Source organism: Tabrizicola oligotrophica, from assembly GCF_011008935.1.
GTDB classification, from domain to species: domain Bacteria; phylum Pseudomonadota; class Alphaproteobacteria; order Rhodobacterales; family Rhodobacteraceae; genus Tabrizicola_A; species Tabrizicola_A oligotrophica.
This window is the reverse complement of sequence record NZ_JAAIVJ010000019.1, coordinates 1-41815: the sequence shown is the minus strand read 5'-3', so window position 1 is coordinate 41815 and position 41815 is coordinate 1. Positions and strand designations below refer to the sequence as shown.

Below are 41815 nucleotides of genomic sequence, written 5' to 3'. Positions count from 1 at the left end.
AACCCCGATCCTCGATCTGGGCCACGGCATCGCGCTTGAACTCGTCTGTGAATTTAGCTCCGGACATCTTGTCCTCCTTGCTTCCAAAATTACCAAGCAAGGCGTCTACAAATCTAGGGGCGATTCACAAAGAGCCATGGCAAGCCGCGCGTGGATGACCGGCGGGTTCTGAGCGGTATAATCTTCATCAATCGCAATGGCTTGCGATGGTTTGATGCGCCAAAGGAGTATGGTCCGCCCAAGACCCTCTACAACCGTTGGAAACGATGGAGCGACAAGGGAATTTTCGCTCGGATGATGGACGGTCTGGCTGCCGAAGCCGCTGTGCCGAAGACGGTGATGATCGATGCGACCTATCTCAAGGCGCACCGCACGGCGACCAGCCTGCGGTCGAAAAAGGGGGAGCCGGCGACCAGAGGGGCCGTCTGATCGGCCGCACAAAGGGCGGCATGAACACCAAGCTGCATGCCGTCACCGATGCCGATGGTCGCCCGATCCGGTTCTTCATGACGGCAGGCCAGGTCAGCGATTACACCGGAGCCGCGGCCCTGTTGGGCAGCTTGCCAAAGGCGGACTGGCTGCTGGCTGACCGCGGCTATGATGCTGACTGGTTCAGAGAAGCATTGAAAGACAAAGGGATAAAGCCCTGTATCCCAGGCCGGAAGTCTCGCGCCAAGCCCATCAAGCACGACAAGCGCCGCTACAAACGCCGCAACAGGATCGAGATCATGTTCGGGCGCCTGAAGGATTGGCGCAGGGTCGCCACCCGCTACGACAGGTGCCCGAAGGTCTTCCTCTCCGCAGTCGCCCTCGCCGCAACCGTCATGTTCTGGCTATGACCCAAGATCAATGGGTCCTGACCCTAAGGTCCGGATTCCGGACACGGCTTTCGGCATTTTCCGGACACGGGTCAGGGCAAAAACTGGACACGGGTTCTTGCGGATTGCCGTGTGCGATTTCCGGACACGGCTCGGCCAGATCAGCAGGGATGGTGGGGATTTCACATGCGGTTTCAGCATGATGGCCGAAGGGCAAAAACCCGTGTCCGATTTCCGGACATGGCTCCGGATCATGTGGTGCGAAGCCCTCCTCGAACCCCAGGATGTAGCGTGTCGGCAACTGGCGCTTGGTGACGGGATCGATACGCGGCACCCGCCGCAGCAGATGATCCGCCTCCAGCCGGTCGAGATGCTCGTTCAGGGTGGACCTGCTGATTTCGCAATCATGCGCCAGCCGGTCCTGCGACGGGAAGCAACCGAAGTCGGGGTTGAAGCGGTCGCACAGGTGCCAGAGCACGATCTTGGTCGTCGGCTTCAGCCCGCGCCGCTGGATCGCCCAGTTGCTGGCGTCATGGCTCATGGCGCGGCCCGCCGCATGGGGCGCTGCGCGCGGCTGGTGAAGCCGTTGTCGGCTAGCGCGCCCAGCGCATCGTCAACCGAACGCATCAGCGCCCAGCCAAAACCCTGCGCACAGACGGTGTCGCGGAAGACCTCCTGCGATTTGCAATCGGCCGGTTTCGCTTTTGACCTCGAGGAACAGCACGCGGCCGCCGGAGATCACGATCAGATCGGCAAACCCGGCATGAACGCCCATGCCGACCAGGATCGACTGACGCTTTGCGCCGCGGGGCCCGGCCTCGGTCACCTCGTTGGCGCAATGATGGACGATGGCGTCGCGGGGCAGGGCGAAGCGCAGTGCCTGCACGATGGCAACCGATTTGTGCAACAGAGCCCATCGAGGCAACGTTTCGTTTCGGTACCGCAGGCCTTATCGATCACCACCACCTGGCACACAATCTGGACCTTCTGGCTGTGCCAAACCCGTCGGTCCGGCGTAGCAAACTGCTTGGTCAGCGCCAAATGGCCCGGGACTTCGACCGTCAGGTCGCCGAGTTCCAGGTGCGTGTCGCCGTGCTGAACGGCTTCACTGCGCTCGGCATACCCGTCACAGAAGCCGTGGGAGGAGCCCATCCGGAGAAAGGGGAACCACGTCCGTCACAGGATTTGTGCAACAGAGCCCCATACTGACCTAACGAAACTCAATCGGCGAGATCGCGCGACGTGGATTCCGTCTGGATTCCCCGGTGAACGCGCCTGTCGCTAGCGAAACACCGCGCTGCGCCCCCCGCATAGGTTCGGGGCCAGGGAGGAACCGGAGGAGGGGGGCTTCATCCACCGCAAAGAGCGATATGGGCTGACCTGCCATCGCAAGAAAATATTAAATATATCAGTATCTTGCAATGCGCCTTCCTGGGCGGCAGCGTGGACATGGTCTTCCGTTCGGGGGAAGGGAAAGCCCTTGGGGCAACGTCACCAAGCTTCACTCCCCAAAGCCCCATTGTGCATCAACGCCGATCCGGCCTTGCCTCACTCCTTGTCGGACTGGCTCAGCCGGGTCTTCCAGCGGCCGATGTTGCCCAGCCGGCTCGCGGCCATGTCGAAGGCGTCGAAATGCTCGCCCAGCGCCACCATCTCGTCAAAGCGGGCATTTGCGGCTTCGCCCAGACGCCCGGCGGTGAAATGGATCAGCAGGTTGGTGGCAACCGCGAGTGAGGCGGTCGAATCCCAGAACGTGCCGACCAGCGTGTTCATTTCCAGAACCTCGTCGCTGAATTCGCGGGCCCAGTGGCTGAAGCGGTCGGTCATGATCACCATCGGAATGCCGATCTGCTTGGCCTTGCGTGCCAGCAGGACGCCCTCGCGGGCATAGGCCTCGGTGTCGACCAGGAAGATCAGCGAGGTTGCCGGGTCACTTTCCAGCACTTCGGAATAAACCCCGGCCGATCCGCGCGCAAAGCGGATACCGGGGCGCACATATTTCAGCCGGCTGGCGAAATCCATCGCGACGCCCTGAACGGCCTGAAACCCGAGAACGTGAACCAGGGGCGTTTCGGCCAGCCGCGTCACGATCCGCTCCCAGACCGGGCTTGAGGTGATCTCATAGGCGCGGCGCATGGCGTCCAGCTCAAGCTCAAGGCTTTTGGTCAAGGTGCCGAAATCGACCGAACGGCTGGTAAAGCGCTGGGTGACATCATCCAGCGCGGTGGTGTCGGCACCCGGCGGTGGTTGCAGATGTTTCTTCAGGTCGCGCAGATTGCCGTAGCCAAGGCTCCGCAGGAACCGGATCAGGGTCATTTCGCTGACCCCGATGGCCGTGGCGATCTGCACGCCGGTGTTGAAGGGCAGCACGCCGATGTTGTCGCGCAGCCAGGCCGCGATGGCGCGTTCCGACGGCGTCATTGCGGCGTGGCGGTCCTCCAGCGCGCGGAACAGGCCGTCCTGGCCTTGGGGAGGGGCCGGCGGCTGGGTCACGTCACGCCCGCCAGGGCCTGATCAAGATCCGGCGCGGCGGCGATCAGGTCACGGGTGTAAGCGGCCTTGGGATCGGCATAGACCTCGGCGGTGGTGCCGCTTTCGACAAGCTGGCCCGTGCGGAACACCGCCACGCGGTCGCAGAACTTGCGCACCACGGTCAGGTCATGGCTGATGTAGATCACCGTCAGATCCTGTTCTTTCCGAAGCCGGGTCAGAAGCTTCAGTATTTGCGCCTGAATGGTCACGTCAAGGGCAGAGGTCACCTCATCGGCGATCAGCACCCGCGGCGACAGCGCCAGGGCGCGGGCAATGCCGACCCGCTGGCACTGGCCGCCCGAGAGCATGCCGGGCCGGCGACCCGCAAGGCTGCGCGGCAGTTCCACCATGTCCATTAGCTCCAGCGCGCGGTCCATGGCCTCTGCCTTGGTCGCCAGACCATGCCGCCACAAGGGCTCGGCGATGGTGCGCTGGATGCTCATGCGCGGGTTCAGGCTGTCGAATGGACTTTGGAACACCATCTGGACCTTGCGGCGAAAGGCGGTCAGCGCCTCGCCTTTCAAACCGACCACCGACCGTCCCTCATAAAGGATGTCGCCGCCGGTCGGGGCGTTCAGGCCGATCACCGCGCGCGCGACGGTGGATTTTCCCGATCCGCTTTCGCCGACGATGGCCAGGCACTCACCCTGCCGCACCGACAGCGACACCCCGTCCACAGCCCGCACCACCTTGTCGCCCTTGCCCGGGAAATGCAGCGACAGGTCGCGCAGTTCGATCAGCGGGGCGCTATCCGGTCTTTGATCGGTCATCTGCGGCAATCGGCCCGGCTGCGAGGTGATCAAGAGGCGCGTGTAGTCATGCTTGGGCGCGTGGACCAGATCGCGCAGCCTGCCGGATTCGACGATTTCGCCCTGACGCATGACGATCACGCGGTGGCAGATTTCGGCGATCACCCCCAGATCGTGCGAGACCAGCGCCATGGTCAGGTTCCGCTCGCGGTTGAGCGTTTTCAGCAGGGCAAGGATTTCGGCCTGCACCGTGACATCGAGGGCGGTCGTCGGCTCGTCGGCCAGCAAGAGCTTCGGGCGGCAGGCCAGCGCGGTGGCGATCAGCACGCGCTGTTTCATCCCCCCCGAAAGCTGGTGGGGATAGGCGCTCATCCGCCCCGCCGCGTCGCGGATCTGCACCGCGTCCAAGAGCTTCAGGGCTTCGGCGCGCGCTTCGGCGCGGCTCATGCCGAAATGGAAGATCAGCGGCTCTGCCACCTGATCGCCGATGGTCATCAGCGGATCGAGATGCGAGGCCGGGTTCTGGAAGATCATCGCGATATCGCGTCCGCGCGCGGCCTGCATCGCCGCAGGCTGGGTCAGGTCCTGGCCGTGGTGCAGGATCCGCCCGCCCAGCGTAGCGCGGCGTGGCAAGAGCCCCAGCATGGCGCGGCAGGTCACCGACTTGCCCGACCCGCTTTCGCCGACGATGCCAAGGATCTCGCCTTCCTCCAGGTCGAAGGACACGTCCTTCACCGCCTGAACCGGGCCGGCGTCGCCGGGGAAGGTGACGGAAAGGTTTCGAATGGAAATCACGCTCATTGCGAAACCCTCAACCGGCGCGACAGCCCGTCGCTGATCAGGATGAAGCCAAGGCTCAGCGTCACCATTGCAAGGCCGGGAAAGAAGCAGATCCACCAGGCCTGAACGATGTAGGGCTGGCCATCGGAGATCATCACCCCCCATTCCGCCGTTGGCGGCTGCGCGCCAAGACCCAGAAAGCCCAAGGAGGCCCCGGCGAGGATCACCATCACCGCGTCGGTCCAGGCATAGATCGTGATCGAACCCAGCACATTGGGCAGCACATGGCGGAACAGGATGGCCCGGTCAGGAAAGCCAAGGGCCTTTGCGGCCTGCACGAATTCCAGCCGCTTGACCACCAGCACCTCGGCGCGGACCAGCCTTGCATAGGCCACCCAGGCCACCAGCCCCAGCGCCACGAAATAGTTCGCCAGACCCGGCCCCAGCAGGCCGACAATGGCGATCACCAGAATGAAGAACGGAAAGGCTACGGTGATGTCGACAAGGCGCATCAGGATCGTGTCGGTCATCCCGCCATAGTAGCCCGAGACAAGACCCACCAGCACCCCGATGCAAAGCGGCGCCAGCACGCCGATGAAGCCCATCCAGATGTCGATCCGGGCGCCGTGGATCACGCGCGACAGGATGTCCCGGCCCAGATTGTCGGTGCCCATCAGATGCGCCGGTCCGGGTGGCGCCAGCACGGCCGCAAGATCCAGTGCATTGGGGTCAGCGGGGGCGACGATCCCGGCGCCAGCGGCGGCAAGGATCCATGCGCCTACGATCAGGACGCCGATTGCCAGTTCGATCGTGCCCTTCTTCAGGCGCGGCCGGTCGCGGGCGGGCAGGTTGATTGCAGATGTCTCGGTCATCCGACAGTCCTCGGGTCAATGGCGGCGGTCAGAAGGTCGATGACCAGCGTGACCAGCACGGTCACCAGCGCATAGACCAGCGTCAGCCCCTGGATCACGAAATAGTCGCGGCCCAGCACTGCGCCGATCATCAGCGCGCCCAGTCCCGGCACGGCGTAGACGATTTCCACCACGACCGAGCCGCCGATCAGGAAGGCGATCATTACGCCCAAGAGGTTCAGTGTCGGCAGCACAGAGTTCGGCAGGATGTGCCGGCGGAAGATCAGGCGCTCGGGCAGGCCCTTGGCCCGGCAGGCGGCGACATAGTCCGCGTCCATCTGCTGAACCAGCGCGCCGCGCAGGTTCCGCGTCAGCACCGGCGCCAGCCAGAGCGAGGTGGAAACCGCCGGCAGGAAAAGGTGGTGCAGATGGCCAAGGAACCCCTCGCCATAGCCGCTGACCGGGAACCAGCCGAGCTGGATGCCGAAGAGCCGGGCGAAAATGACGGCCAGCCAGAATACCGGGATCGTCATGCCCAGAACCGACAGGAGGCGGATCACCTGATCGGGCCAGTCACCCTCGCGGCGGGCGGCGGTGACGGCCAGCAGCACCGTGACCGGCACTGTCATCGCCAGCACATAGCCGATCAGAAAGGCGGTGCGCGGCAGGTATTGTGCGATCAGATCCCAGACCGGCAGCCGGTACTTGAGAGAGTCGCCCAGATTGCCCTGCACCACATTGCCGACATAGGTCAGGTATTGCGACAGGAGCGACCGGTCCAGGCCCCAGGCCTCGCGCATGGCGGCAACGGCGTCGTCCGTCGCCCGCGGACCCAGAACCAGCCGCACCGGATCACCGGGAACCAGCATGACAAGCAGGAAGGACACCAGGCTGATGCCGATCAGCACCGGCACGATGTGCAAGAGCCGGCGGCCGATGAAAGTCAGATAGTGCATGCGTTGCTCGTCCAAATCCGCTGTGGAACCAGAAACCCCGGCGGGCCAGACTTGTGGCCCGCCGGAGAAAGTCGTCACTTGTCCAGCGTGGCGCCTTCCAGCGTCCATTGCAGGGCCGGCGTCATGCCAAGGCCGTGCAGCGCGGTGCTGTAGGCATTGGCGAAGGGCGGGTAGTAGATCGGGATCTGCGAAACTTCGGTGGTGGTGATGCGCTGCATCTCGGCATAGATCGCGGCCCGCTTGGTCTCGTCCAGCTCGGCGGCGCCCTGTTCGACCAGCTTGTCGACTTCGGGGTTGGCATAGAAGGTGTAATAGGCGTTGTTGCCGCAGGCTCCGCACAGCGCCCACCGCACCGCAAGGTCGGGGTCGGTGGTTTCATTGTAATACCAGGTCGGCGTGGCGTCGTAATCGCCCGACGTCAGCCGCGACCAGAAGGTGCCGGCATCGGCCTTCTCGATTTTGGCCTTCAGGCCGATCTGCGCCCAGAGTGCCTGCATCAGCACCGCCTGCTGTTCGCTTTCTGCGGATTCCGACACGAGGATGGTCAGCTCAGAGCCGTCATAACCCGATGAGTCGATCATTGCCTTGGCGGCGGCCGGGTCGAAGCCATTCACCTTGAGATCGGGATCGTAGTATTTCAGCGTGTTGGGAATGGTGCTGTTGGCCGGTTTGGCCGCGCCGAAGGTGACGGCCTGGGCAATGGCCGCGGTGTCCAGCGCCATCGCGGCGGCCTGACGCACGGCGATGTTGTCGAAGGGCGGGCGCGCATGGTTCAGAAGCCCGACATAGACGACGGTCGACGGCTCCATCGGCATTGCGTAGCCTGGATTGGCCGTCACTTCGGCGACCTGCGACCAGGGCACGTCCCGTACGACATCCAGTTCGCCCGACAGCAGCATCGAGACGCGCGTTGTGGCCGCAGGAATTTCGATCAGCTCGGCGCCTTCGTTCTTGGGAAAGCCTGTCCGCCAGTAATTCGGGTTCGGAGCGATGATGAGCCGGTCGTTGGGAATCCAAGCCTCCACCATGTAGGGGCCCGAGGTCACGACATTCTCGACAAAGGCAGCTTCGCCGCGCGCCTCGACATCCGCCTTCGACACGATGCCGGCGTTGAACACTTCAAGATTGCCAAGGAACGGCGCAAAGGCGTGCTTGAGCGTCAGCTTGACGGTGCTGGCATCGACCGCTTCGGCGGTATCAAGGGTCTGGATCGGGGCCGGATAGGCAGAATCCGGCGTGTCGCGCACCCGCAGCAGCGAGAACACCACGTCCTCGGCGGTGATCGGTTCGCCATTCGAGAACTTGGCGTCCCGCAGCGTCAGGGTGATGATCTTGCCGTCCTCGCTGACCTCCCAGGTCTCGGCCAGGCCCGGCGCCAGCTGTCCGGCCTCGTCGATCCGCAGCAGGCGCGAGTAAAGCTGGCCAAAGGTCTCGATCGAGCCGGCGGCGGCCGAGCGCATCGGGTCCAGCGTGCTGGTCTGATAGGGCGATCCGATCCTGATCTTGTCGGCCAGTGCTGGTGCGGCAATGAACAAGAGGCTGGCCGCCGAGGCGAGCAGCATTCTGGTGAGGGCTGGCTTCATTTGGGACTCCCTGATTCGATGATGATGATTGTTATTAAAATATCCTACTTGTGTTAATGTTAGTTTTCCATAACAATCTGCGCAACCCTGCAACCTTTCGTCGACAGGAGATTCAGTTGACCAAGCCCCGCGCCCGTGACCTCGGCATTCCCTTCGATGGAACCCCCGGCCCGAACAATGCCCTGACAGATATTCCCGGCGTCGAGGTCGGCCTGACCACGATCATTCAGGGCGATGGTCCGGTCGAGCCGGGCAAGGGCCCGGTCCGGACCGGCGTGACCGCCATCCTGCCCCGCGGCAAGACCAAATCCCCCAGCCCGGTCTGGGCCGGCCATTTCAACCTGAATGGCAATGGCGAGATGACCGGAACCCATTGGATCAACGAGGCCGGCTATTTCATCGGCCCGATCTGCATCACCAATACCCATTCGGTCGGAATGGTCCATCACGCTGCAACCCGGTGGATGATCGACACCTACGACAGCCATTTCGTCGGCGATCACGGCTGGGCGCTTCCGGTCGTGGCCGAAACCTATGACGGGCTGGCCAATGACATCTGCGGCCAGCACATCACGGCTGACCATGCGCTTGCGGCGATGAACGGCGCCAGCGGCGGCCGGGTGGCCGAAGGCAATGTCGGGGGCGGCACCGGCATGATGACCTATGAATTCAAGGGCGGCACCGGCACCGCCTCGCGGCGAGTAGGCTTCGGCGACAAGACCTATACCGTCGGGGCGCTGGTCCAGTCCAACTTCGGCAGCCGGCCGAACCTGATGGTGCGCGGCGTGCCGGTGGGCCGCGAATGGCCCGAGGATGCGCCCTTGTCGCGCGGCCACATGCACGAGACCGGCTCGATCATCGTCATCATCGGCACCGACATTCCGCTTTTGCCCAACCAGCTCAAGCGGATCGCCAAGCGCGGGGCCATCGGCATCGGCCGCACTGGCAGTCCGGGCGGACACTATTCGGGCGACATCATCCTGGCCTTCTCGACCGCCAACGACATTGGCTGGCCCCGCATGATTCAGGATGAGCATCCGCTGTTCAACACCATGAGCGCGCTGGGCGACCATTACATCGAGCAGGTCTACAACGCCGCCGTGGACGCGGTCGAAGAGGCGATCCTGAACGCGCTGGTCGCGGCAGAAACCATGTCCATGGTCAAGTTCCCCGGCGTCGCGGACGGCACGGCCAAATGGACAGCAATCGACCATGAGCGCCTGAAAAGGATCATGGCGAAGTATGGTCGTCCGAACGGCGCTCCCTGACTTGAGCTCCCTTGCCGGCGCGACAGGGTGCCGTTCGGCCTTGGTGTCGGCGCATCCGTGAGGTCGCCTGCGACGTGAACCCGGTTCACCGCGGCATCGGGCCCGAACCGATGGCGCGGCATCGGCTTGATCGCCGACAGCCCTCCCGGACCGGCCCTCGACCTCTCCTTCCGGCAGGCAAGCGCGCCGGGGCAGGGTCGCTGTTGCGTCAGGTTGCGTCAGGATTTCGTCGGGCGCGAAGTTCCCTGCCCTTGGGCGATTGAGTACGTCTGCCATGGACAGCGGGAGAATTCGGATGGCGGATGTTGACTACATCATTGTCGGCGGCGGCTCGACCGGCTGCGTCTTGGCCGGCAGGTTGTCCGAGGATCCGGCCTGCTCTGTGGCGCTTCTGGAAGAAGGACCGCGTGACCGCAGCCCGTGGATTCACATTCCCGGGGCCTATTACAAGACGGCGCAGGGCGGCCTCCTGAAACGCTTCCCGTGGGAGCCGGGCGCAGGTCAAGGCCGCACCGATGACCCCGACATGGTGCAGGCCTCGGTTCTGGGCGGCGGCAGTTCGGTCAACGCGATGATCTACATTCGCGGCAACCCGGCAGATTACGCCGCATGGGAGGCACAGGGCGCAGCCGGCTGGGGATATGCCGATGTGCTGCCCTATTTCCGCAAGGCCGAGGACAACAACCGTTTCGCCGGCCCTGCGCATGGCACGGACGGTCCGCTCAAGGTTTCGGACATCGACCGCATCCATCCGCTGAGCCGGGCCTGGCTTCTGGCCTGTCAGGAACAGGGTCTGCCGCTGAACCCCGATTTCAATTCGGGCGATCAGGCAGGGGCGGGGCTGTACCAGATCACCGCGCGCGGGCGGCGGCGGTCATCGGCGGCGGTGGCCTATGTTCATCCCGCGCTGGGGCGGCCCAATCTGGCCCTGCACAGCGGGGCGCGGGTGACGCGGGTGCTGATCGAGAACGGCCGGGCAGTGGGGGTGGAATACATCCGGCGCGGGCGGCTGAAAACCCTGCGCGCCCGGCGCGAGGTCATCCTGTCCGCCGGGGCGATTGCGACGCCGCAGCTTCTGATGCTGTCGGGCATCGGGCCGGCGGCACATCTGGCGCAGCACGGCATTTCTTGCGTTCTTGACCTGCCCGGCGTCGGCCAGAACCTGCAGGACCATATCGAGATTTCGCTGGTCTATCAGCTGAACGGCCCGCACAGCTATGACCGCTACAAGAAGCTGCACTGGCGGGCGATGGCGGGGCTCGAATATCTGCTGTTCGGCAGCGGACCCGCCACCTCGAACCTGATCGAGGCGGGGGCCTTCTGGTGGGGCGACCGGGGCGAGACCCTGCCGGATTGCCAGTTCTTTCTGGTCTGCGGCGCGGGGATCGAGGAAGGCGTCGATGGCGTGCCGGGCGGCAATGGCTGCACCGTCAATCTCGGGCAGATCCGGCCAAGGTCGCGCGGCGAGGTTCTGCTCTCCAGCGCCGATCCGGCCGCCTTCCCGCGCGTGCGGCCGAATTACTTCGGCGACCCGCGCGATCTCGACGCGGTGACAGACGCCACCCTCTTTGCCATGGAGGTGATGGAGCGTCCGGCAATCCGCCGCTTTGTCGCGCGGCGGCACCTGCCCGAGGACCGGGTGATGTCGCGGGCCGAGGTGCGCCGGTTCTGCCAGACCGAGGCCCATGCCGCGCTGCACCCGTCGGGCACCTGCCGGATGGGCAGCGACGAGATGGCCGTCGTCGATCCGCAGTTGCGGCTGCATGGGATTGACGGGCTGCGGGTGGCCGATGCCTCGGTCATGCCGCAACTGATTTCCGGCAATCCGAACGCGGTCTGCATCATGATTGGCGAAAAGGCCGCCGACTTGATCAAGGCCGGCAGTTGAACACCTTTGTAAAAGGACGGACCATGGCGCAGAAACTGATCTATCACGGGCTGGTCTCGCGCCACGCTCCCTTGGCGATTGATCTGGAGATCATGCGCCAGACCGGGTTTCAGGGGCTGGAGGTGTCGGGCGCCAAGATGCGCGCGGCGCTGGAGGGCGGCATCACCGAGGCGGAGCTGGCGGCATGGCTCGCCCCGGTCGATGTGCCGGGGCTGGGGTTCCTGTTGGACATCGAACGGCAGGGGGAAGATCACGCCGCCCTGTTGCAGGACGCCCGCGCGCTGTTCCGGCTGGCGGGAATCGCCGGGGCCAGGGGGGTGCAGGTGCTGACCGGGCCGGTGCAGGTGCAGGCGGTGCAGGCCTTTGCGTCGGGCGGCAGCTCGGGGCTTTACGAGGGCGTGTTGCGCCTGCCGCGCGACGAGCAGGTGCAGATCACCGCCCGCAATCTGGCCGAGCTGGCCGACATTGCCGCCGAAGATGGCCTGCTTCTCTATCTCGAGGCGCTGGCCTGGGCGCCCCTGAACCGGCTGGCCGCTCAGGTCGAGGTGATCCGCCGCGCAAACCGGCCGAACCTGCGGCTGGCGGTGGATTTCTGGCATTGCTACGCTTCAGGCGACCGGCCCGAAGATGTGGCGGCGCTGCCGGGCGATCTGATCTACGGCGTGCATGTCTGTGACAGTCTGGCCTTTGCGGGCGGCATTCCGGACGAATCCGTGCTGCGAGACGTGCCGACCGGGCAGGGGGCGCTGGTGCTGCAAGACTGGGTGGATGCGGTAAAATCGACAGGCTATCAGGGCTGGTGGAGTTGCGAGCTGTTCTGCCGCCGGCAGCAGCAGGACAACAGCTTTGTCGTGGCCCGCGAGTTGCATGGGTTGATGGCCGGGCTGATCGGAACCGGGGGAGGGGGCTGAGCAATGACCATCCGCGTTGCCCATGTGGCGCTGTGGACCCCGGATATCGACCGGCTCTGCGCCTTCTGGACCTTGGCCTTCGGGGCCGAGGTAGGGCCGCTCTATCAAAGCCGCAACCGGCCCGGCTATCTTTCCCGGTTTCTGCGCTTTGGCGACGGGGCGGAAATCGAGGTGATGAGCGGCCCCTGGGTCGGCCCGGCCTTTGTGGCGGAAGCGCAGGGTTATGCCCATGTCGCCCTGTCGCTCGGGTCGAAAGCGGCGGTGGACGCGCTGGCCGAGCGCATGCGCCCGCATGGGGCGCTGAAGGCCGCGCCGCGTTCCACCGGGGACGGGTTCTATGAGGCGATCCTGTGCGACCCGGATGGCAACCTGATCGAGATCACCGCCTGATCAGGCGCCATCGCCCCGTTGCAGGCCGGCCACGACATCCGTCCAGCTTTGACCATCTGCCAGCATTTGCCGGGCCAGCTGCGAGGCGTTTTCATAGCCGATCTCCGGCACCAGCTCGGCAAAATATGCCGTCGACGCCTCCAGATTGCGGCGGCAGCGGTCGGCATCGGCCTCGATCCCGTCGATGCAGCGCAGGCGGAACACCTCGGCGGCGTTGCGCAACAGGGCGACGGATTGCAGCAGCTCGAAGGCCATGATCGGCTCGAAGGCGTTCAGTTGCAGTTGCCCGGCCTCGGCGGCAAAGGAAATCGTGACATCGGCGCCGATGACGTGGAAGGCCACCTGATTGACCATCTCGCAGATCACCGGATTGACCTTGCCCGGCATGATGGACGAGCCCGGTTGCATCGGCGGCAGGCGGATTTCTCCCAGCCCTCCGCGCGGGCCGGAGGACAGCAGCCGCAGGTCATTGGCGATCTTGGACAGTTTCGTCGCCACCCGCTTCAGAACGCCCGAGACATGCACGAAGACGCCGGCGTCCCAGCTTGCCTCCATCAGGTCGGCGGCGGGTTTCAGGGGCAGGCCGGTCAGCGCGACCAGTTCGGCAAAGGCCGCCTCGCGGTAGCCTTCGGGCGCGGCAACCCCGGTGCCGATCGCGGTGCCGCCGAGATTGATCTCGGCCAGCATGCCGACCGTCGCCCGCAGGCGGTCGACATCCTCGCGCAGCGTCGTGCCATAGGCGCGCATTTCGGCGCCCAGCGTCATCGGCACGGCATCCTGCAACTCGGTCCGCCCGAGTTTGGCAATGCCGGCAAAGGCTGCGCCCTTGGCCTCGAAGGCGGCGGCCAGATCCGAAAGGCTGGTCATCAGCAGGGGAATGTCGCTCATCAGGGCGATGCGGATGGCGGTCGGATAGACGTCATTCGTCGATTGCGAGCGGTTGACGTCGTCGTTGGGGTGCAGATGGGCATAGCTGCCGCAGGGATGGCCCATCAGTTCCAGCCCGCGATTGGCGATCACCTCGTTCATGTTCATGTTGGTCGAAGTGCCGGCGCCGCCCTGAAACACGTCCACCGGGAAATGCTGGTGATGCTGGCCGGCGATGATTTCGGCGCAGACCTTTTCGATGGTCGCGGCCTTTTCCGCGGGCAGCGCGCCCAGTCTGGCATTGGCGCGGGCGGCGGCGATCTTGATCCGGGCCAGCGCGCAGAGCAAGCCGGGGAACCGTCCGATCCGCGTGCCCGAGATCGGGAAGTTCACAATCGCCCGCGCCGTTTGCGCGCCATAAAGCGCGTCGAACGGAACTGCGACCGGGCCGAGCGCGTCTGCTTCCTGCCGCACGGCCCCGGCTCCCCTGTGACGGTCGGTCATGGCGATCAGGCCCGCGGGTGCAATTCGACCGCCAGCCAGACCGAATCGGTGTCGGCATAGTAGCGGTGCCACGGATAGGTCCACTGGTTCGGCCCGGTCACGCGGCAGAACGGATCGTGCGAATAGCCGATGCCCATCGGCACGTCTTCGTAAAGCGTCGCCTCGCTGCGGTCGTGGAATTTCTGCATGCGGCCAAGACCGTGGATCTGGGTATGCACCTCAAGGAACGGGTGCTCGTTGTGGATAAAGCAATCGGTGTCACCGGGCGACCACCACAGGTTCAGCCGCATGTCGAAGGTTTGCTCTTCGGTCGGTGCGCTGCGTTCGTTGGTGAACACCCGCGGGTCCGTCACCACCTCGCCGACATGGTCGAAGGCCGAAATGTAAAGTGGCGTGTCGCGCGGGAAGCTCTTGATGCGGTTGCCCAGCCAATCCCAGCCGCGCAAGCCGCAGCCGCCAAGGTTGGTGGCCTTCTTCACCTTGATGAGCGCGGCGCGTTCGGCCGACTTGATCACCCCGCCCTTCAGCCAGGTGGATTTCCACGCCGGAACGATGGCCGGGTGCGCCTCGCCCGTCACCATCGGGCGCGGCGACAGGTTGACGACAACCGCATCGTCAACGGCAAAGTCGCGGGCATCCTCCACCAGTTCGGCGTGGATGAACTCGTCGGCAAAGGCGAGGGGGCGCAGGTGGTTCGGCATGGCTTCACTCCGGTTCGAAGGCTTGCCGTCAAAAGACCACGCGCCGGGGCCTCTGCCCATTTCGCGCCCGGCGTTTTCCTGACGCAACCTGACGCAAGTCAGCTCGGCTTGATCATGTCCGGCGTGTCGCCCAGATATTCGCGCACCTCGCGCGGGATCGAGCTGTCGTTCATGTCCAAGGCCGTGGTCGCGGCCAGATCCTCGCGCTTCAACAGGCCTGGCCGGCGGTAATGCAGCGCGATTCGGGTGGCGAAGGGCTGGCGGAACATGGTCGCCGCGATGCCCGAGGTGATGCCGAACATGAACCGCTTGGTGTTGCGCTGCACCGTCGAATAGATGCCGAAAGTCATCTCGTTGCGCTGCACGGTTTCGAAATCGACGGTGAAGATGCGGTTTTCGATCGGCAGGACAAAGCCGTGATACTTGAAGGTATAGGCGGTCTTCTGCGGGTCGTCGTGGCTGGGGAAGTGTTCGACATAGGTGTGTTGCAGCAGGTCCGAGCCCTGATAGACGCAGAGCGACGCGCGCAGGATGCGGCGCGGGTAGATCGACGAGAACTGATAGCGGTCATAGACCCCCACCAGCGCCTGTTCCACCGCGCCGGGGGCCGACATCACGGTGGCAAGGAATTTCTGCACCTGCGGCGCGGCGCGCATCCGGTTGAAGGCATCAAAGAAGTTGCCGTCGATCAGGGCGCGAAACTCGGCATGCGGGCTGGCCAGCACATCGGGGCTAAGGCCGAAATGATCGGCAATCAGGCGGATATTGGCGGCCGAAGGCATGTGCCGGCCGGACAGGTACTTGTTGAACTGCTGCCGGTTGATCTGGATCTTCCGGCAGATCAGCGAGATCGAGCCGCGCTGGTCGCAGAGGTAGCGCAGGTTCGCGGCAAAGGCTTCGGCCCGGTCGTCGCTTTGCATCCTGCCCCCTTTACGCGCACTTTGTTGCGTCAGTTTGCGTCACTAAACTGCGCCATGCGAAGTTGCTTTGCAAGCCCTCTGCCGCGAACCTTTCCGCAGCAAATGGGGGCACCGGCCCCGGAATTGAGGGGAGAACCACATGAAACTGACGGGTGGTGAGGTCGTTGCACGGGCCTTGAAGGATTACGGCGTGGAGTATGTGGCCGGGGTGCCGGGCCACGGCATCTGGTCCCTGTTCGATGCCTTCATGCAGCCGGACTCGCACATTCCCTTCATTCAGGTGATGCACGAACAAAGCGCCGTCCACATGGCCGACGGCTATTGGCGCGCTTCGGGCCGCCCGATGGCCTGTTCCACCTCGGTCGGGCCGGGGGCGACGAACACGATCATCGGTCTGGCAACCGCTTACACCGACTCGACCGCGCTCTTCTATGTCTCCGGCTCGCCGCAGACCTACATGCACGGTCACGGCACGATGCAGGAAATCGAGCGTCAGCAGGACAATGCCTTCCTGCGCATCACCGAGCAGGTGACGAAACGCGCCTGGGCGGCGAATTCGGTCAAGACCCTGCCGACCATCATGCACCGCGCCTTCAACGAAATGCTCACCGGCCGCCCCGGCCCGGTGCATGTCGAGGTGCCGATGGATGTGCAGGTCGAGGCCGAGGAGGTGACGATTCACCCGCTGGAAACCCGGATGCCGGTGGGCGTGGCCTATCCCGATCCGAAATCCATCGAGGCGGCGATCAAGGTGCTGCTGGCGGCCGAACGTCCGGTGATCGTGGCCGGCGGCGGGGCCATTACGGCCAATGCGTCGAAAGAGCTGACCCGGCTGGCTGAAAAGCTGGGGGCGGCGGTGTCGATCACCTGGAACGGCAAGGGCGCGATTTCGGAAGATCACGCGCTGTTTGTCGGTGCCGTTGGCCAGACTGGCACCACCTGCGGCAACGCCATCACCGCCTCGGCCGATGTGGTGATTTCAGTCGGCTGCCGCTTCACCGACTGGTCGGCCTCGTCCTATGCCAAAGGGGTTTCGTTCTCGATCCCGCCGGGCAAGCTCATTCACATCGACCTTGATCCGCGCGAGATCGGCAAGACCTATCCGACCGAGGTGGGCATCGTCGCCGATGCCAAAGTGGCGCTGGAAGCCCTGCTTGCCATGCTGTCGGATGCCGACTCGAAAAAGGCCCTGTCAAAGCGCGAGACCTTCCTTGCCGATGTCGCCAAGGCCAAGGCGGACTGGCGCGCGCAGGTTGGCCCGCGCGAGGAAAGCCGCGAGACGCCCTTCACCTCGCAGCGCCCGCTGATGGCGCTGCGCAAGGTGCTGGACCGCGACGGCATCGTGGTGGTCGGCTCGGGCAATACCCAAGGCTCGGTGAAGCAAAGCTTCCCGATCTACGAGCCGCGCACGCATCTGACCTCGGGCTCGTTCTCGCCGATGGGCTGGGCGGTGCCGGCGGCGATGGGGGCGAAACTCGCCTGCCCGGACAAGCAGGTGGTGGCCATCGTCGGCGACGGTGATTTCATGATGAGCCTGCCGGAAATGGGCTGTGCGGTGATGAACGGCATCAACGTGGTGTTTCTGGTGCTGAACAACCAGGGCTACATGTCGATCCGCGGCGGGCAGCGCAAGTTCATGGGCCGGCATGTCGCCTCGGAGTTCAACCACCACGCCGGCAACGGCCAGCCCTATTCGGCCGACCTGACGGCAACCGCCCGCGCCTTTGGCCTGGAAGCTTGGAAGGTGGAAAAGGACGAAGATCTGGAGCGCAGCCTGAAAGCCGCGCTGGAGTGCGGCGGGCCTGCGCTGGTCGAGGTGATCGTGTCGCGCGATGCGGCCGGCCCCTTTGCCACCGGCTGGTGGGATTTCCCCTCGCCCGCCTATTACGAGAAAGAACAGGCCGGCTACGCCGAGATGCGCGCCAAAGAGCAGCATCTCTGACCCCGGCAGGCCCGCCGCCCTCCCCGGCGGGCCACAGTTTCCCCTGATCCCACAAGACGGCCCAAGCGGCCGCATGTGAAAGGTTTGCCATGATCCGCTACCTCAAATCCGCGCGTCTGACGCAGGGCGTCACCTCGGACCCCGCCGTTACCCGGACCGTGCAGGACCTGCTGCGCGATGTGGAGGAAAACGGCGATACCGCCGTGCGCCGCCTGTCGGTCAAGTTCGACGGGCTGGACCGTGACAGCTATCGGCTGACCGAGGCGGAAATCCGCGCCTGCATTGACGGGCTGACCAAGCAGGAACGCAAGGATCTCGACTTCGCGCAGGATCAGGTGCGCAACTTTGCCAAGGCGCAGCGCGACACCATGCTGGATCTGGAGGTCGAAACCTTGCCGGGCGTGGTGCTGGGCCACAAGAACATTCCGATCGCCAATGTCGGCTGCTATGTGCCGGGCGGGAAATATCCGCTGCTGGCCTCGGCCCATATGACGGTGCTGACCGCCAAAGTCGCCGGCTGCGACCGCGTCATCACCTGCGCCCCGCCGTTCAAGGGCCAGATTGCCCCCAAGATCGTGGCGGCGCAGGCGCTGGCCGGGGCGGACGAGATCTATGTCTTGGGCGGCGTGCAGGCGATTGCCGCGATGGGCCACGGCACCGAAACCATCCGGCCCGTCGACATGCTCGCCGGCCCCGGCAACGCCTATGTCGCCGAAGCCAAGCGGCTGATGTTCGGGCGTGTCGGGATCGACCTTTTTGCCGGCCCGACGGAAACGCTGGTGATCGCCGACGACACCTCCGACGGCGAGGTGGTGGCGACCGATCTTCTGGGGCAGGCCGAACATGGCGCCAACTCGCCCGCGGTCTTGATCACCAACTCCGAGGCGCTGGCCCGCGACACGCTGCGCGAGATCGACCGCATCCTGCAAATCCTGCCCACCGCGGAAATCGCCGGCAAGGCCTGGCGCGACTTTGGCGAGATCATCCTGTGCGACACGCTGGAGGAAATGGTTTCCGAAGCTGACCGGGTGGCGTCGGAACATGTGCAGGTGATGACCGCGGACCCGGATTATTTCCTGACCAACATGAAGAACTATGGCGCGTTGTTCCTTGGCCAGCGCACCAATGTGTCCTTCGGTGACAAGGTGATCGGCACCAACCACACGCTGCCCACCCTGACCTCGGCCCGCTATTCGGGCGGGCTCTGGGTCGGCAAGTTCCTGAAAACCTGCACCTATCAGCGCATCCTGACCGACGAGGCCGCCGCCATGATCGGCGCCATCGGCTCGCGGCTGTGCCACATGGAGGGTTTTGTCGGCCATGCCGAGCAATCGAACCTCCGCGTGCGCCGCTATGGCGGGCGCAACGTTCCCTACGGTCAGCCCGCCGAGGCGCTCTGACCCCCAACCGCCCGACAAGAGATCATCAGCCGGCGGGCAAATTCCATCACAGAGAGGAGACGACATGTCGAAAGTCACGAAATTCCTGATGGCGACAGCACTGGTGCTGCCGCTGGCTTCCACGGCCCATGCCGAGGGCAAGGTGGAAGGCATCCATCACTGGGTGTCCGAAAGCGAGGTCGGCGCGCTGAAAGTGCTGACCGACAGCCTTGGCGCCAAGGGCTTCACCTGGGAAGACAGCGCTGTCGGCGGTCTGTCGGGCGCCAACGCGACGCAGGCGCTGCGCACCCGCATGGCGGCCGGCAACCCGCCCGCAACCATGCAGCTTCTGGGCTATGAGGGGGTGGAGTGGGCCAATGAGGGCGCGCTGCGTTCGCTGAACGAACCCTACGCCAAGAACGGCTGGGAGGCCGCGATTGCCCCGGCGATCCTGCCCTTCGTCAAGGCGGGCGACGACTATTTCGCGGTGCCGATCAACATGCACCGGCAGAACTGGGTCTGGGCCAACAAGGCGGTGTTCGACGCGCACGGCATCACCGAGCCGAAAAGCTGGGACGAGCTGATTGCCGCCGGCAAGACGCTGAAAGAGGCCGGCGTCACTCCGATTGCGCTGTCGGATCAGAGCTGGCAGATCCTGGAGGTGTTCGAGGCGATCCTGACCGACCAGAACGGCACCGATTTCTATCGCAAGGCGGTGATCGACCTTGACGAAGCCGCGTTGTCGGGCCCGGAAATGCTAAAGGCTTTCGATACCTTGGGCGAAGTGCGCGGTCTGGTGGATGCGGGCTATACCGGGCGTGACTGGGCGGTCGCCACCGGCATGGTTGCTTCGGGCGAGGCGGCGATGCAGATCATGGGCGACTGGGCCAAGGGCGAGTTTCTGGCCAAGGGCATGAAGCCCGGCGTCGACTTCCTGTGCTTCCCGACCCCGGCCGCGACGCCGAACTTCAAGTTTGTGATCGACTCGTTCGGCACCTTCGGCAACGAAGATCCCGCCATCACCGCCGGGCAGGATGCCTGGGTCGAGACTGTGATGGATGCCGAGAACCAGAAGAACTTCAACCTGATCAAGGGTTCGATCCCGGCCCGCACCGATGTTCCGGTGGATGACTTCGACGATTGCGCCAAGCGCAGCTTTGCCGACCGCGAGGCCGCCGTGGCCGCCGGAACCATGGTGGGCGGCCTGACCGAAGGCTTTGCGGCCCAGCCGCAGTTTGCCGGCGTGTTCTTCGACGTGGTCGGCCAGTTCTTCGTGACCGAGATGACCTCGCAAGAGGCTGTCCAGATGCTGGTCGACGGCATCAACAACGCGCGCTGAGCCAAGGCACCAAACGGTCTGCCGGGGTGCCCGGCAGGCCGATTTCCCTTCCCGCCGAAAGACCGAAAAGGACGCTGCCATGCGAAGACCCCTGACCTTCAAGGACCGGCTGGCGGCGCTGCTGCCGAAACTGGTGCTGTCGCCCAGCATTCTGGCGGTGAGCGTCGGCGTCTATCTGTTCATCGTCTGGACGGCGGCGATCTCGTTCAGCTCGTCCAAGATGATGCCGCGCTTCGATTTCGTCGGGCTGGATCAGTATGTCCGCCTGTGGTCCACCCCGCGCTGGATCACGGCGGTGGAAAACCTGTTTCTGTTCACCGCGCTGTTTCTGGCCGTCACCATCGCCATCGGGCTCTTCATGGCGATCCTGCTGGACCAGAAGATCCGCGCCGAGGGCGTGTTGCGGGCGATCTATCTTTACCCCATGGCGCTGTCGTTCATCGTGACCGGCACCGCCTGGAAATGGATCATGAACCCGACGCTGGGCGTGCAGAAGGTGGTGAACGATCTGGGCTGGACCAGCTTCACCTTCGACTGGATCACAAGGCCCGAGGTGGCAATCTACTGCGTCGTCATCGCCGCCGTCTGGCAATCGACCGGCTTTGCCATGGCGATCTTTCTGGCCGGGCTGCGCGGCATCGACAATTCCATCATCAAGGCCGCCCAGATCGAAGGCGCGGGTCTGACACGCATCTACCTCGCCATCATCGTGCCGATGCTGCGTCCGGCCTTCCTGTCGGTGATCGTGCTTTTGTCCTACATCTCGATCAAAAGTTTTGATCTGGTGCTGGCGCTGACCAATGCCGGGCCGGGGTCGGCCACCGAGATGCCCTCGACCTTCATGTTCTCGGCCACCTTCCTGCGCAACCAGATGGGCGTGGGCGCGGCGAGCGCCATGATGATGCTGATGACCGTCGCCGCCATCATCGTCCCTTACCTGTATTCCGAACTGAAGGAGGACCGGAATGGCCACTGATCGCCGCTCTGCCCGCCGCGCACGGCTGATCGGCCGGGCCTTCATCTATGGCGCGCTGATCGCGCTGGCGGCGTTCTATCTGATGCCGCTCTGGGTGATGATCGTCACCTCACTGAAATCGCTGGATGAAATCTATTCCGGCTCCTTCATCGGCATGCCGCAGGCTGTCACCTTCGAGGCCTGGGGCAAGGCCTGGTCCACCGCCTGCATCGGCACCAAATGCGAAGGCCTCCAGCCCTATTTCGTCAACTCGCTCATGATGGTCATTCCGGCGGTGATCCTGTCCTCGGGGATCGGCGCGATCAACGGCTATGTGCTGACGAAATGGCGGTTCCGTGGATCGAACATCGTGTTCGGGATGCTCTTGTTCGGCTGCTTCCTGCCGTTTCAGGCCGTGCTGCTGCCGATGGCGCAGGTTCTGGGCCGGCTGGGGCTGGCCGGCAGCATTCCGGGGCTGGTGCTGGTGCATACGGTCTATGGCATCGCCTTTACCACACTGTTCTTCCGCAACTACTTCATCACCATTCCCGATGAGCTGACCAAGGCGGCGCAGATCGACGGCGCGGGCTTCTTCCGCATCTTCTTTTCCATCATGCTGCCCGCCGCGCTGCCGATCATCGTGGTCAGCTGCATCTGGCAGTTCACCCAGATCTGGAACGATTTCCTGTTCGGCGTCTCGTTCACCGCCGGGGAAAGTTCACCCGTCACCGTGGCCCTGAACAACATCGTCAACGTCACGATGGGCCGCAAACAGTATAACGTCGACATGGCCTCGGCCATGATCGCCGCAATCCCCACCCTTGTCGTCTATGTCGTCGCGGGCCGCTATTTCGTGCGCGGGCTGACGGCGGGCGCTGTGAAAGGCTGATCCCATGGCAACGCTTGAAATCGACCGCGTGAAGAAATCCTATGGCCAGATGGATGTGCTGAAAGAGGTCAGCATCTCGGTCGGCGACGGGGATTTTCTGGTGCTGCTCGGGCCGTCGGGCTGCGGCAAGTCCACGCTTTTGAACATGATCGCGGGGCTGGAGGACATAACCGCGGGCGAGATCCGCATCGCGGGCGAGGTGGTCAATGACCTGTCGCCCAAGGACCGCGACATCGCCATGGTGTTCCAGTCCTACGCGCTTTACCCCACGATGACGGTGCGCCAGAACATCGAGTTCGGCATGAAGATCCGCGGCGTGCCGGCGGCCGAGCGGGCGAAGGCAACGCAGGCGGCGGCCGACATGCTGCAGATGGGGCATCTCCTGGACCGCCGCCCCAGCCAGCTTTCGGGCGGCCAGCGCCAGCGCGTCGCCATGGGCCGCGCGGTGGTGCGCGAGCCAAAGTTGTTTCTGTTCGACGAACCGCTGTCGAACCTTGACGCCAAGTTGCGCGTCGACATGCGCACCGAGATCAAGCGCCTGCACCAGCGGCTTGGCACCACGATCGTCTATGTCACCCATGACCAGATCGAGGCGATGACGCTGGCCACCCGCATCGCGGTGATGAAGGACGGTATCGTGCAGCATTTCGGCCCGCCGCAAGAGGTCTATGACCGCCCCGCCAACACCTATGTCGCGCGGTTTGTCGGCTCTCCGGCGATGAACATCATTCCGGCCACGCTGCATGTCGGCGCCGATGGCCGGGCCGAAGCGGCGGTTTCGCTGCCCTCGGGCGAGGCGCGGATTGCCGGCATTGCGCTGTCGGCGGCGGCCTTGAAAGGCTATCATGGCCAAAAGGTGCTGCTGGGCATCCGGCCGGAACATTTCTCGCTGACCGCGGGCGCTGGGCTGGCCGTGCAGATCGACGTGGTGGAGCCGACCGGCCCCGATACGCTGGCCGTCTTCACCATGGGCGGCACCGAGGTGATTGCCCGGCTGGAACCCTTCGCGGCCGCCGCGGGGGACAGGCTGGCCTTGGCCGTCAAGGAGGACAAGGTCGTGATCTTTGATGCGGCCACTGAAACCCGGCTGGACTGAGGTTGCCGCCATGGACGCAGATCTCATCATCATCGGCTCGGGCATCGGCGGGGCGACCTTGGCCGCCGCCCTTGCGCCGTCGGGTCAGAAGATCCTGATCCTTGAGAAGGGCGAGCGCCTGCTCCCTGCGCCCGAGGCGCGCGACGATGTGGCGATCTTCCGCCGCGGCCATTATGCGCCGACCGAGACATGGATGGGATCGGACGGCACGCCCTTTGTGGCGGGCAATTACTATGTGGTGGGCGGCAACTCGAAATTCTTCGGCGCGGTGATGTATCGCTACCGCGAGACCGACTTTCAGCCCCGCGCACATCTGCAAGGCGCCTCTCCGGGCTGGCCGATGAGTTATGCCGAGCTGGAGCCGTGGTATGGCCGCGCCGAGGCGCTTTACAAGGTGCGCGGCACTGCCGGCGAGGATCCGACCGAACCGCCCCATTCCACCGCTTACGGCTTTCCCCCGGTGCCGGACGAGCCGGTGATGCAAAAGGTCCGCGCGCGGTTGGCGAAGGCCGGGGCGCACCCGTCCTCGCTGCCTTTGGCCATCGACATCGACAGCTGGCTGGCCGAGGGCAAGACCGGCTGGGACGCCTTCCCGAACACCGGCAAGGGCAAGATCGACGCCGAATCCGGCCCGCTGACCGAGGCGCTGGCGCACCCGAACGTCCGGCTGCGGACCGGGGCCGAGGTGCTGCGTCTGGAAACCGACGCCAGCGGGCACAGGGTGGTTGCGGCGATTGTCCGGGCGGGGGGGCGCGAAGAGCGGTTGACGGCGCGCGCCTTTGCGGTGGCGGCCGGGGCGATCCAGTCGGCGGCGCTTCTGCTGCGCTCGGCCAATGCCGCGCATCCGGCCGGGCTGGCCAATGGCTCCGATCAGGTCGGGCGGAACTTCATGAACCACAACTCGTCCGCCATGCTGACCATCGACCCCCGGCTGCGCAACACCTCGGTCTATCAAAAGACCATCAGCTTCAATGACTTCTACGATGCCGACCCCGAAACTGGCCGACCCTTGGGCAATGTGCAGGGGCTGGGCCGCATCACCGCGCCGATCCTGAAGGCCAACATGCCGCTGCTGCCGATGCCCCTTGCGCGGCTGGTGGCGGGCTATGCCTTTGGCTGGTTTCTGCAAAGCGAAGACCTGCCCAACCCGGAAAGCCGGGTGATGGTGCAGGACGGCCAGATCGTCATGCACTGGCAGCGCAGCAACATGGCCGCGCATCAGGCCTTGATCGCCCGCACCAAGGCGGTGATGAAGCGCGCCGGATTTCCCATCGTGCTGGTCCATACCTTCGGCCGCAAGACCACCTCGCACCAATGCGGCACGGCGCGGCTGGGCGATGACCCGGCGCGGTCGGTGGTCAATCCGGAATTGCGGGCGCATCAGATCCGGAACATGTGGATTGCGGATGCCTCTGTCCTGCCCACGTCCGCTGCAGTCAATCCGGCGCTGACAGTGGCGGCCCTGGTGCTGCGTGCCGCGGAGTCCGTCAAGCGCTTCCTGAAAGATGCGGCCTGAATGATCCGCAAGACAACAGAAGGCGCGGGCCTTCGGACCCAAGAGAAGGCGATACGATTTTGACCACCTCGATCGAACAAGATGCCCATGCCGTTTTGCTGCCGGCGTTTGACGGCACAACGCTCAGTGACGCAACGCTGCGCTGTCTGGACAGGGGCGGGGTTTCAATCCTGCTTGGTGAAAGCCGAGCCGAATATGTTGCCCGGCGGATGAGCGCCGACCGCATCGCCGCGGAGACGCCCGACACCTTCCGCAAGGTCACAGCCACGGCCAAGGCGCGCTCCGGGAGATTGCTGAGCTTTGTGGATCAGGAGATGGGGGGCATCTGTCGCCTTCATGACCTCGTGCCGCAATTCCCAGACCGGGCCATGCTGGGCGAGGTAGCGGAAGAGCAGATCGAAAGGACGGCGCAGCGCATCGCCGAAGTTGCCGCGGGCATGGGCGTCAACGGCTTTCTCGCGCCCATCGTGGACGTCCTGATCGGGCAGAACCCCTGGCTGAACGGGCGCACATGGTCAACGAACGCCGAAGTGATCGGTCGCCAGTCAGCAGCCTATGTGCGCGGGGTCCAGCGCGCAGGGGTTGCCGCAACGGTCAAGCATTTCCCCGGTTTCGGTGCGACGACCGGCGATCCCGCGACGGATGCGGAAACGGTCAATCCGTTGGCTTTGCAAGACGTTGAGGCCGGGCTCATCGCATTTGAGGCCCCCATTCGGGCCGGCGCCGAGCTGGTCATGGTCGGGCCCGCAATCGTCTCGGCGCTGGATGCTTCGAAAGCCGCCTTGCGCTCGGGCACGGTCATCGCCTTGTTGCGCCAGCGGATGGGCTTTGCCGGTGTCATCATGGCCGACGATCTGGACTCGGCGGCGACGCTGCAAGGTTCAACTGTGGCAGAGGTCGCCGTCGACGCCTTGAGCGCGGGGTGCGATCTTCTGCTGTTGGCCGATATTGACGACCAGCTCGATCAGGTTGCCGCAGCGATTGCCGCCGCCGCAAGGAACGGCAGGATTTCTGCCGAAGCGCTGGCCGTGTCGGCGCAGAAGGTTCGGGCGCTGGCAGATCGCTATGCGACGGCGTGAGCAGTCGCCGAGCTGATCCACCACGCCGTCCCGGCGCGCAGGATCCGGCCACCTGTCCGGCGCAAGGGCGCCGGACGTCATGTCAGGACGGGCGAGGTGCCGAACTTGCGTCTGAACTTCCTGCGGAAGGTTGCAAGGCAGCGGTGCCCGGTCGAGCGCGCTATTCCGTCGACCCCGAGATTGGTCTGCCGCATCAGCGTCAGCGCAAGCGACAACCGCTTGTGTTCCAGATGCTCGGCTGGGGTACGGTCAAGATGGCGCAGGAACAGCCGCTCCAGCTGACGGACAGACAGACCCACCGTCGGCGCCAGATCGCAGGCCTTGAACCGGCGTGAGATGTTGTCCTCGATCCAGCGGTCGAGCGTTGCAATGCGGGGGGCGATCGGAGCCGGGCGGGCGGCCGGGTGTCCAAAGCCAGCCCGGCCGTCGTCCGGCGTGCGGCGGATCAGGCAGTGGTCCATTGCGCCGATCATGACCTGCTGCCCGCATCGGAGCCGGATGAGGTGCCGCACCAAGTCCGAGACCATGGCCTTGCCGATCGAAGTCAGAACCCGACCGTCATCACGGAAAGACTGCCCGGCAGGGACGAAGTCGGGCCGATGGGCCAGCATTCCGGCCTCCACCAGCGCCACACAGCCACCGCCCCAGGCCCCGACCATGCCGCCCCGGTGCCAGTGCCGGACAAGGGCATCGCGGAACCCGACGGCGGGATTGCCCGGCACCTCGGCATCGGCGATCAGGACAAAGCGCAAGTCCTCCCCGCCGCGGCCTTACCGCCAGAGCGATCTGAACGGCACTGTCATCAGCGGGCCGGGGGGCAGGGGTCTTCGACCCTAGCGTGACAGGGTGTCGACCGGATAGGCAGTGGTGAACTTCATCCGTTCCATCGCGAAATGGCTGGTGACGTTCTTGATCGGCACGGCATCGGTCAGCCGCTTGTAGAGCAGATCGAAGGCCGCCATGTCCGGCACCGCGACGCGCAGGAGATAGTCCATCTCGCCTGCCATCCGGTAGACCTCCATGATCTGCGGCAACTCTCTGGTGGCCTTGGCAAAAGCCTCGCGCCAGTCCGCCGAATGGTCGGCAGCCTCGATGCCGACAAAGACAGTCAGGCCAAATCCCAGCTTGCCCGGGTCGGCCAGCGACACCCGGCCGGTCAGCACGCCGGTTGCCTCCAGCTTCTGGATGCGCTTCCAGCACGGAGTTTGCGACAGCCCCACCTTGTCGGCGACCTGCGCAATCGGCAGCGTGGCATCGCGCATCAGTTCCGCCACGATCTTGCGGTCGATCAGGTCAAGGGCGTCCATGTTCTCTTCTCCAGGGCGACGGCGATCCGGGGCTTCTCTTTCAGCATGCCTTGAAAATACCAAATGTCTATAGTGTTTGTCGTGTTTATTTGCGGCGCGACCTTGGGACATCTTCCCGGCATCTCCCCGTGGCTTGAAACAAGGGCAATCCGGCCCGACTGGGGCAGGGGCGAATCGCGGGCTTTGGCTGAAAGGCGGCGCTCCGGTCTGGCGGAAAACTGGCCAGCGCACTGAATGTCTGTCGCAAGGCTTTGTAATGGAACAGTTTATTCGCAGACTTCAGGGGCCATGCGCCTTGGTCGGCGCGGAGAATTTTCTTCTCTAATCACGACAAACTTTAGCGTGAATATTCCGTTGAAATACTCGACTTCCCGTGTCGTTATTTTGGTATCGGCTGGCAACCGCCACTCCGAGCCACAGAGGAGATCGACATGATCGCACAGACCGCATCGACATTTCACAACCCCGGGCAAGCCGTCGCGCCCATGATGGGGCCGACGATGAGCCTGCGCCGCACCTGCGCCGTGCAGCTGTTTGATCGCCGCACCGGCTCGGTCCACCGCATCAACGGCGCGGCGCTGATCGTCTTTACCCGTGACCCGGAGGCTGCCGTGGCCGATCTGCTGGAGGGCCGCGATCCGGCGCTCTGGGAGGTGCGGGTCAGCGACCTTGAAACCGGGAGGCGCAAATGAGTGCTGCAAGCCTGTCCCATGCCCCCATCTATCGCCCTTTCCCGTCGCATGCACGCCGCGACCCGGACGAACTTGAAAAGGAACACGCCATGATTACCACCATCTCGCTGGCCGGCACTGTCTCGGCGCAAGGTGTCAAACTGCAGGACCATCCCGACGGGCGAGTCACGATCTCGACCGGTGAGGCCCGGCTGACGGGCTGGCCAGTGCTGCGCAGCCGTCTGGGGCGCTATCTGCTTGCCGGGATTTCGGCGGCCTATCTCGGGATCGGTTTCGTGCAGGAAGCACGGTCGGAAACGCTGCTGAACGTCAGCTATGACCCGACCCGCGAGCTTTACCGCGAGGTGAACGAAGTCTTTGCGAAAGCCTGGGAGGCGGCGGGCAATCCGGCGCCAACCCTTGAGGCCAGCCACGGCGGCTCTGGCGCGCAGGCCCGCGCCGTGATCGACGGGCTGGAGGCGCAGGTGGTGACGCTGGCGCTGGCCAGCGACATCGACAAGATCGCGGCGGCGGGCAAGCTGCCGGCCGACTGGCAGGCGAAGCTGCCGCACAACGCGTCGCCCTATACCTCGACCATCGTGTTTCTGGTGCGCGAGGGCAACCCGAAGGGGCTGAAGGACTGGGGCGATCTGGTGGCAGAGGGGGTGGAGGTCATTACTCCGAACCCGAAAACCAGTGGCGGCGCGCGGTGGAATTACCTTGCCGCCTGGGCCTGGGCTGAAAAGAACGGGCAGGAGCCGAAGGCGTTCGTCGGCAAGCTTTACGGCAACGTGCCGGTTCTCGACAGCGGCGCGCGGGGGGCGACCACCACCTTTGCGCAACGCGGCATCGGCGATGTGCTGCTGGCCTGGGAAAACGAAGCCTATCTGGCGCTGAAGGAACTGGGCGAGGATCAGTTCGACATCGTGGTGCCGTCGGTTTCGGTGCTGGCCGAACCCCCGGTCGCGCTGGTCGAGGCCAACATCAGGACCGACGATCAGCGCAAGCTGGCGGAAGGGTATCTGAACTTCCTGTACTCGCCCGAAGGGCAGGCGCTGGCCTTCAAGCATTTCTACCGGGCCTGGGATGCCTCGGCGGCCGATCCCGAGGACGTGGCGCGCTTCCCGCAGCTTGAGCTGGTGGACATCGCCCATTTCGGCGGCTGGGCCAAGGTGCAGCCGGAGCATTTCGGCGACGGCGGGATCTTTGACCAGATCTATGTGCCGAAATGACGCGACGACCGCTGATCCACAAATCCCCCATGCCCGGCCTTGGTCTCAGCATGGGGATCACCCTGACGATGCTGTCGCTCGTCGTCCTGCTTCCCATCGGCGCCCTTCTGTGGAAGGGCGCCACTTTCGGCCTGTCCGGCATCTGGGAAACCGTGAACCGCGAGCGGGTCTGGGCGGCGCTGTTCCTGTCCTTCCGGCTGTCGCTCATCGCGGCGCTGTTCAATCTGGTGTTCGGCCTGCTTCTGGCCTGGGTTCTGGTGCGCTACCGCTTCCCGGGGCGGCGGATCCTTGATGCCGCCGTCGATCTGCCCTTTGCCCTGCCGACGGCAGTGGCCGGCATCGCCCTGACCACGATCTACGCCCCGAACGGCATGTTCGGCGCGCTGGCGAAAGAGATCGGCTGGAAGATCGCCTACACCCAGTCGGGCATTTTCCTTGCGCTGGTCTTTGTCGGGCTGCCCTTTGTCACCCGCACCGTGCAGCCGGTGATCGAGGAGATCGACCGCGAGGTCGAAGAGGCCTCGGCCACGCTTGGCGCGTCGCGCGTGCATACCTTGCGCCATGTGATCCTGCCGATGCTCGCCCCGGCGGCCCTGACCGGCTTTGCCCTGTCGCTGGCCCGCGCCGTGGGCGAATACGGCTCCGTCATCTTCATCGCCGGGAACATCCCGCTGGTGACGGAAATCGCGCCCTTGCTGATCGTCATCCAGTTGGAGGAATTCAACTATGATGCCGCCGCCGCCATTGGAATTTCCATGCTTCTTATCAGTTTTGCGATGCTTCTGCTGATCAACCTCATTCAGGTCTGGAGCCGCCGGAGGATTGGCTATGTCTGACATCCGGTTTGCCGCCGCCACCGAGGAACCCGCCGCGGTCCGCCGCCTGCTGATCGGTCTGGCCGTCGCCGGGTTGGCGACCCTTGTCGCCGCGCCGTTGCTCGTGGTCTTTGCCGAGGCGCTGGCCCAGGGCTGGCTGGCCGCTGTCACCGCGCTGGGCAACCGTGACGCGCAGTCGGCGATCCGGCTGACGCTTCTGATCGCGGGTATCTCGGTGCCGCTGAACGCAGCCTTCGGCATCGCCGCCGCCTGGTTCATCACCAAGTTCGATTTCCGCGGCAAGGCGGTCCTCATCACCCTGATCGACCTGCCGTTCTCGGTCTCGCCCGTGGTGGCGGGGCTGTGCATCGTCCTGATGTTCGGCACCAATTCGCTGGTCGGCGGCTGGCTGGTCGCCAGCGGCCATCCCATTGTCTTTGCCCTGCCGGGGATCGTTCTGGCGACGATGTTCGTGACCTTTCCCTTCGTCGCCCGCGAGTTGATCCCGGTGATGATCGAGCAGGGCAGGGCAGAGGAAGAGGCGGCGCTGACCCTTGGCGCAAGCGGCTGGCGGACCTTCCGGACTGTCACGCTGCCGAACATCCGCTGGGCGCTGCTTTACGGTGTCCTTCTGTGCAACGCCCGCGCCATGGGCGAGTTCGGCGCGGTTGCGGTGGTGTCGGGCAAGATCCGTGGCCAGACCGCGACCATGCCGATCACCATCGAGATGCTTTACAACGAATACCTCTCGGTCGCGGCGTTTTCGCTGGCCGCGGTGCTCACCCTGCTCGCCCTTGTCACGCTTCTGCTGAAAACCGCGCTGGAAATCCGCCACGCCGATCAGCTTTCTGCCACGCATCGCCATTAGGAGGCGCCCATGCACATCGAAATCGACGAAATCTCCAAGGCTTTCGGACCCACCGCGGCGCTGACGCCGGTGTCGCTGGCGATCCCGTCGGGTGCGCTGGTGGCGCTGCTTGGCCCCTCCGGGTCAGGCAAGACCACGCTCTTGCGCATTCTGGGGGGCCTGGAGTTTCCCACCTCGGGCCGGATCCTGTTCGACGGCGCCGACGCGACCGGGCTTGCGGTGCAGGACCGCCGGGCGGGGTTTGTGTTCCAGTCCTATGCGCTGTTCCGGCACATGACGGTGTTTGACAACATCGCCTATGGCCTGAAGACCCGTCCCCGCGCCACGCGCCCGCCCAGGGCCGAGATTGCCCGGCGGGTGACGAAATTGCTCGACCTGATCCAGTTGCCCGACATCGGCGCGCGCTATCCAAGCCAGCTTTCCGGAGGGCAGCGGCAGCGGGTCGCGCTGGCCCGTGCGCTTGCCATCGAACCGCGGATGCTCTTGCTTGACGAACCCTTCGGCGCGCTTGATGCCAAGGTCCGCAAGGATCTCCGGCAGGGCTTGCGCGACATCCATGACGAGACGGGGTTGACCACGGTCTTCGTCACCCACGACCAGGAGGAGGCGATGGAGCTGGCCGATCTGGTTGTGGTGATGTCGGGCTCGCGGTCGGGGGGCAGGATCGAACAGATCGGCAAACCGGCCGATATCCGCGCCCGCCCGGCGACCCCGTTCGTCCGCGACTTCATCAGCGCCTGACCAGGCTGGCGGAGACCGCCCGCATCTGGCGCGAGGGTCGCGCCATGCCGATCCTTGTGCCGCACGGTCCGGAGGAGGCGATCTTCCGTGCCGGTCGCCTGCCGGTCGCGCCAAAGGAGAAAGTCCCGGTCCCCGCCTGATCGATGTCGATCGGCCCCGGCCCAAGGACTGACGCTGCACTGGGTTCGTGGCCTTGCGGCCTGTGCTGATGGCGGAATTCGGGTTGCACTAGAAGGGGAAAGGGGTTGTTTGGCGCGACGCATTTCCCGGCGTCACAGCTAATCGTCCTGTCCCGCCTTGGCTGCAATGGCCCGCCCCGCACGGTCTGGGGCGGGCTTTTCAATATATCGGCCGTGCCGCTGGCCCATGCTGCGCCTTTCCATAGTGGCGTCCCGCCACGCACCTGGCCGGCGCGGCGAGATGTGCTGATTCGTTTGCCGACATTGACCTGTATCAAAGACCGGTGCCCGCCCCGGCGCTATCCAAGAGCCGCGCGAGACAGGAGAGAACCATGCTGCACCCCCCCTGATGGCCCGGACCGGCGGCCTTGCTGCCGCGTGTCGGCGCGTACCGTGGCCTGCTGGCCCGGCCCCTCTCCTGATCGCAGGATCGCTGACTGTCTCTCCCTGTCATACAGGCGGTATCGCGGGTTTCGCCCCCGATCCCTGCCGATGAAGGATCTGCCCATGGCTCAGAACGATACCATCCCCACCCCGCCGCCGACCGCCCGCGAGGAGCGCAACATCTTCCTGTTCCTTGCCGTCTTTCTGGCGCCGATCCTGGCGGTTGCCGGCGTCGGCTCGCTGGGTCTGTCGATCTGGATCTGGCAGATGTTCTTCGGACCGCCCGGATGAGCGGCGCGATCGAATTCCAGCCGGGCCGCCGCGGCTTCCTGGCCGGTTTGCGCCCAAGGCCGGCGCCACAATTCCGTCCGCCGTGGACGGATGAGGCCAGCGTCAGCGCCCGCTGCACCGGCTGCGGTGCCTGCATCAAGGCCTGCGCGGCCGGGCTGCTGGCCGCGGGTCCGGGCGGACTGCCGCGGCTGGTGCCGGGGCAGGGGGAATGCACCTTCTGCCACGCCTGCGCCGATGCTTGCGACGAGGGCGTGTTTCTGGCCGATCTGGCCGCGCCTTGGCCGGTGACGGTGGCCCTGTCCGGCTCCTGCCTGCTCAAGGCGGGCATCAGTTGCCGGCTTTGCACCGATGCCTGCCCCACCGAGGCGCTGCGTTTCGACCTCTCGGTGCGCCCCGCCGGGGCCATTCGAATTGACGCCGAGGCCTGTACCGGCTGCGGCGCCTGCCTTCCCCCTTGCCCGACGCAGGCGCTTGGCCTGCAGGACGGCCGCCAGCTTGAGGCCAGCGCATGACCGATGAGTTACATATCGCCAGCTTCGCGCTGCGCTGCGACCCGGCGCAGACCGGCGATCTGCTGGCGGCGCTGCGCGCGCTGCCCGGCGTCACGATCGGCACCGAAGATGCCGCCAGCGGCAAGGCCGTGGTGGTGATGGAGGCGCCCGACGACCGGACCATCACCCGCACGCTGGCCGAGATCCAGCTCATGCCCGGCGTGGTCAACGCCGCGCTGGTCTACCAACATATCCTGAACACTGACGAACTCACGACCACAGAAGGAAGCCCGACATGACCGACATGACCCGGCGCGACGTTATCAAGGCACAGGCAGTCATTGCCGCCGCGACCGCCATCGGCCTGCCCATCCCGGCCGAGGCGCAGAATCTGGTGACAGAGGCTGACCTGACGCAACTGAACTGGAACAAGGCGCCCTGCCGTTTCTGCGGCACAGGCTGTTCGATCATGGTCGCCACCAAGGGCGGCCGCGTCGTTGCCACCCACGGCGACAGCAAATCCGAGGTCAACCGCGGCCTGAACTGCGTCAAGGGCTATTTCCTGTCCAAGATCATGTATGGCGAGGACCGCCTGACGACCCCGCTCTTGCGCAAGAAGGATGGCCAGTACCACAAGGACGGCACCTTCGAGCCCGTCAGCTGGGACGAAGCCTTCGACATCATGGCCGAGAAGTGGAAAAAGACCCTTGCCGAGAAGGGCCCGAAGGGCATCGGCATGTTCGGCTCGGGGCAGTGGACGATCTACGAAGGCTATGCCGCCGTCAAGCTGATGAAGGCGGGCTTCCTGTCGAACAACATCGACCCCAATGCCCGGCACTGCATGGCCAGCGCCGTCGCGGGCTTCATGCGCACCTTCGGCATCGACGAGCCGATGGGCTGCTATGACGATTTCGAGGCCGCCGATGCCTTCGTGCTCTGGGGCTCGAACATGGCCGAGATGCACCCGATCCTGTGGACGCGCGTCACCGACCGCCGCTTTGCCCATCCGCATGTCAAGGTTGCGGTGCTGTCCACCTTCACCCATCGCAGCTTTGATCTGGCCGACATTCCGGTGATCTTCAAACCGCAAAGCGATCTGGCGATCCTGAACTACATCGCCAATTACATCATCCAGAACGGCGCGGTGAACGAGGCGTTCCTGAAGGAACATGTGAACTTCAAGCGTGGCGCCACCGACATCGGCTATGGTCTGCGTCCCGAAGACCCGCGCGAGGTGAATGCCGCCAACGCCAAGGACCCGACGGTTTCCGAGCCGATGAGCTTTGAGGAATTCGCTGCCTTCGTGTCGGAATACACGGTGGAGAAGGCCGAGGAAATCAGCGGTGTTCCGGCTGAACAGCTGGAGGCGCTGGCAAAGCTTTATGCCGACCCGAACGTCAAGGTGATGTCGCTGTGGACCATGGGGTTCAACCAGCACACCCGCGGCGTCTGGGCCAACAATCTGGTCTACAACATCCACCTCTTGACCGGGAAGATCTCCACGCCCGGCAACTCGCCCTTCTCGCTGACGGGCCAGCCTTCGGCCTGCGGCACGGCGCGCGAGGTCGGCACCTTCTCGCACCGGCTGCCCGCCGACATGGTGGTGACGAACCCCGATCACCGCGCCCATACCGAAGAGCTGTGGAAACTGCCCAAGGGCATCCTGCCCGACTGGCTGGGCTCGCATGCCGTCAAGCAGAACCGCGATCTGAAGGATGGCAAGATCAACTGCTATTGGGTGCAGGTCACCAACAACATGCAGGCTGGTCCCAACATGATGCAGGAAGGGCTGCCGGGCTACCGCAACCCCGACAACTTCATCGTGGTGTCGGATGCCTATCCCACAGTCACCTGCGAGGCCGCCGATCTGGTGCTGCCCTCGGCAATGTGGGTGGAAAAGGAAGGCGGTTACGGCAATGCCGAGCGCCGCACCCAGCTTTGGCACCAGCTGGTCAACGCCCCGGGCGAGGCACGCTCGGACCTGTGGCAACTGGTCGAGTTTTCCAAGCGCTTCACCACCGACGAGGTCTGGCCGGCCGAAATGCTGGCCGCCAACCCCGAGTACAAGGGCAAGACCCTGTTCGAGGTGCTGTTCGCCAACGGGCAGGTCGACAGGTTCGGCCCCGCCGATCTGGCCGAAGGCTTCGCCAACCCCGAGTCCGAGGCCCTTGGCTTCTACCTGCAAAAGGGCCTGTTCGAGGAATATGCCAGCTTCGGTCGCGGCCATGGCCATGACCTCGCGCCGTTCGACACCTATCACGAGGTGCGCGGCCTGCGCTGGCCCGTGGTGAACGGCGAGGAAACCCGCTGGCGCTTCAACGCCGAGCATGACCCCTATGTCAAGAATGGCAAGCCCTTCCATTTCTACGGCAACAAGGACGGCCGGGCCAATATCTTTGCGCTGCCCTACGAGCCGCCGGCGGAATCGCCCGATGCCGAATATCCGTTCTGGCTGTCCACCGGGCGGGTGCTGGAGCACTGGCACTCCGGCTCGATGACGCAGCGGGTGCCGGAGCTGTATCAGGCCGTCCCCGACGCGCTGTGCTACATGCACCCCGACGACGCCGAGGCGCTGAACCTGCGGCGCGGCTCCGAGGTGCGGGTGATCTCGCGGCGGGGCGAAATCCGGGTGCGGGTGGAGACGCGGGGGCGCAACAAGCCGCCGAAGGGGCTTGTCTTCGTGCCGTGGTTCGACGCGCGCCGCCTGATCAACAAGGTGACGCTCGACGCGACCGATCCGATTTCCAAACAGGCGGATTTCAAGAAATGCGCCATCCGCATCGAAGCCGTGTGAGGGGGGATATCATGTTGAAACGCTTTGCCTTCGCCGTAGCCCTTCTGGCAGCCACCGCCGCCATGGCCGAAAACCAGCTGGGCGGCCTTCGCCCCGACACGCCGCTTGCCGAGGAATCCGAGGCGCCGCAGATCCCGGCAGTCGTCAATTCCGATGTCCGGCAGGTGCGCAACTATCCCGACCAGCCGCCGATCATTCCGCACAAGATCGACAATTACCAGATCGACCTGAACGTGAACAAATGCCTGTCCTGCCACAGCCGCACCGCGGTTGAAGCCAGCCAGGCGCCGATGATCTCGGTCACGCATTTCATGGACCGCGACGGGCAGACGCTGGGCACCGTCAGCCCGCGCCGCTATTTCTGCACCCAGTGCCATGTGGTGCAGCACGATGCCGAACCGCCGGTGGCAAACGGTTTCCTGGATGTCGACAGCGTGCTGGATCACATCATCGGCGCCGGTGAGGAGGGTCAGTGATGTTCAGGCTTCTGAAACGGGTCTGGCACATCCTGGTCCATCCGGCCGCGCATCTGAGCCTTGGGTTCCTGACCGTCGGGGGCTTCGTGATGGGGGTGATCTTCTGGGGCGGCTTCAACACCGCTCTTGAAGTCACCAACACCGAGGCCTTCTGCACCAGCTGCCACGAGATGCGCGACAACGTCTATGAAGAGCTGAAGCCGACCATCCATTACACCAACCGCTCGGGCGTGCGGGCCACCTGCCCGGACTGCCATGTGCCGCATCAATGGACCCACAAGATCGCCCGCAAGATGCAGGCCAGCAAGGAGGTCTGGGGCAAGATCTTCGGCACGATCAACACGCGCGAGAAGTTCCTCGACAAGCGGCTGGAACTGGCACAGCACGAATGGGCACGGCTGGAGGCCAATGACAGCCTTGAATGCCGCAACTGCCACTCGATGGAGTCGATGGATATCACCCGGCAAAGCAAGCGCGCCGCCGAAGCGCATGAGCGCTTCCTGTTCACCGGCGAAAAGACCTGCATCAACTGCCACAAGGGCATCGCCCACCAATTGCCCGACATGCACGGTCAGGCGATGTTCGGCCCGACCTCGGACGCGCCCGAACAGATGAGCGAGAACGTCGAAGCCAGCGGCAGCGCCGAGGTGAAGGCCTATCTGAAGACCGTGACCGAGTGATCGGTCACCCACGCAGCCGGCGGGCGCCTCGGGCGTCCTCCGGCTGTGCATGGCCTGCCGTCGTCCTTGCAGCCTGACCAGATCTGCCAGCGGCGGGAACAGCGGCGCAGGAAGCCGGCGGCAGGCGCGCGGTTTCGAAGGTCAGGATTTTCCGCGCCCGGAACCAAGGCCGCGCGCCATGGGCCGCGGCCGCCCGTCCGGGCTGCCTTGCATCGCCCGCAGACCACCGCCCGGCGCTGTCGCGCCAGGGGCGGGGATGATCTGCTGCGCAAGGGTTTTCGCGGATGCAGGGTCACGGCGTCTGCCCCCGGCCAGACGCCCGGAACGGGGCGAGGCATTGCTTCACCGTGCGGACCGACACCGCAAGAGAAGCGCAGCTTCGGCGGCAAGCTGCCTTGCCTGTCCGCGCGCAAGGATCTTCGCTCGCCTGTCCACGGCGAGACCGGCCCCGTGGTTACCCGCCGCATCAATCACCGTCGTGTCATTGGTGTAGCGATCAAAATCGGCGTCGCCGTCAAGCTTTTGGCTGGTCGTGCGCACCAGCCCATCGGCTGACACCGTCGAATTCGTCTGCGTCACCAGAGAATTGTTGGCATTGCGGATCGTTTCCACCGTGCTGGTGTTGCCGGCAACTCCCAGTGTCGTGACGGATATGATCTTTTGATCATCGGCCCCATCGCCGTTCAGATCAACCGATGTCGTTCGCGTCCGACCATCCGCGCTGATGACCAACGTCTCGCTCACCCGGTCAGAGCCATCCCGGTTGGTCACCGCCGTAATTTCCGTTCGTACCCCCTCCGCATCTTCCGACAATATCTCCGTGGTGATCCGATCCTCACCGCCAGTCCCGTCCAGATTGTCCGAGCGGACCCGGGTCAACCCATCCGCCGTTTGCGTCTCTGTGCTTGACCGGATAACCGATCCTTCATTGGCCAGATCCGAGATCACGACCGTCCGGCTGCCATTCGCCGCTGTCGTGCGAACCTCCGTCTGGTCGAACCAGCCGCCCCCGGTGGTATCGCGCTGGATCGAGACTTGCTTGCCATCGGCGCTGGTCGTCGTCACCACCCGGTCCAACACCACGGCAGTTGTCGCATCGCTGCCCTGACGGTTGATCACCGTCTCCGTCCGGCTGCCATCGGCATTCAGCACGGTCTGCAAGCTTTGCAGCCGGTCCACCACCCCATCACCATCCTGATCGAAGCGGTTGGTGATGCTCAGCCCATTGGCGCTGGTCACCGAGGTGACCACAAACACCCGGTCCCCGGTCTGATCATAGCCCGACTGCGTCACCGTGCGCTTGCCATTGGCGGCCGTCGAGACCACCTCCTCCACCCGGTAGCCCTGCGCCTCCGCCATCAGCCGCGTGTTTGCCAGAACCCGCGTCACCCCGTTCATCACGAAGCTCGACTGCCCGGTGATCGTCGAGCCATCGGGCAGCAGGATCTCCGTGGCATCCGCCGTCAGATCAAGCTCGGTGATCCCCAGCTCGCCCAGCGTCTTGACCTCCTGGCTGCCATCGGCCTTCGTCACCTGCACCCGGAATTCGCCCCAGCGCGCATCGGCGCTGGTCAGTTTGCCGTCGCCGTTCGAGTCAAACGCCCGGCGCAAGCCGTCCAGATCGTCTTTCGCGCCGTCAGCCCATTCGGTGAAGACAAATTCATGGCTGTTCGACAGCTGCCCATTGCCATCCGCGTCAATGAACAACACCCCATCCCCCGCCCCCGCCCAGGCCGTCCGGTGGTCGAGGCCATCCCCCGAGGTGTCCGTGAATACCGTCGATTTGGTGAGTTCGGTGATCTCGATGCCGTCGCCGTCGAGGTCGAGGAGAATGGGGCGTCGGCCTTCCGTCGCCGTGTGGTCGCCGCTTCCCTGACGGTCACGGTTGTTGTTAGAGTTGTGCGACACATCAGATGTATGCGAAGGAGTGCCGTTGGTTGAGCTCGGATTAGCCGCTTGGCCTGACTGCGCCGCACCGCCTCCGGTACCGCTCCAATTGGAATGACCACTCGGCGCATCTACAGAATTGCCCTGATAACCATAGCCCCCTCCTGTGGCAACATCGGTCGCGCGGCCTTGCGCCGCAGAGGATGGCGCGTCTCGACCCTCACCCACAACATTTGAGCCAGCAGGCCTCGAAAAGCCGGGGATTTGATCAATACCCCTCGGGTCGAGCGGATCATTCCCCATACCCGTGGGGCCGCCTGTCCTATCCTCTATGTCCTTCAACATCCGAGAATAGCCAGGCAGAATTGCCCCTGCGACAGCGAGACGAGCGATGTATTCATCGTCTACCTGTTTAATCCCGACTCGCTCTCTCAGGCCCCCAGTTGTCCCGTTTAAAACGTACCCATCTAGAAGATGGGTGATTGGAGCTTGTATCGATCCAAGCGAGAAGAGCGATCCCAACGGTATCGTTATTCCTCCAGCCGCTAGAACACCTTCTACGTGTGACACACAGTTGTTTGAAAAAATTCCATAATCTATTGGCTTTCCAATCAGACTCTTGGCGTAATCAATCATTGCATTTGCTTGCTCTTCGGAAACCGGGATCCTACCTGAAGTTGCTGCTGCTGGTCGCGACATTGCTTCGCTAGATTGCGTTCTATCAATTACGCGCCCGTCGTTTGCTCCGAACTGCCCCAAAACTCCGACTATCGAAGCAGGTACGTCAAACCGCCCTCTGATTGTAGTAAAAGATGTCTCCTGATCAAGATCAATTTGAACTTCTGTGTTACTGTACCCGATTGATGATCGAACTTCTATTGAGACGTGGCCGGTTCTCGAATCGCCAATCCGGGTGTCATAGGCACTTACGACAGCATAGCTGTCACCAAAAAACTTCATCTTCCAAGTCAGTTCTCCCAAAAAGCCGTATATGAGAAATTCTTGCATTCACCCGAGATAATACTGAAGGAACGCTGCACAAATATTCTATCAAAGAACCTTGTTGCGTTTGGCCGGCTTCTCCTTTCAGCTGGAAGCAAAGACATAACTTGCATTTTTAGATCACGCTCATTCAGGGCGGCGCCGAAATCAAGCGGCTTCCCGCTATATATCATGACCCATGGCCTAATCTTAACTCGGAGTGAAATTGACACCGCAGACCCATAAAGATATACCTCATCTGCCTGCGGGGCGCTCGACTCGGCTTGTACTTCGGTTTCACAACTAAAATACTCTGCTAGAATAGCCTTCATACTAGCAGAGGACATCAAATCACGTCGAACGACAACTCTCTTTGGGGGCTCGGATTTATTGGCAGCCAAGACAATAAGAGATCCGAATGCCTCATACCCATCCGCCACGATGCTTTCGCTCAAGAAAAACCTTGACAAACTCAAATAAGAAAAGCCAACCGCCGAAATAACTATACAGAGAATAACAACATTTCTAATCATGCAACTACTCCGTTCTTCCAGCTATCTCGCCAGCTCGCGCAACTTGAAGAGGGAACCTGACTCACCTGCCTGCCGTTAAGATGATACAGCTCCACAACACCCCCTCCTGCGCCGCGCCGACCTAAGTGAAGGGCTGCTACATCCGTACCGAGATTAACATTTTCGTCTTGTCCTTTTGTATAGGTGGTCCTGTGCAGGGTCGGCAACAATTTTGTCCGTAAGCGCCGTCTCTGCCCCATTGATTTCAGGCTTGCGCAGTGGGGTTCTGGGGGGATCTGAGACTTTTTGGTAGCTCAGAAAGGAGTCCTTTATGAGCTCATCCCGGCAGATTTTGCGGCTTGAGCGTAGGCCCAGGGCATCAGGGCGTCGATGTTGTTGGCGAGGTGGCCATTGGCCAGCTTCGTGAAGAGATCGGCCAGATATCCATAGGGTTCGACGGGGTTCATCTTGCATGTGCCGATTAGGCTGGCGAAGCGTGCCCAGTTCCGACCGCCCTCATCATGGCCTGCGAAGAGTGCATTGCGGCGGTTCATGGCCGGGCTGCGGATGGCGTTTTCCACGAGGTTGGAGTCGATGTCGACGCGGCCATCGTCGAGGAACAGCCGGAAGCCATCCTGACGTTTCAGCATATAGGCCATCGCCTCGCCGAGATCGGATTTGCGCGGGACCCGCTTGGCCTGTGCCGCCAACCAGGTGAAGAACGCATCAACCAACGGGCGCGACAATTCCTGCCGGACAGCTACCGCGGCGAAGACGTGGTCGCGACCTTGGATCGGGTGTGCCGGAAGGTCGGCTATCCCAAGACCATCCGTGTCGACCAAGGCACCGAGTTCGTGTCACGGGACATGGACCTCTGGGCCTATCAGCGCGGTGTCACGCTCGACTTCTCGCGGCCGGGCAAGCCCACCGATAATGCCTTCATTGAAGCGTTCAACGGTAGGTTCCGCGCGGAATGCCTGAACGCCCACTGGTTCCTGACGCTTGCAGATGCGGCGGAAAAGTTGGAGGCTTGGCGTAGATACTACAACGAGGAACGGCCGCATGGCGCGATCGGAAACAAGGTTCCGATCACGCTGACAAAATCGGGGGGCGTCACCAGCCCGTCACCCTGAGCAAAGCCGGAAAACTCTGCCTTTGGGCGGTCCAAGGTTGGGGGGCGGATCAGTAGCCGGAAAACTCTGCCTCCGGGCGGTCCAAGGTTGGGGAGCGGATCAATCAACCCAAGGACTCTCCCCATCGCCGGAGGGAAGATGGGGCTCAGGTCAGTGAGTGTCTGCTTTGGAGGTTTTGCTGCAACAGCGATGCTGCATTGCCGTCAGGCGGCTTCCCGCCCTTTCCGACATTCGTCACTGCTTCCAACTCATCATTCCGTCTCGACTTGCAACCTGGAGCAAGCATTGCTGATGGGCGCGAAACATGTCGAACAGCCGGGCAATGAGAACCAGGATGTCAAAGCGAACGAAAGACCAAATGCAGCCTCGGGAAACCCAAAACACCCCAAGCGTTGAGGCTTTAGCACAGATGGGGAGGGAGGGGCTGCTTGATCTCTGGCCCACGGTGATGGGCACGGTT

34 protein-coding genes and 6 pseudogenes are annotated in these 41815 nt (G+C 64.0%); 26 read left to right on the top strand and 14 right to left on the bottom strand.

From position 1 onward, the window contains the following. Positions 1 to 123: 123 nt before the first annotated feature. Positions 124 to 839: pseudogene (locus G4Z14_RS17590) on the top strand (IS5 family transposase); the annotation flags it as partial. Positions 840 to 867: 28 nt separating this feature from the next. Here the strand turns inward: G4Z14_RS17590 and G4Z14_RS17585 are convergent. After that, positions 868 to 1359: pseudogene (locus G4Z14_RS17585) on the bottom strand (helix-turn-helix domain-containing protein); the annotation flags it as partial. Further along, a pseudogene (locus tag G4Z14_RS17580) lies at positions 1356 to 1743 on the bottom strand (VRR-NUC domain-containing protein). The pseudogenes G4Z14_RS17580 and G4Z14_RS17585, both read right to left, overlap by 4 nt. A 95-nt stretch (positions 1744 to 1838) precedes the next feature. Here G4Z14_RS17580 and G4Z14_RS17575 point away from each other — a divergent pair. Beyond that, positions 1839 to 2027 (top strand): annotated as a pseudogene (locus G4Z14_RS17575) (IS5/IS1182 family transposase); the annotation flags it as partial. 339 nt (positions 2028 to 2366) lie between these two features. Here G4Z14_RS17575 and G4Z14_RS17570 read toward each other — a convergent pair. The 5 genes from G4Z14_RS17570 to G4Z14_RS17550 all read right to left on the bottom strand — a co-directional run bounded on the left by G4Z14_RS17570 (position 2367) and on the right by G4Z14_RS17550 (position 8269). After that, on the bottom strand, positions 2367 to 3311 hold the full coding sequence (locus tag G4Z14_RS17570) for a MurR/RpiR family transcriptional regulator (protein ID WP_164628078.1): 945 nt from the start codon (positions 3309 to 3311) through the stop codon (positions 2367 to 2369). Further along, a complete protein-coding gene (locus G4Z14_RS17565; RefSeq protein ID WP_164628076.1) occupies positions 3308 to 4900 on the bottom strand; it encodes a dipeptide ABC transporter ATP-binding protein in 1593 nt (530 codons plus the stop codon). The genes G4Z14_RS17570 and G4Z14_RS17565 overlap by 4 nt, the downstream gene beginning before the upstream one ends. Beyond that, positions 4897 to 5751: an ABC transporter permease gene (locus tag G4Z14_RS17560; protein WP_164628075.1), complete on the bottom strand. Its 855-nt coding sequence runs from the start codon at positions 5749 to 5751 to the stop codon at positions 4897 to 4899. Before G4Z14_RS17560 ends, G4Z14_RS17565 begins: the two co-directional genes overlap by 4 nt. Then, on the bottom strand, positions 5748 to 6686 hold the full coding sequence (locus G4Z14_RS17555) for an ABC transporter permease (RefSeq protein WP_164628073.1): 939 nt from the start codon (positions 6684 to 6686) through the stop codon (positions 5748 to 5750). Before G4Z14_RS17555 ends, G4Z14_RS17560 begins: the two co-directional genes overlap by 4 nt. Positions 6687 to 6760: 74 nt before the next feature. Beyond that, positions 6761 to 8269 (bottom strand): ABC transporter substrate-binding protein, encoded by a 1509-nt coding sequence (locus G4Z14_RS17550; RefSeq protein ID WP_227751838.1) that lies wholly within the window; start codon positions 8267 to 8269, stop codon positions 6761 to 6763. A gap of 116 nt (positions 8270 to 8385) precedes the next feature. On the opposite strand from G4Z14_RS17550, the gene G4Z14_RS17545 reads away from it, so the two are divergent. The 4 genes from G4Z14_RS17545 to G4Z14_RS17530 all read left to right on the top strand — a co-directional run bounded on the left by G4Z14_RS17545 (position 8386) and on the right by G4Z14_RS17530 (position 12726). Continuing rightward, the gene (locus tag G4Z14_RS17545; RefSeq protein WP_227751837.1) at positions 8386 to 9537 is read left to right on the top strand and encodes a DmpA family aminopeptidase; all 1152 of its coding nucleotides are present in this window, start codon (positions 8386 to 8388) and stop codon (positions 9535 to 9537) included. Between the two features lie 295 nt (positions 9538 to 9832). After that, complete coding sequence (locus G4Z14_RS17540) at positions 9833 to 11425, top strand: GMC family oxidoreductase (protein WP_164628069.1); 1593 nt, start codon at positions 9833 to 9835, stop codon at positions 11423 to 11425. Positions 11426 to 11448: 23 nt separating this feature from the next. Next, positions 11449 to 12336 (top strand): sugar phosphate isomerase/epimerase family protein, encoded by an 888-nt coding sequence (locus G4Z14_RS17535; protein WP_164628067.1) that lies wholly within the window; start codon positions 11449 to 11451, stop codon positions 12334 to 12336. A 3-nt stretch (positions 12337 to 12339) separates the two neighbouring features. Continuing rightward, positions 12340 to 12726, top strand: a complete 387-nt coding sequence (locus G4Z14_RS17530; protein WP_227751836.1) for a VOC family protein — start codon at positions 12340 to 12342, stop codon at positions 12724 to 12726. Here the strand turns inward: G4Z14_RS17530 and G4Z14_RS17525 are convergent, their stop codons facing one another. From G4Z14_RS17525 to G4Z14_RS17515, 3 genes are all read right to left on the bottom strand, one after another. Then, positions 12727 to 14067: an aspartate ammonia-lyase gene (locus G4Z14_RS17525; RefSeq protein ID WP_321573072.1), complete on the bottom strand. Its 1341-nt coding sequence runs from the start codon at positions 14065 to 14067 to the stop codon at positions 12727 to 12729. Between the two features lie 35 nt (positions 14068 to 14102). Then, complete coding sequence (locus G4Z14_RS17520; RefSeq protein WP_164628063.1) at positions 14103 to 14798, bottom strand: hypothetical protein; 696 nt, start codon at positions 14796 to 14798, stop codon at positions 14103 to 14105. 98 nt (positions 14799 to 14896) lie between these two features. Further along, positions 14897 to 15718: a helix-turn-helix domain-containing protein gene (locus G4Z14_RS17515; RefSeq protein WP_164628061.1), complete on the bottom strand. Its 822-nt coding sequence runs from the start codon at positions 15716 to 15718 to the stop codon at positions 14897 to 14899. Positions 15719 to 15857: 139 nt separating this feature from the next. Between G4Z14_RS17515 and G4Z14_RS17510 the strand changes: the two genes are divergently transcribed. The 8 genes from G4Z14_RS17510 (at position 15858) to G4Z14_RS17475 (ending at position 25913) form a co-directional block, all read left to right on the top strand. Then, entirely contained in the window at positions 15858 to 17660 is a 1803-nt protein-coding gene (locus tag G4Z14_RS17510; RefSeq protein ID WP_164628059.1) for a thiamine pyrophosphate-binding protein, read from the top strand. An 89-nt stretch (positions 17661 to 17749) separates the two neighbouring features. Continuing rightward, on the top strand, positions 17750 to 19060 hold the full coding sequence (hisD, locus tag G4Z14_RS17505; protein WP_164628057.1) for a histidinol dehydrogenase: 1311 nt from the start codon (positions 17750 to 17752) through the stop codon (positions 19058 to 19060). Between the two features lie 64 nt (positions 19061 to 19124). Continuing rightward, positions 19125 to 20378 (top strand): ABC transporter substrate-binding protein, encoded by a 1254-nt coding sequence (locus tag G4Z14_RS17500; protein ID WP_164628056.1) that lies wholly within the window; start codon positions 19125 to 19127, stop codon positions 20376 to 20378. A gap of 79 nt (positions 20379 to 20457) precedes the next feature. After that, complete coding sequence (locus G4Z14_RS17495; protein ID WP_164628055.1) at positions 20458 to 21354, top strand: carbohydrate ABC transporter permease; 897 nt, start codon at positions 20458 to 20460, stop codon at positions 21352 to 21354. After that, positions 21344 to 22222, top strand: coding sequence for a carbohydrate ABC transporter permease (locus G4Z14_RS17490; RefSeq protein WP_164628054.1), 879 nt, complete (start codon positions 21344 to 21346; stop codon positions 22220 to 22222). The genes G4Z14_RS17495 and G4Z14_RS17490 overlap by 11 nt, the downstream gene beginning before the upstream one ends. Before the next feature lie 4 nt (positions 22223 to 22226). Next, positions 22227 to 23318, top strand: coding sequence for an ABC transporter ATP-binding protein (locus G4Z14_RS17485; protein ID WP_164628053.1), 1092 nt, complete (start codon positions 22227 to 22229; stop codon positions 23316 to 23318). A gap of 10 nt (positions 23319 to 23328) precedes the next feature. Further along, positions 23329 to 24834 (top strand): GMC oxidoreductase, encoded by a 1506-nt coding sequence (locus G4Z14_RS17480; RefSeq protein ID WP_164628052.1) that lies wholly within the window; start codon positions 23329 to 23331, stop codon positions 24832 to 24834. Between the two features lie 59 nt (positions 24835 to 24893). Further along, positions 24894 to 25913: a glycoside hydrolase family 3 N-terminal domain-containing protein gene (locus tag G4Z14_RS17475; protein ID WP_164628051.1), complete on the top strand. Its 1020-nt coding sequence runs from the start codon at positions 24894 to 24896 to the stop codon at positions 25911 to 25913. Between the two features lie 77 nt (positions 25914 to 25990). Here G4Z14_RS17475 and G4Z14_RS17470 read toward each other — a convergent pair whose 3' ends face one another. Together G4Z14_RS17470 and G4Z14_RS17465 are read right to left on the bottom strand one after the other, a co-directional pair. Then, a complete protein-coding gene (locus G4Z14_RS17470) occupies positions 25991 to 26665 on the bottom strand; it encodes a helix-turn-helix domain-containing protein (RefSeq protein ID WP_164628050.1) in 675 nt (224 codons plus the stop codon). Between the two features lie 81 nt (positions 26666 to 26746). Further along, entirely contained in the window at positions 26747 to 27220 is a 474-nt protein-coding gene (locus G4Z14_RS17465; RefSeq protein WP_164628048.1) for an Lrp/AsnC family transcriptional regulator, read from the bottom strand. Between the two features lie 431 nt (positions 27221 to 27651). Between G4Z14_RS17465 and G4Z14_RS17460 the strand changes: the two genes are divergently transcribed. The 11 genes from G4Z14_RS17460 to G4Z14_RS17410 all read left to right on the top strand — a co-directional run bounded on the left by G4Z14_RS17460 (position 27652) and on the right by G4Z14_RS17410 (position 36842). After that, positions 27652 to 27912 (top strand): hypothetical protein, encoded by a 261-nt coding sequence (locus tag G4Z14_RS17460; RefSeq protein ID WP_227751835.1) that lies wholly within the window; start codon positions 27652 to 27654, stop codon positions 27910 to 27912. Positions 27913 to 28001: 89 nt separating this feature from the next. Then, entirely contained in the window at positions 28002 to 29123 is a 1122-nt protein-coding gene (locus G4Z14_RS17455) for a sulfate ABC transporter substrate-binding protein (RefSeq protein WP_164628046.1), read from the top strand. After that, positions 29120 to 29959: a sulfate ABC transporter permease subunit CysT gene (cysT, locus tag G4Z14_RS17450; protein ID WP_164628044.1), complete on the top strand. Its 840-nt coding sequence runs from the start codon at positions 29120 to 29122 to the stop codon at positions 29957 to 29959. Before G4Z14_RS17455 ends, cysT begins: the two co-directional genes overlap by 4 nt. Next, positions 29952 to 30806 (top strand): sulfate ABC transporter permease subunit CysW, encoded by an 855-nt coding sequence (gene cysW, locus G4Z14_RS17445; protein WP_164628043.1) that lies wholly within the window; start codon positions 29952 to 29954, stop codon positions 30804 to 30806. The genes cysT and cysW overlap by 8 nt, the downstream gene beginning before the upstream one ends. Before the next feature lie 9 nt (positions 30807 to 30815). Further along, a complete protein-coding gene (locus G4Z14_RS17440; RefSeq protein WP_164628041.1) occupies positions 30816 to 31547 on the top strand; it encodes a sulfate/molybdate ABC transporter ATP-binding protein in 732 nt (243 codons plus the stop codon). 686 nt (positions 31548 to 32233) lie between these two features. Further along, entirely contained in the window at positions 32234 to 32401 is a 168-nt protein-coding gene (locus tag G4Z14_RS17435; RefSeq protein ID WP_164628039.1) for a periplasmic nitrate reductase, NapE protein, read from the top strand. Next, complete coding sequence (gene napF / locus G4Z14_RS17430) at positions 32398 to 32913, top strand: ferredoxin-type protein NapF (RefSeq protein ID WP_164628037.1); 516 nt, start codon at positions 32398 to 32400, stop codon at positions 32911 to 32913. The genes G4Z14_RS17435 and napF overlap by 4 nt, the downstream gene beginning before the upstream one ends. Further along, the gene (locus G4Z14_RS17425) at positions 32910 to 33191 is read left to right on the top strand and encodes a chaperone NapD (protein ID WP_164628035.1); all 282 of its coding nucleotides are present in this window, start codon (positions 32910 to 32912) and stop codon (positions 33189 to 33191) included. Before napF ends, G4Z14_RS17425 begins: the two co-directional genes overlap by 4 nt. Next, positions 33188 to 35686: a nitrate reductase catalytic subunit NapA gene (napA, locus tag G4Z14_RS17420; RefSeq protein WP_164628033.1), complete on the top strand. Its 2499-nt coding sequence runs from the start codon at positions 33188 to 33190 to the stop codon at positions 35684 to 35686. Before G4Z14_RS17425 ends, napA begins: the two co-directional genes overlap by 4 nt. A gap of 11 nt (positions 35687 to 35697) precedes the next feature. Continuing rightward, a complete protein-coding gene (locus G4Z14_RS17415) occupies positions 35698 to 36162 on the top strand; it encodes a nitrate reductase cytochrome c-type subunit (RefSeq protein WP_164628032.1) in 465 nt (154 codons plus the stop codon). Then, positions 36162 to 36842 (top strand): NapC/NirT family cytochrome c, encoded by a 681-nt coding sequence (locus tag G4Z14_RS17410; RefSeq protein ID WP_164628030.1) that lies wholly within the window; start codon positions 36162 to 36164, stop codon positions 36840 to 36842. Before G4Z14_RS17415 ends, G4Z14_RS17410 begins: the two co-directional genes overlap by 1 nt. A 342-nt stretch (positions 36843 to 37184) precedes the next feature. Here G4Z14_RS17410 and G4Z14_RS17405 read toward each other — a convergent pair whose 3' ends face one another. Next, positions 37185 to 38750: a hypothetical protein gene (locus tag G4Z14_RS17405; RefSeq protein WP_164628028.1), complete on the bottom strand. Its 1566-nt coding sequence runs from the start codon at positions 38748 to 38750 to the stop codon at positions 37185 to 37187. 1801 nt (positions 38751 to 40551) lie between these two features. Next, positions 40552 to 40983 (bottom strand): annotated as a pseudogene (locus G4Z14_RS17400) (IS66 family transposase); the annotation flags it as partial. On the opposite strand from G4Z14_RS17400, the pseudogene G4Z14_RS17395 reads away from it, so the two are divergent. Then, a pseudogene (locus G4Z14_RS17395) lies at positions 40981 to 41355 on the top strand (integrase core domain-containing protein); the annotation flags it as partial. The pseudogenes G4Z14_RS17400 and G4Z14_RS17395 overlap by 3 nt on opposite strands. Between the last annotated feature and the right edge of the window lie 460 nt (positions 41356 to 41815).

Bases quoted from the DNA above. Each gene is read 5' to 3' on its own strand.
- G4Z14_RS17435 (WP_164628039.1), top strand. From the start codon at position 32,234: ATGGCTCAGAACGATACCATCCCCACCCCGCCGCCGACCGCCCGCGAG.
- hisD (WP_164628057.1), top strand. From the start codon at position 17,750: ATGATCCGCTACCTCAAATCCGCGCGTCTGACGCAGGGCGTCACCTCG.
- G4Z14_RS17410 (WP_164628030.1), top strand. From the start codon at position 36,162: ATGTTCAGGCTTCTGAAACGGGTCTGGCACATCCTGGTCCATCCGGCC.
- G4Z14_RS17520 (WP_164628063.1), bottom strand. From the start codon at position 14,798: ATGCCGAACCACCTGCGCCCCCTCGCCTTTGCCGACGAGTTCATCCAC.
- G4Z14_RS17500 (WP_164628056.1), top strand. From the start codon at position 19,125: ATGTCGAAAGTCACGAAATTCCTGATGGCGACAGCACTGGTGCTGCCG.
- G4Z14_RS17490 (WP_164628054.1), top strand. From the start codon at position 21,344: ATGGCCACTGATCGCCGCTCTGCCCGCCGCGCACGGCTGATCGGCCGG.
- G4Z14_RS17540 (WP_164628069.1), top strand. From the start codon at position 9,833: ATGGCGGATGTTGACTACATCATTGTCGGCGGCGGCTCGACCGGCTGC.
- G4Z14_RS17560 (WP_164628075.1), bottom strand. From the start codon at position 5,751: ATGACCGAGACATCTGCAATCAACCTGCCCGCCCGCGACCGGCCGCGC.
- G4Z14_RS17495 (WP_164628055.1), top strand. From the start codon at position 20,458: ATGCGAAGACCCCTGACCTTCAAGGACCGGCTGGCGGCGCTGCTGCCG.
- G4Z14_RS17555 (WP_164628073.1), bottom strand. From the start codon at position 6,686: ATGCACTATCTGACTTTCATCGGCCGCCGGCTCTTGCACATCGTGCCG.
- G4Z14_RS17480 (WP_164628052.1), top strand. From the start codon at position 23,329: ATGGACGCAGATCTCATCATCATCGGCTCGGGCATCGGCGGGGCGACC.
- G4Z14_RS17425 (WP_164628035.1), top strand. From the start codon at position 32,910: ATGACCGATGAGTTACATATCGCCAGCTTCGCGCTGCGCTGCGACCCG.
- G4Z14_RS17485 (WP_164628053.1), top strand. From the start codon at position 22,227: ATGGCAACGCTTGAAATCGACCGCGTGAAGAAATCCTATGGCCAGATG.
- G4Z14_RS17510 (WP_164628059.1), top strand. From the start codon at position 15,858: ATGAAACTGACGGGTGGTGAGGTCGTTGCACGGGCCTTGAAGGATTAC.
- G4Z14_RS17565 (WP_164628076.1), bottom strand. From the start codon at position 4,900: ATGAGCGTGATTTCCATTCGAAACCTTTCCGTCACCTTCCCCGGCGAC.
- G4Z14_RS17515 (WP_164628061.1), bottom strand. From the start codon at position 15,718: ATGCAAAGCGACGACCGGGCCGAAGCCTTTGCCGCGAACCTGCGCTAC.
- napF (WP_164628037.1), top strand. From the start codon at position 32,398: ATGAGCGGCGCGATCGAATTCCAGCCGGGCCGCCGCGGCTTCCTGGCC.
- G4Z14_RS17455 (WP_164628046.1), top strand. From the start codon at position 28,002: ATGATTACCACCATCTCGCTGGCCGGCACTGTCTCGGCGCAAGGTGTC.
- G4Z14_RS17530 (WP_227751836.1), top strand. From the start codon at position 12,340: ATGACCATCCGCGTTGCCCATGTGGCGCTGTGGACCCCGGATATCGAC.
- G4Z14_RS17440 (WP_164628041.1), top strand. From the start codon at position 30,816: ATGCACATCGAAATCGACGAAATCTCCAAGGCTTTCGGACCCACCGCG.
- G4Z14_RS17550 (WP_227751838.1), bottom strand. From the start codon at position 8,269: ATGAAGCCAGCCCTCACCAGAATGCTGCTCGCCTCGGCGGCCAGCCTC.
- cysT (WP_164628044.1), top strand. From the start codon at position 29,120: ATGACGCGACGACCGCTGATCCACAAATCCCCCATGCCCGGCCTTGGT.
- G4Z14_RS17535 (WP_164628067.1), top strand. From the start codon at position 11,449: ATGGCGCAGAAACTGATCTATCACGGGCTGGTCTCGCGCCACGCTCCC.
- G4Z14_RS17465 (WP_164628048.1), bottom strand. From the start codon at position 27,220: ATGGACGCCCTTGACCTGATCGACCGCAAGATCGTGGCGGAACTGATG.
- napA (WP_164628033.1), top strand. From the start codon at position 33,188: ATGACCGACATGACCCGGCGCGACGTTATCAAGGCACAGGCAGTCATT.
- G4Z14_RS17415 (WP_164628032.1), top strand. From the start codon at position 35,698: ATGTTGAAACGCTTTGCCTTCGCCGTAGCCCTTCTGGCAGCCACCGCC.
- cysW (WP_164628043.1), top strand. From the start codon at position 29,952: ATGTCTGACATCCGGTTTGCCGCCGCCACCGAGGAACCCGCCGCGGTC.
- G4Z14_RS17460 (WP_227751835.1), top strand. From the start codon at position 27,652: ATGATCGCACAGACCGCATCGACATTTCACAACCCCGGGCAAGCCGTC.